Here is a 54439-nt window from a genome sequence, read left to right as displayed (position 1 = left end):
GTCACGCCTGCTGACCTGGACCGCTGCTACGCCATTGAAACCCTCGCCTACGAAGGCGATGAGGCCGCGACCCGGGAAAAGATTGCGACCCGCATTGCCACCTGGCCTGAGGGTTTCATCGTCGCCGAGGTGGATGGCGTGGTCGCCGGTTTCATCAATTCCGGTGCGGCGTTTGAAGTGCAGATGTCGGACGAGGCCTTCAAGGAACTGATCGGCCACGATCCGGCAGGGCCTAACGTGGTGATCATGTCGGTGGTGGTACACCCGGATTATCAGGGGCAGGGCCTGGCGAAAATGTTGCTGGGCGAGTTCATCGAAAGGATGCGCGGGCTGGGCAAGGCGAGCATTCACCTGATGTGCAAAGAGCGGCATATCCCGCTGTACGCCGGTTTCGGGTTTGCCTACATCAAGCCATCGGCGTCGGACCATGGCGGAATGGCGTGGCATGAGATGACCCTGACCCTGTAGGAGCTGCCGAAGGCTGCGATCTTTTGACCCTGATCTTCGGTCCCCCCCGTAGGAGCTGCCGCAGGCTGCGATCTTTTGATCTTGATCTTTAAAAACAAGATCAAAAGATCGTCCGATCGCGGCCCGAGCCTTCGGCAGCTCCTACGGGGGGATGTTTGAGTCAGTAAAGACTGTCCTTCACCCGCGCTGGCGCTTCCCGGTCATACGATTCGGCATCAAACGCCCCATCATTCAACCGCTTGTGAAACGCCCCGGCCGTCGGCAGTGCCGAGCGATCCAGGTATTTGTCCGGGTTCCACAGGTCCGAGCGCACTATTGCCTTCGAGCAATGGAAATACGCCGCGTCCACCGTCACCAGCATCGCCGTGCGCGCCGGCTTGCCGTTGACCGCAAAACTCTCCAGCAACTGTGGTTCGGCGCTGATTTGCGCCGTGCCGTTCACGCGCAATGTCTCGCCGATCCCCGGGATGATGAACAGCAGCGACACCCTTGAATCCAGCACCACATTGCGCAACGTGTCGATGCGGTTATTGCCGGGGCGGTCGGGGATGGCCAGGGTCTGCGAATCGATGATGCGCACGAAACCTGGGGTATCGCCTCGCGGCGAACCATCCATGCCGTCGGGGCCTACCGAGCTGATGATCACCAGCGGCGAAGCGCGGACCATCGCCTGGTAATCCTCGTTGAGGAAGGGAATCTGCTTGCGCACGGCGCGATCGTGGGGAAGGCCGTACAGCGCCTCCAGTTCTTCAATGCTGTTGAGCATGACCAGACTCCTCGAAAACCAGGCCCATTCGCCGTTCATAGCCGATCCGGCCCCGATAGGCTTCGCCGCTGTCGACCCAGCCAAACCGGGCATACAGCGCGATCGCCGCGGTGTTGTCCGCATCCACCGACAGTTCCAGCCCCCTGATTTGCGGCCAGGCCTGGCGCGCAACCTGGGGCAGGGCCTGCAGGCACGCCTTGCCGTAACCCTTGCCTTGCGCCCGTTGATCGACCTGCAAGGCATGCAAGGTGGCGCTGTGTTCATTGGCCCAGGCAGGCAGGACCGGCGGGCGTTTGAGCAGCAGAAAGGCGACGGGAACACCTTCGACCAGCAGGGCAAATCCCTTCACTCCCGGGCCTGGCTTGGACAGCAGGGAGTGCAGCGCGCCGTGGATATCGCCGCTGAACCTGATTTGCTGCGGATGAACTTCAATGGCCTCGACCTGCTGGCGCTGGAGCGTCGTCAGGGTTTCATAAGGCACGAGTTGAGCTGTCACTGGAGAGTCCTTGTTCCATCACAAATGATTTCCGGATTCTAGCGATTTTGCGCGCAGGGTTTATTTTTATTTGGACTGTCGATCTGGCATTCCACCGGACGACTAAGGGTGTCTTCACAACAACAACCACGGAGCACGCTCATGACTGCTACCACCGAAATCCAGACCCTGATCGACACCTACCGCCAGGCAGTGATCGGCAAGGATGTGGAGAAAATCATGGCCCTGTATGCCGATGACGTCGTCTCCTACGATGCGGTCAAGGCCCTGCAATTTCGCGGCAAGGCCGCCTACCGCGCGCATTGGCTGGCGTGCATGGAGATGTGCCCGGGGCCGCACACCTTCGACTTTGATCACGTCAACATCGTCGCCGACGAGCACATTGCCTTCGCCCACTGGCTGGCCCATTGCGGCGGCACTAACGAGAAGGGCGAGACCCAGGCCTGCTGGATGCGTGTCACCGCCTGCTACCGTCGCGACGCGGGGCAATGGCGCATCGTGCATGAACACTGGTCGGCACCGTTCGACATGGCCAGCGGCGCGATGCTGTTCGATTTGCAGCCCTGATGCGTGGGCTGGTCGTCGGGAAAGGGCGCCTGGGCGCCAAACTGAGCCATAGTTGATCCGTTCGATCCGGGAGTGCGCCATGAAGTATTTATGCCTGGTCTACAGCAACGAGCGTGAACTGCATTCGCTGCCAGAGAGCCCCAAAGACGAAGAGTGCATGGCCTATGCCGAGTCGATCCAGGGCAGCGGCCGGATGATCGCGGCCGAGGCGCTGGAGTCGGTGCAGACCGCCACCACCGTGCGCATGCGCAACGGCAAGGTGTCGATCACCGACGGCCCGTTTGCCGAAACCAAGGAGCAGTTGGCCGGCTTCTATCTGATCGATGCACGGGACCTTAATGAAGCCTTGCAGGTCGCCGGGAATATCCCGGCGGCCCGGGTCGGCTGTGTCGAGGTGCGCCCCGTTCGCCAGTTGAATCCCTGAATAACAATCACAACAGGAGATCCTTCATGAGTCCGCATGCCCTTCAACAAAAACCTGCGGCTTTCGAGTTGTCCATCAGCCGCCTGATCGATGCCCCGCGGCGCAAGATTTTCCGCGCCTGGACCGAGCCGGCCTTGCTCACCCAGTGGTGGGGACCCCACGGCATGACCACGCCCGAATGCGAAATGGACCTGTGGGTGGGCGGGCAATTTCGTACCCTGATGCGCGCCCCGGACGGTGCCGAATACCCGACCCAGGGGGTGTTTCTGGAAATCGTCGCGCCCGAGCGGCTGGTGTTTACCGACGCGTTTATCCCCGGCTGGATCCCTTCGGGCAAACCTTTCATGTCGGCTCAGGTGACGCTGGAGGAACGTGATGGCAAGACGCTGTACACGGCGCGGGCGATGCATTGGTCGGAAGAAGACCGCCAGGCGCACGAGTCCATGGGCTTTCACGATGGTTGGGGGCAGAGCCTGGATCGACTGGTCACGCTGGTGACCGAAGGCATGCCGGACTGATGCCTGGCGCCGCCGTCAGCGCTCGGGTCGAGCAGGTTTACCGGGAAGACTCGCGGCGAATCCTGGCGACACTGATTCGCCTGCTCGGGGATTTCGACCTGGCTGAAGAGGCGCTGCACGAAGCGTTCTTCGTCGCGGTCGAGCGCTGGCAACGGGACGGCGTGCCGGATAATCCACGGACCTGGCTGGTGTCTACCGGACGCTTCAAGGCTATTGATGTGTTGCGTCGTCGTGCCCGGTTCAACGCCTCTCGCCCCCTGTTGATCGCGCAGCTGGAAGAACTGGAGCAGGCGGACTGGAGTGGCGAGGAAGTGGAAGACGATCGCCTGCGGCTGATTTTCACCTGCTGTCACCCGGCACTCGCCGCCGACGCGCAGGTGCCGCTGACGCTGCGGGAAGTCTGCGACCTGACCACGGAAGAAATCGCCCGGGCGTTCCTCGTGGCACCCGCCACCATTGCCCAGCGAATCGTGCGGGCCAAGGCGAAGATCCGTGACGCGAAAATCCCCTACCAGGTGCCGACCCTGACGGAATTGCCCGAGCGCCTCGACAGCGTGTTGCGGGTGATTTACCTGGTGTTCAACGAAGGCTACTCGGCGTCTGTAGGTGATGAGTTGACCCGCGAGGATCTGACTCGCGAAGCCATTCGCCTGGGCCGTCTGTTGATGGAACTGCTGCCCGAGCCGGAAGTGATGGGGCTGCTGGCGCTGATGCTGCTGCACGAATCCCGCCGGCCGGCACGAACTTCTGCTGACGGCGAGTTGATTGTGCTGGATGAGCAAGATCGCGGGCTGTGGGATGCCGGGCTGATTGCCGAAGGCTGCGGCTTGATCGAGCGCGCCTTGGCCGGCGGACGGTTTGGTCCTTACTGCCTGCAAGCGGCGATTGCGGCGGTGCACGCCGAGGCGGTGACTGCGGCGGATACGGATTGGCCACAGATCGTGGGTTTGTACGACGTGTTGCTGCGGGCGGTGCCGTCGCCCGTGGTGGAGCTCAATCGTGCGGCGGCGCTGGCACAACGGGATGGGCCATTGGTGGGGTTGACGCAAATCGACGGGATTCTGCAGCGCGGTGAACTGCTGGATTACCACTTGGCGCATTCGGCCCGCGCCGAGTTTTGCCGGCAGTTGGGCCGGGTAGAGGAGGCTCGGGCGGCGTATTTACGGGCGCTGGAATTGACCCGGCAGGTGCCGGAACGGCGGTTTCTGCAGGAGCGCTTGCGGGGGTTGGATTAGCAAAAGATCGCAGCCTTCGGCAGCTCCTACATTTTGAAATGCGATCCCCCTGTAGGAGCTGCCGAAGGCTGAGATCTTTTGCTCTCATTCCAACATCTTGCCCAACAACCAACTCCCCGCCGGCCCCGGCGGATGCAGCCGCGACCACAGTGCATCAACAAACAGCGGTTTCGGCCAGCCGCGCACCTTCAATTCCACCAGCTCTCCCGCACCAAATCGTCCCACCAGCCAGCGCGGCAATGGCGCCCAGCCGAACCCGCCCTGGGCCATTTCCAGCAGCATCAGGTAGCTGGGCGCCGACCACACTCGGCCCTTGGCCCGGCTTTCATACGGATTGACGATGGTCGCCAGGCGCAGTTCACGATGCTGCTGCAGCAGGTCCTGATCGATAGGGCTGAGCTGCGCCAGCGGATGTTTGCGCGAGACAAACAGGGCAATTTCCGTTTGCTCCTCGACCGTCGAACTGACCAGGTCCGGTGGGTAGCTGTCTTGCTTCTCGGCAAACGCCACATGCGCCCGACCACGCTGGACCAGTGCCACCAGGTCATCGCACTCGGCAATCAGGCACTCCAGCTCCAGATCCGGGTAACGCTGCTCAAATGCCCTCAACGCCGCCTCGAACCGGTCGGACTGGTAGGTATCGGAGATCGCCACGGTGAGCTTTGCCTCAACTCCTTGTGACAGCTGGCTGGCGGTCATTTCCAGGCGACTGGTGGCCGCCAGGATCTCTTCGGCCCGTTGCAGCATCACATGCCCGGCCGTTGTCAGGCCGGGTTTGCGGCTGCTGCGATCGAACAAGGTCAGGTTGAGGTCGATTTCCAGGCTGGCCACGGCAGCGCTGATGGTCGACTGGCTGCGCCCAAGCTTGCGCGCCGCTGCGGAAAACGAGCCTTGAGTGGCTGCCTGGACAAACGCCAGCAACACTTCGTGGGAGGGCATGAGCTATCGCCTTGATCGATGGTTATTGGTTATGAAGTATCGGGGTGGTGGTGGATCATGGCAACCACAGTCACTCAAGGAGTCAGGTCATGAGCACCGACAAATCCATCACAGAACGTGTATTCCAGGCGGTAGGTTTTGAACTGCTGGCCATTGTCATCTGTACGCCGTTGCTGGCGTGGGTCATGGATAAACCGATGCTCGACATGGGCGTCGTCACGATGGCCATCGCGGCCCTGGCGCTGGCCTGGAACGTGCTGTTCAACGGCATGTTTGACCGTTTACTGACACGACTTGCGATCGTGCGTACAGCCTGGGTTCGGGTGGTGCATGCGCTGCTGTTCGAAGGCGGGCTGGTGGCGCTTGGCGTGCCGTTGATTGCCTGGTGGCTGGATATCAGCCTGTGGCAGGCTTTTGTCCTGGACATCGGCGTGCTGCTGTTCTTCCTGCCGTACACCTACGTTTATCACTGGGTGTATGACGTGATTCGCGAGCGTGTGCTGCTGCGTCGGGCCTGCCAGGCCTGACACGCCCCTTGTAGGCGCTGCCGAAGGCTCGGGCCGCGTTCGGACGATCTTTTGATCTTGTCTTTAAAATCAAAAGATCGCAGCCTTCGGCAGCTCCTACGGGTTGTGCCGCGGCATCAGATACGGGTTATGCCGCGGCCTCAAAACAATTTGGTAAACAACCAATACAAACTCCCCGACAACAAAATCGCCGCCGGTAACGTCAGCACCCACGCCATCAACAAATTGCGGATAGTCTTCATCTGCAACCCGCCACCATTGGCGACCATGGTCCCGGCAACCCCCGAGGACAGCACATGGGTGGTCGACACTGGCAGTCCAAATATATCCGCCGCGCCTATGGTCAGCATCGCCACGGTTTCTGCCGAGGCGCCTTGGGCGTAGGTCAGGTGCGTCTTGCCGATCTTCTCGCCAACGGTCACCACGATGCGCTTCCAGCCGACCATGGTCCCCAGCCCCAACGCGATGGCCACGGCGATTTTCACCCACAGCGGAATAAAGCGCGTGGCGTTGTCGATCTGTTGCTTGAACAACTGCAGCTTGCCGGAGGTGTCGGCGTCAAAATTGCCCACCTTGTTCTTGTCCATCAGGCGAATGGTTTCGCTGGTCAGGTACATGTCGTTTCGCACGTTACCCATGGCCTGCGCCGGGACTTTCGACAGCGAGCCGTAGCCCTTCACCTCGTTGCCAATGTTGCCAGTCAGGGCGGCGAGGGCGGGGATCAATTGCGGCGTCACTTCCTTGCTGCGTACGTAATCGGACAGGATCGGCCGCGGGTCTGCCGGGGCTGGCTGCGGCGAGCTGCGTACCAGGGCTTGCTGGGTCACCTCCGCCACGGCGGCAAATTGCAGGGCCTGGTCCGCCGGCATGGTGCGGTTCAACGCATAGGCCATGGGCAGCGTACCCACCAGAATCAACATGATCAGGCCCATGCCTTTCTGCCCGTCATTGGAGCCGTGGGCAAAGGACACGCCGGTGCAGGTCAGGATCAACAGGCCGCGAATCCACCAGGGCGGTGGCGTGTTGCCTTGCGGCGCTTTGTACAGCGAACGATTCTTCACGAAGGCGCGCAACGCCAGCAGCAACAGGGCGGCAAAACCGAAACCGACTAGGGGCGAAAGCAGCAGCGCATAACCGATCTTGGTCGCCTGCGCCCAGTCCACGCCGCTGGTGCCGTCGCGCCCGTGCATCAGTGCATTGGCCACACCGACACCGATGATCGAGCCGATCAGCGTGTGCGAAGAAGACGCCGGCAACCCCAGCCACCAGGTGCCGAGGTTCCACAGGATCGCGGCGATCAGCAGGGCGAAGATCATCGCGAAGCCGGCCGAAGAACCCACCTGCAGAATCAGCTCCACGGGCAGCAGGGCGATGATGCCGAACGCCACCGCGCCGCTGGATAACAGTACCCCCAGAAAGTTAAAAAAGCCGGACCAGGCCACGGCGAAATTCGGTGGCAGCGAATTGGTGTAGATCACCGTAGCCACCGCGTTGGCGGTGTCGTGGAAACCGTTGACGAACTCGAAACCCAAAGCGATCAGCAGCGCGACGCCGAGCAGCAGAAACGGGGTCCAGGTGGTGACCACGGTGCCCAGTTCCTGCATGTCATGCATCAGGCTGTAGGCGGTGAACAACAGCCCGCTGGCCAGCACGCCGAAGAAAATCACCAGGGTGAACAGGCCGGGTTTTTTATCGAACTGCGCTCTGGCGCTACCAGCGGAAGCCGGGACTTTGGCGCTGTAGGAGGGAGTAGCCATGACGGGGACAATCCTGAGGGGGAGGAATGTCGCCCATGATCGTTGCTAAATGTTACAGGGAGCCTGCTTCAGGTCAGGGTTATGGGTTTTTGCGGGCGCCGTTGATCTTAATAATCCTGCCGCTTGCGAAAAGCCCAGCGCCCGGCAATCACGGTGAAGGTGGCCACCAGCGCCACCAGAATCCAGAATCCCTGCGGATCTCCTGCCAGCGGCACTCCTCCCACGTTCATGCCAAAAAAACCGGCAATGATGTTGATCGGCAGTGCCAGCACCGTCACCACGGTCAGGGTGAACAACGTGCGGTTGCTTTGCTCGTTGAGATTGGCGGCGATTTCTTCCTGCAACAATTTGATGCGCTCACCCAGTGCCGTCAGGTCGTTAATGATCAACGCGAACTCCTCGGTGGACTTGCGCAACTCCTTCACGTCTTCCTTCTGCAACCACTGCGGCGGTCGATTTAGCAAGCGCAGCAATGAACCCGGCTCCAGTGCCAGCAAGCGCTGCAAACGCACCAGCACCCGACGGTTGGCGCCCAGTTCGGCGCGGTTGGTCGACAGTCGCGAGGACAGCAGTTCGTCTTCAATCTGATCAACGCTCAGGCTGGTGCGCCGCACGATCTGGGTCAGCACTTCACCTTGATCGCGTAGCAGATGCACGAGTAACTCCAGGGGCGAACGAAAGCGCTCACCGGCTTTGACCGACGAGCGCAGCTTGTCCACCGAGTGCAAGGGTTGCAGGCGCGCGCTGATGATCAGCCGGCTGCGGGCGCAGACCCACAGCGTCGACACATCGGAGGACACCATGCTGCTGAGGTTGAATACCACGTCGTTGACCACCGCCAGCAGCGCTGAATCCACATGCTCGATGCGCGTTGATCGCGAGCCTTCGTGAAGGGCTTCGAAAAACTCATCGGGCAATTCCAGATGGCTTTTCATCCAGCGCTCGCAGGCGGCGTGTGCCAGGTTCAGGTGCAGCCAGAGGAATTCTTCGCTGTCCTGGGGCTGCTGCAGGCACTGCAGCGCCTGGGCCGAATCGATCTCTCGGCCAGGCTCGCCGGGCCGAAAACTGAAACCGTACAGTAGACCGAACAGGTCCTGGTCGCGATGGCTGTGATCGATGCTGTGGTTCATGAGCTCTCGCTGCGGGAGGCGAATGTTGCAAAGTTTTACAGGAACACTTAAGCCGCAGCATGGCGCTGAATTATTACCATTTTATGACGTTTTGATGATGGATGATTCTCGTGCGCCATTGGTCTAAATCGCTAAAGAAAGGCTCTGGCCCGCCGATGACGGGTAGCTGGTTCTATTGCGATGAAGGTCGTGGACCTGCGTCGCCGACAGGGATGTCCGGACATCTTGCACGCCTGCCTGGCGTGTCTTATCCCTGCCATGAGATACCACTCGATGTTTTTGCAAAAATCCCTGAGAGCACAAATCCTCGCTTTGTTGAGCGGCAGCCTGCTGGCGATGTTGCTGATCGCGCTGTCCTGCTTTCACTTCTTGTCTGGCGGCGTTCAGAGCTACGCCAATCTCATCGAAGGTCCTTTGCACACTTCGCAGTTGATCGACGAAGCCAACCTGCAATTCAAGGTGCAGGTACAGGAATGGAAAAACGTCCTGCTGCGTGGCAAGCAACCGGCTGAACTGGCCAAGTACTGGAAGCAGTTCGAGGACCGCCAGCACGACGTGCAGAATATTCTCGGTGAACTGGCCGGGCAGAAGGGCATCGAACCGCAACTGAAGACGCGCATCGAACGTCTGCGCGATGAGCATCGCCAGCTGGGCGCCGCTTACCAGACGGGACGCGATGCCTATGTGGCGGCGGGTGCTGATCCGACGGTGGGGGACGCCGCGGTCAAAGGTGTCGACCGTGCCGCCAGCGAGCAGATGAGCGAACTGGTCAGCGAGCTGCGTAAGCAGGGCACTGAGCAGTCGACAGTGATCAGCGCCACTGCCGATCGCACCGTGTTGCTGGGTCTCGTGGTGATGCTGGTCTCGGGTTTGTTGATCGGCCTGTTGAGCCTGTGGCTGGTCGACCGCAACCTGGTTGAGCCGATCCGCAAGTTGATCGACTACGTGGCTCAACTCAGCCAGGGACGTTTTGCCGAACGAGTGGCCAGCACCCGTCAGGATGAGTTGGGCAAGCTCGCCGTTGCGGCCAATACCCTGCGCGACTTTCTCGCCGATACGTTTAGTCGTCTGCAGCGCAGTGCGTCGGACCTGGACAGCGCCAGCGGCGAGTTGAAGTCGATCGCGAGCCTCATGGCCGGTGGCACCAATGAACAGTTCAACCGCACTGATCAGGTGGCGACGGCGATGAACGAAATGTCCGCTACCGCCCAGGAAGTTGCGCGTCACGCAGCCGACGCAGCACGTGCTGCCGACGACGCCGACCAGTCAGCCCAGCAGGGCGAAAAAGTCATGCAGGGCACCATTCAGACCATCACCTTGATGCGTGGTGAAATTGCCAATACCGCGACGGTCATTCGCCAGCTGGAAACCGACAGCGGGCGTATCGGCAAGGTTCTGGAAGTGATTCGCGGCATCGCCGAGCAGACTAACCTGCTGGCGCTCAACGCCGCGATCGAAGCCGCACGGGCTGGCGAAGCAGGACGCGGTTTTGCCGTGGTGGCCGATGAAGTTCGCAGCCTGGCCCAGCGCACGGCGGCGTCGATTATCGAGATCAACCAGATCATACAGACGGTGCAAACCGGTGCGGTGGATGCGGCTCATGCAATCGAGAGTGGCCAGTCCCGCAGTGAGGAAAGCGTTGCGCAAGTTACCCAGGCTGGCGCCATGCTTGAACGTATCACCCTGGCGGTGGAAGCGATCCGCGACATGAATCGCCAGATTGCTACGGCTGCCGAAGAGCAGACCTCAGTGGCCGAGGACATTTCGCGGAACCTGACCGAGATCACCAGCATTGCCAGCACCAATCTGGATAACGTGCAGCGTACTGAAGCGGCCAGCCACAACCTGCACGGTTTGTCCGGGCAGTTGAATGAGGTGACGGCGCGCCTGAGTGCGTAGTTTTTTCGGAACAGCAAAAAGCCGCACGATCGTGAAATCGTGCGGCTTTTGGTTTGGTTAATCAGTCGTCTTGTTTGTTCTTCAGAACTTCGCCGGTCGCAGCGTTCAAGTCGACGTCCCACTCAACGCCTTTGGCGTCTTTGAGTTCGACTTCGTACTCGTAGCCGTTGAAGTGGTTATCCAGGTCGCTATCGGTGATGGTGGCGCCTGGGTGCAGTTTCATCACGATCTGGTTCAGTTCTTCCAGTGGCTTGATCTTTTTGTCCTTGACCAGTTGCGGGATCTGATCCATCGGAACATCGTCAGCCTGGGCCAGGCCAGCGGTGAGGGTCAGAGCAGCAGCGGTAAAGAGAGCAGTCAAAGTTTTCATTAGGTTCTTTCCTTGGATGAGCTGTTTAAGTGGAACCAGATTAACTGTGGCAACTTAATTCAGGCTTAATTCCCCTGTTTTTGCAGGAGCAAGACTTGTGTGGTAGCAAGGCTTGCCCGCGACGCAGTCACCTCGGTCCCAACTCAATACCCATTATTCTGCAACAACTGCCCAACACTCGCCGCCGCTGGACGCTTGTAGAACTTCAGCAGCTCACTGGCGCGGTTGGTGAAGATGCCATCAACCCCCGCATCCGTGACCTTCTGATAATCCACCGCATCGTCGATCGTGTAGACGTGCACCAGCAATCCCTGATCGTGGGTGTACTGGTTCATCCACGGTTGCACCAGGTCAGAGTAGCTCTGGTCACCGCCCTTGGTCAGCGTCGCAGAAGGACCGGTGCCGATGGCGCCGGCAGATTTAGCGTACTCGACCCATTGCTGGAATTCGGCTTTGCTTTTGGGTTCCTGTTTGGCGTAGTAGGTGGCTTTGTCCTTGTCGCCGGATTCAGCGAAGGTCACTTTGGACTTGGGCTCGATGCTGCCCGGGCCGACCCACAGCAACAAGATCTTCGGCACCTGGGGCATTTCCTTTTCCAGCAGTTCCAGGCTGCTCTTCTCGAACGTCTGCAGCACCACCTTGCCTTTGCCCTGGCCGACGGCCAGTGGGCTCTTTGCCAGCTTTGAACCAGCGGGGCTCAGCCAGCCGCGGTCCTGGAGCTTGTCCTTCAAATCACGTTCCAGCCCTGGAAACTGCTTCGGTTCCTTGGTCTCGATGTACAGGCCCGGCTTGTGCAACGGATTGCCCTGGGCGATATCGATGATTTCGTCGAGGGTCAGGATCTGCAGGCCGACGAATGAGGGGCGAGCGCGGTCCGGGTAGGCCTTGTTGAACCAGCTGCCGGCGTCGAGAGTTTTCAGCTCGGCGAGGGTGAAGGCGTTGGCCGGGCTGTCCTTGCGCTCGGGAAACTTGCTGGCTACGTCGGTGGTGCGTTGCAGGTTGTCGTCGTGCAGGGCGAAGAGTACGCCGTCTTTGCTGCGCTGCAGGTCCAGCTCGAGATAATCGGCGCCCAGGTCGCGGGCCAGCTTGTAGGCGGCGGCGGTGGATTCCGGTGCATCGAATGACGCGCCGCGGTGCGCAATCACCGCAGGGTGCGGTATACCCATGCGGGTTGCCAGCGCCTTAGGGCTTGGCTCGCTGGCGGCCTGTGCCTGGCCGAGACCGAGCAGCACGCTCAGCAGCAGAGCGCTTTGGGTGAAGGTGACAGCCATGGTCGAGGTCCTTTCGCAGTTTTCAAAGACGTCCCTTTTAACAACTGAGCGCCGACAGCGCTATCGCCAGACCGACATAAACCTGTTTAAAGCCATTTTTTTCAGCGCATTTGTGCGCTTCTTTGCAGTACTCTTGGCCACGGCAGTTTCCCCGGCAGAGGGAAACCCGTGCACCCGCCTTGCGTGTAAACCATCGATCACTCGTTGTGAGGTTTATATGCGCATCACTTCCCAGCTCATCTGCCAGGCCGCCGACCAGCTCAAGGGTTTCGTCGGCCTCAACCGCAAAACCGGCCAATACATCGTACGTTTCAGCGAAGATTCCTTCGGCATGGGCGTGGCGGATGACGGCATTATTCCTATAAGTGAGTTCGTCTGGGCACCCGGTCCGGATCAGGGCATGACGCTCAAGCGCGAGTTGATTCAGTTACTGCTGGATCAGAACATCGATGACCGGATCAACGTGACCGAACCGTTGCGGGTGTACATGAACCGCAGGGAAGTGCCGGAGATTTTGGCGCAGCGCAGTCTTGTGCAGGGGTGAGGCGTTCCGACGAAGTGGCCCGACCAGGCGCCACATCAATTGTTAGTTGGCGGGTGCTCGAGCACAAGGTGCTGGTGCATTTGCGAAGTCAGGTTCTCGATGCGCTCGGTCAGCGCTTTTGTCATCTCGGTCAGGCGAGTGTTCTGTTCCAGCAATTCCAATAACTGCGCGGAGTTGTGCGCCGCCTGTGCCTGGCGCTCGGTGTTGGCCACCGCCAGTGCTTCGCGGTGCTGGGCGTCGGCATCCGACTGGGCTTTGTCCCGTGCTGCCTGGCGAGTCTGGGCCAATAGAATCAAGGGTGCGGCGTAGGCTGACTGCAGGCTGAACGCGAGGTTGAGCAGGATGAACGGATACAGATCGAAGTGCGCCACGCCAAATACATTGAGGCACACCCACAGCACTACGATCAGCGTCTGTGCGCCGAGAAAGGTCGGGGTACCGAAGAACCGCGCGAATGCCTCGGCGCGCAGGGCGAACTTGTCGTTGCCAAAGGTCGGGGCGAGGTGAGCATGACGGCGGTGGAACCGCAGGTGATCGACAGGGGCCGCGGGTTTGGAATCAGTCGTCGTGGTCATGGTGCTCTCTGCGGGTCGTTAGGACAGAGGCACACTATAGCGCTGGCGCCGGTTTCATTCTGAAACACATCGCGAAGTTTCATGCAGCGTCAGCGAAACGTTGACCAGCGGTCAGACCTTGTCATTTATGCCAGCTGATAACAGGCCAGGAACATGTCCAGGGCCGAATCCACCACCTGGTCCTGCATCGCGGCCTCAAGGCTCGGCAAACCCAGGGAGATCTGTGGCCAGAACGCGAATGACTTGAGCATGCCTTGTATCTGATGCGCGGCGAAGGCCGGGTCGACCGGCTTCAGGCGACCATCCGCCTGTGCTGCACGAATCCACACCGTCAGGCCTCCCTCGCGCTCGTTCATGCGCGCAACCATGTCCTGACCGCGCTCGGGGGAATGGAGGGTGGCAGCAATGGCGACGCGCGCCAGGTTTAGAAAATTCTCATCCCCCAGCGTGTGCATCTTTGCCATCAGCAACTGGCGCATCTGGCCGCGCAGGGGCTCGTCGGGCTGGTACGCCACATCCTGTTCGGCAGTGACCCGGGCCCACAGCTGATTGAGGATCTCGGCAAACAATTCCTCTTTGCTCGGGAAGTGGTTGTACACCGTGCGCTTTGACACGTCCGCCGTCGCGGCAATCTTGTCCATGCTGGTGATGTCGAAACCGTTGGCGCGGAATTCGGCAATGGCAGCCTGGATGATGGCTTCGCGTTTTCGATCGGTCAGGCGCTTTGGAGCTGTCATAAGTACGCTTCGGCAGGAAGAGAGAAGAATTACACTGAGCAGTTTACTTGTGATCGGCTTTGATGCAACCTTGAAACTACACCGTGCAGTGTAATGTTGTGTTAATCCTGCGCTGTTAAAAAATAGATCTCTGGCTGATGCGTGCATGCTTGGCCATTCATCCCGGTTCACCGAGTTAACACGCAATCGTTTGCGCTCGTTCTGGAGTTTTTTATGGCCATCTCTGATTCAGACACGGTTCGCGAACCTGAATCTTCCCGTCAAGTCGAAGGGCTCTTTCGCAACCATGCCCCCGTCCAGCGCGAAGGCCTGCGCAAGATGCTGCGCATCATGTGGAACATGATCTTCCACAAACCGCGCAACACCCGCCCAGCCGCCGCGGTGCCGGTGCAGCCGCTGACCCGCGAGGCGCTGATCGCTGCACCCAATCACAGCGTCTACCGCCTTGGCCACTCGACCGTATTGCTGAAAATGCGCGACAAATTCTGGATTACTGATCCGGTGTTCGCCGAACGCGCATCGCCCGTGCAATGGGCCGGGCCCAAGCGCTTTCATCAACCGCCGATCAGCCTCGAAGCACTGCCGCCGATCGAAGCGGTGATCCTCTCCCACGATCATTACGATCACCTGGACTATCAGGCCGTGCTCCGGCTCGCGAGCAAGGCCAACTATTTCCTGGCCCCGCTGGGCGTGGGTGACACACTGATCAAGTGGGGAGTCGATGCCAGCAAGGTGCGACAACTGGACTGGTGGCAAGGTACCGAGGTCGACGGCATCCAGTTCATCGCCACGCCGTCGCAACATTTTTCCGGCCGTGGCCTGTTCGATGGCAACAGTACGCTATGGGCTTCATGGGTGATCATCGACGCCGATACGCGGATCTTTTTCAGCGGCGATAGCGGGTACTTCGATGGCTTCAAGCGCATCGGTGAGCAGCACGGCCCGTTCGACCTGACGCTGATGGAAACCGGCGCCTACAACGTCGAATGGCCGCATGTGCACATGCAGCCTGAGCAAACCCTGCAGGCGCACATCGACCTCAAAGGGCGCTGGCTGCTGCCTATCCACAACGGTACTTTCGACTTGTCGATGCATGCCTGGTACGAACCGTTCGACCGCATCATGGCACTGGCCTGGGAGCGCAGTGTTTCGATAACCACCCCTCAGATGGGCGAGGCGTTTAACCTGAAGCAACCTTCCCGCGGGGAAGCCTGGTGGTACGAAGTCGAGCAGCCGGTTTACCAGAACCAACAAAGCCCGGGGTAAAAGCTACGGCTTGAAGTGAGTATTCGTAAGTGATCTGAGGAACGGTGATGATGCAGTTCTGAACGGTCTCGGCAGGCTGGCGAGTCAGTGAGTTCTGTCACTGGCCATCCGTCATCGCACGGTTGGTGAATGTGCAGTCTTCAGGCGAATACCACTTCAATTCGGCCCTCTTTCCTTGAGCGGGGGGCTGACTTGATAACGATCTGCACATCTCGCCCGAGTAATAACAGGCAGTCCATCATCTTGGACTCGCTGATGCCACGAAACTTTCCTCGCAGCATTTCCGAAAGCTTAGGCTGTGTCAGCCCTAGAATTTCGGCCGCTTGAACTTGGGTCAAATGCCGGGCCTTGATGATCTCGCCAATCTTCGCCGCCAACTGGGATTTGACCTGCATTTCACTGGCTTCGGGTGTCCCGAGGTCTTCGTAAACGTTGCCGCTGCTTTTTTCAATTTCAATCATTCTTCGATCCTTTTGCGTGAGCCTGCGCTGCCTGGAGTCTCGTTCTGATTAATTCGACGTCGCTCTGCGCCGTTTTAATTCCCGAAGATGACTTTTTTTGAAAGCAGTGCAGAACGTAGATGGCATTGCCAAATCTCACCGTGTAGACCGCCCGATAGGTGTTTGTATGGTAATCCTCGATCATCTCAAGAACACCGGCGCCTACAAAGCCCTTAAGGGGTTTAGCATCCGGATGTTTGGCACCTCGCTGTGCCAGATCCAGTGCGTGACCGAAAACATCTTGAACATCGGCAGGCATCTGCATCAGGTCTTTTTTGCTATTGCCTACCCACAGGAGCGACTTCCTTGTGCTCATATAAAAATATACCTATATTGGGATATTCGTCAATCCATGATCGCTCACTCAACCATCGCATAATCCGCCCGACCCACTGGATTGGGCGTCGACCCGCGCACATTCATACCCCGACCCGGCGCGAAACCCGGGAAGAACGCCAACCCTTCCGACTCAAACCGATAGGCCAACGCCAGCCGCGTGACATCCAGCACCGGCTGCTGATTCTCGAATCGTTGAATGGCCTCCACCGACACCCCGGACTCTCGGGACAACTCTTCGATACTCCAATCCAGCATGGCCCGGGCCTGGGCGCAGTGGGCTGGGGTGAATTGGAAAAGGGCGATGCGTTCCAGGGTGATTTTGATCGCTTGAGAGGCCATGATGTTCTCCGGGCTCGAGAGTGCTGTTTTTGATCTACTGTGTTTTTGTACAGTGGTTTTGTGCCCGGATCAAATTCATTTTTCGTTTTTTACACTTTCGGCTCATTCGGCCAGACGAACGGCGGACACCCCGAGAAGCAACAGAACCCGCAAAGATTATTGCTTCCCGATCGCCCCTGCGGAGCGCCAGCCTCGACAAGACTGATTACTTCTCAGCCAGCCCCGGCGCTTCCCGAATAATGAAGTGGTCCAGGTTCTCGATGTTCGCAGTGAAAACCCCGAACGTCTGCTCGGGGTTTTTCTTGCTCGGTACCTGCTTCAATTCCGGCGTCACCCCGTAGAAAAAACAAAACAGCTCTTTATCGCTGTCGATCGCGTGCTTGATCTCTTGCAGAAATACTTTGCGCTTGCGGTAGTTCTCGATCAATTTCTTGCTCAGGTAAACGTTGACCGAATAGGGCTTCTTCTTTGCCTCGTCCGCTTGCTTGAACCAGACCTTCTGTTCGAAATCGATGCGAAAGCTCTGGGTGTAATCCTTGATCTCCTTGATCTTGCCCCAGTAGATCAAGCCCTGATTGTCCTGCAGGTATTCGACCTTCTTGAAGAACGAGCCATAAGGCGCGGTGTGCTCGCCAATCTTGAGCGGTGTGCGCTTGAGCAGTTCCTTGTCGCCGAAGTTAGAGACAAAACACTCCACCGGGTGCGCGAAGACCGTGGTCTTGTCCGGTGCCGAATCGTTGGTTGGGTGTTCGCCATGGTCAGCGGCCGAAGGTGCTTTCGCAGCGTCGCGCACTGCATCCGGAGCCAACGCCGGGCTCGGCGGTTTACGCACGTACTGCCGCCGAGTGAGTAACAGCTCGGATGGGAAATGTTCCTCCCGACTGTCATCTCCTTCCACCCCGTCTACCCCTGGCGCCGCCGACTTGAGACTGACGTAAGGGCAATCTGCGACATGGCGGGTGCCGGGTGTGTTCTTGAAATGCGGGGTGCGAACGTAGTTCACGTTTTTGGCGTTGAACGTCGTCAACACATTCGCCGCATCAAATGCCGCCCGGCAAGCGTCGTTCGGGCACTGGAAGTGTTCCTTGGCGGAATCGAACGCAATCGTCTCGTCGAAATTCAAATCGCGCACGTCATAGATCGACAGCTTGGTGTCGAGGCTGAGGCAGTAGGCGAGGTCGAATTTCATGGTGGGCTCAGGTCCTTGCAGGCGAGCTTGCTCGCAATGGTTGCTAACGATAACGCATAACACCTGACACCTTGCGGCGTTCTCGGCTTTCGTCGCAACCCTGCCCACCGGTGTTCAACCCTGGCGGATATCCACCAACCGGGGTTTGGCAATCGACAGGTAATCCTGCGTATCGAGCACCATTGATGCATCCAGCCGACCGGCGTTGAAGGCGATTTCGCCGTAGCCCGTGGTCAGGGACGGGTCGACGATCAACTGAATCCGCTCATCGAAGGTAAACGGAGGGATGGCGCCGATCCTGCACCCGGTCAGTTGCATGGCCGTTTGCGCGTTGACCAGCTCGGCTTTTTTTCCGCCCAGGGCCGCGCCGACTTTCTTCATATCGAGCCTCTGGTCCCCTGGCAGTATCACCAAGGCATAGGGTTCGGCCTGACCCTTTAGCGCGCAGAGCATGGCTTTGGCGCCTTGGCCGGGTTCGGTGCCACGCAGTTCGGCGACCCGCGCCGACTGCCCCTCGGCATCGTGCATCAACACCCGATAGGTGGCGGCGTGGGCATCGAGTAGCGCCACCAGGCGATCAAACATGTTCTGCATGGGCTTTCCTCAGATTTTCAGCAACAGGTCGTAGGACAGTTTGCTGATCAGCATCACCAGCAACACCAGAAACAGCGCCCGGACAAAAGGCACGCCTTTACGCACCGCCAGCCAGGTGCCGGTCAACGCGCCCAGGATGTTGAAGGCCGCCATGGGGAGGGCGATCAGGTACAGCACGTTACCTGTCGGGATGAAGAACATCAGCGCCGCCACGTTGGTCGCGATGTTCACCAGCTTGGCCGACGCCGAGGCGTGCAGGAAATCGAAGGCGAAGCAGCGGATAAACAGGAAGATCAGAAAGGAACCGGTGCCGGGGCCGAACAGCCCGTCGTAGAAACCGATGGCACCGCCGATGACGACCGCCAGCCACTTCTGCCGGACACCGATGTGCGCGGGGGCGTGCAGGGCGCCGAAATCCTTTTTGCAGAAGGTGTATATCGCCATCACCACGATCAATACCAGCACCATCGGGCGCATCACCGACTGGGGCACGAACGATACCGTGGCCGCGCCGAAGAAGGCCATGACAAAGGCCGCGCAGGCGGCTGGAATCACCAGACCCCAGTTGATCACTACCTTGCGCACGAAGGACCTGGCCGCGAACGCGGTCCCGAACGCGGCCGCGACCTTGTTGGTCCCCAGCAGCGCTGCCGGTGGGGCGGCAGGCAGCACGTTGAACAACGCGGGAATCTGGATCAGACCGCCGCCGCCCACCGCCGCATCAATCAGGCCGGCGGCGAAGGCGAACACACAAAGAACGACAATATCGACCATTAACATCAGGCTCTTGCGATGAAGGGTTGTTGGGGGTTCAGCGCCAGCACACGGGCCGGGTCGTTGACCCCGAAAACGCGCAGCAGCCAGCGGTCGCGTCCGTCGTAGCGTGGGGTAAAACCTTCCCTGGCATGCAGGGTTTGCTGGTTCTTGAAGATCAGCATGTCCCCCGCTTGCAGCAGGACGGGGCGTACGACATCGGGGTGATTGGCGGCGGCTTCGAACAGCTGCAGGGCCAGGTTCGCGATGGCGCCGGTGGCGGTGACACTGGCTTTGTTGTAACGGCAAAACAGCTCGCCGGTTGCGCTTTTGTACAGCAGGGGCACCTGTTCCAGCACATTGCCTGGCTTGCCGAAGGACACCGGTCGGCGAATGTCGAACTGCGGTTGTGACAAGGCTGTTTCAACCCAGGCGGGTAACATGGCCAGCACGTCGCTAATGGCAACGATACGGGTCGGCACATCCAGCTCGCAGCGCAGACCGGTCAGGCACAGGTACTCCGGACAGGCCGACAACGCTGAGACCGGTTCGCAGGTCAAGGGCAGGTGCGGGTTGTCGACGTGCATGCACAGGTCCATGCGCGACCCGTAAGAGCTCTTTTCGGCTTCACACTGTTGCTTGGGCGACACGTGGCGGAACACCGTGTCGTCGTTTTCACCTTCGTAGGCCACCGGATGGGTTTGCAGGGTCTGCAGCACCGCCAGGATCGCGCCGGCCACTACCGGCAGTTGCTCAATACCCGGCGCCATGTCGTAGGGGGTGGCGGGCAGGTGTGAGTCCAGGGGCAGCCCCCTGACGATCATTGCCTCCTCGGGGGCCTTGGGAAAGTTACGCAAGCGCTCGATTTTTTCACTGCAAAGGACGCTCTCAAGCAACTGCCCCAAGGCTGGCATGTGACGGATACCGGAGAGGCTGTCGGTCACGGCCAGGGAGGCCAGGCCGGCGCGAAGCGCTTGCTGCTCCTGGAACGAGATATGAATCTGCGGTATCGCCTGTCGGGTTGAACTCGCTGAGTGACTGGGCCGCCAGTCACGAATCTGTTCCCCCAAAGAGGTCGTTGATGCCCCGATTATTTTTTCCATCTTTGTCATGTCCGTTTGCTCCTGTGTGCCTACATCCCTGTACGTTGAGCGCGAAGGTTAACGGACCGGCCTTTTTTGTGTTGCAATGCCACGTTGCGATAACTGCAACGAGGTGATCAATGGCTCTGGATCAGCTGTGGGCGCTCGAAGCCTTCGTGACCGTAGCGCGCAAGCGCAGCTTCATCGCGGCGGCACGCGTGCTGGGGCGCTCCCCCAGTGCGGTGACCCGCGCCGTTCAAGGCCTGGAGGAAGGTGCCGGGGCCAAGTTGTTTAATCGCTCCTCCAGCGCCGTAAGCCTGACCGAGGCGGGTGAACGCTTGCTGCCCCATGCCTGCAAAATGCTGGATGTGCAACGTGAGGCGGATGAAGACCTGGCCGGTCTCAGCGGCATGGCGAGCGGCTGGGTGCGTTTTTCCGCCCCGGAGTTCCTCGGCCACGGCGTTTTGCCGCAATTGATCGCGCAGTACGCCGAGCGTTACCCGGACGTGAACGTCGACGTGATCTTTACCGATGAGACCCTCGACCCGGCCAGGAGCAAGCTGGACTTCTCGATTCGCGGCGCGTTTGCGCAATCCAGTGACCTGATCGGCTATCCACTCTGGCGTTACTCGCGTCATCTGTACGCCAGCCCCGGCTACCTGCAGCGGTGCGGCACGCCTGAGACCATTGACGGGCTGGAAGCCCACGCGCTGATCCTGCACACGGCACCGCGCATCCTCAAGGAATGGAATTTTCGCAGTGAGCAGCAGGCCATCAGCCTTCGGGTCCACCCACGGTTTCGTTTCAGCTCGGGCGTGGCGGTGTTCCAGGCCGCCCTGGCGGGCATCGGCATCGCCCGCCTGGCGGACTGGCTGGCGGAGCCCGAAGTGCAAGCGGGGCGCCTGCGCCGGGTCTGCCCCGAGTACCGGCTCACCTCCAGCAACGGTGACAACCCGCAGATGCACGCGGTATACCCGGCCGGGAACTTGCCACTGCGGGTGAAGGCGCTACTGGAGGTGATTCGAGCCTTTGGTGACAGTCTTGAGCGCAAGCATTTACCTTAAGCCGCGAACCTTTTGATTGAGCACAATCAGGCCCTGAGGGCCGGGAAACCTACCGGGTGTCATCCTGCTGACCGTGCTGGACGATGTTCGTTGGTTGGCACGCACTGCCCGGCAGATTCCTCCAACAGATTGCGATTGTCGTTCGCAGAGGAAACAATGCAACGGCCAATTCGGCAACGCGTCTCAAGGAGGATTCATCGCAATGAAGCACGGCTGGCTTTACTTCAACACCATATCCCTGGTGTCATCCATCTTAACAATCACTGCTTACTTCGTGCCTGACGGTGCATCAGGAGTGCTCGCACTACTGTCCCGTGATGTTCCGTTATGGGTGCTTTTCATGGTGCTGGCGGCGGTCTCGATCATTTTGAGCCTGGTGTTCCGACTGAACAGGAAAGATGAGAAGCACCTGTATCAACAATTACTCGATCGGAATGAAATCTTAACTCTTGAGCGGGATCGGCAGGCTGCGGATTGTCAAACTGCTCAGCAGTTGCTCGTGAAATACCAAGGACAGGGGCATCTGGCGGAACGTCTTGACGATTACACAAGGCTCGAAAATCAGATTTTGAGTCACCTCAAAGGGGGATTGTCAAAAAGTGGCGAACAGCTCGCGGAGTTGACCGGTCGTGATCTGAATGACGTCATGCTCGCTTTACACGCTTTGGGTGAGCGCGTGGTCGGCGGAATAGGTTCTTATCGGCTTCGCTGATTGGATTGATAGATCAATGCAAATGGCTGAAGAGCAGCCACAAGCCTGTGCCGAACCTTCTCACATGCCACCCCGTACGCCCTCGCAGATTTATGTCTCTGCCCTGCGCAGAGAGGTGAAGCAGGAGGTTCGGGTGTTGGAAAGACAGATTCAGCAAGGCTGACTTTTCGGCCGACTCATTGTCGACCGCCGCATTCAACTGTTTTCCGGAACCAATCTGACTTCAACCCGGTGACCCAGCGCACGTGCGGCGCTCGCCAAAGTCGCGAGCGTCATCCCAGCATCATTCTGATCCAGCGCACGATCCACAGCGGTACGACTGGTGTGCATTCGCAGGGCCAGCGTCTTTTTGCTGACTTTCTGAGAGGCCATCGCTTGGGCAATCTGCCAGGCGATGACGCGCTTGAGGGCAGCGGCGGAGACCTCTTCGAGCATCCCTTGTTCTGCGAGGAAATCGTCAAAATTGGAGCCGATAGGATCGGTCATGGTGTTGTTGCTCCTCATAATCTTGCTTTACGAAGTCTCGCGGTATTCATATCGGCGGCCGGCATTTTCTGACTTTTTTTGATGAACCCATGAAGCAGAACCATTTCGCTGCCTACGACGGTGAATATGACACGAGCTATAGTGTCTGACAGCTCCGAACGTACCTCCCAAAGCCCGGCCCGGCATCAAGCTTACGAACAACCGGCATTCCTATAGGCCAACCTATTTGAACCGTTTTGATATCCGTGCCGACGATTCGTCTGGAGTCCCTATCAAGGTCAGCTAGCCATTCTCGAACAGGCTCGTTACCGGCCTCTGTGCGAAAAAAGCGCACGGATAATACGAGGGGGATTCCATTCATATGTTGAGGGTACCAAAAAAGGTGCATGGCGCAAGCCGTTGGGCAATCACATGAGAGCTTGATAGTTCATCAAACGGCCGCTTATTTCACGACCTGATCAGATACAAGAAATGTCCGTATTCGGAAGTCTGGGCAGACGCGTTCATAAACGCTTGCGCCGTCCTGTTCGGGGTCTGGTAGGGCATTCAGACCGCAGATGATTGCTGCATGGGCAGGAGGCGAGGGTATTCATGGCGGGCTCGGTTCCATTGTAGGAGCGAGCTAGCTCGCGAAAAGCTTAAGAACGCCACTGGGTAACTGGTTTGCGCGTGATAGTTCACGACGCTTGCTTGATCAGTTCACTGAGTAGCCTACTCAGGGCAACGTCGTAGTCAGAACCTTGAGACGCCATTTTTGACAGACGGTCTGCTCGACGCCTTGCCTTTGGAGAAGCATCGACTTGGGCTGCCATTACCTAATGCTATTGAGGTGCATATGAGTGAACTTGTGCAAGTAAACATGCACGAAGCGAAATCCCAACTATCTCAACTCGCCGAACGTGCATGGCATGGCGACAAGATTGTGGTTACCAAGGCAGGCAAGCCTTATGTGGATCTGCTGCCTCATATCGATACACCTCGGGCGCGTAAGCCTGGGCGGTTGAAGGGGAAAATTCGAATGTCTGCCGATTTCGATAAGACCCCTGAGGACATCATTGATGGATTTGAGGGCAGCCTATGAGGCGCTTGTTGCTGGATACCCACGTGTTTCTTTGGTGGCTGTCCGACGATCCGGCACTGGGCACTGATATTGCCAACCCTGTGGCAGCCCCCTGTGCGGGAGGGCTTGCGCGAAAGGGGCAGTGAATAAACCTACCCCTTAACCGGCGCTTTATCTGTCGGTCTGCGGCCCTTGGCAGCAACAATTTTGTATTCGCCGGCGTCGGCCTCTTTCGCTGGTCGTGCTATCCGGCCGTCATTGCGAAGGCGGTTGTAAATTGAGGTTTTCTTGACCGTGGGGCGAGCGGTTTCGGCAGGCACTGCCTTTCCCGGGGCTGCGGACACGAAAGCACCCGGTTCCATCGCAAACCGCTCTGCCAACGCGTACGCCATCTTGTGACTGATGGGCCGATCCCCACTGAGTACCTTGGAGACTGCCGTTTTGTCACCAATTTCAGGCAGGTCCGAACCGGTGAGCCCGAGCGTCTCCATCAGATCCTTGATCAGCTGCACAGGGGTGCACGTCGCCTCAAAAGCGGCAGTCGATTCGCGAAACTGGTCGGAGTCGCGCTGGTAGGCCAGAATTTCGTCTTCGAGCTCAATGAGGATTTTCTCCTCGATCTTGCTCAATTCGCGCCCGTCGGTGAGCTCATCGAGCAGGTCGGTCGCACGCTCATAGTCAGCGGGGGTCTTGATGCCGTGCACAAATTCACCGCGCAGGCGCTCCAGCGTCGCGTGCAGCTCGCCAAGCGTTGCGATCACGGTTTGAAAGTCGTTCCGGGCTGCGCTCATCGTTTTACCCCTTTGTTTCTTGCATACCAGACGTTGGCAACGTCGTAATCGGCATGCGTGTAGATGTGTTTGACGTAGAACTTCTGCCGGGTGACTTCTGACACGTCATTGTTGGATTCAAGCGCAGCCCATGAGGTTCGTAAAATTTCGGCCCGAACCCCTGTGGGAGCGGGCTCGCGAAACGCCCTGCGTTTTTTCGCAAACCTTGTGTGAATGGCGGCTTCACCCATCCCGACAGAATCGCTTACGATCATCCAGAACGGAATGAACACACTGCCCTAAAGGACGCGCCCCCATGCAAATACCCCTTCCTCAAATCAATCAACGCCTGAACAACCGCCGCTTCACCGTAGCCGGCAACACCCACGGACTCTCCGGCACTGGCACGGTGTTTCATTACCAGGTTGAGGGCGATGCCATTTCAAGCACCTACCAAGGTGGCCGAATTCGCATGGGCCACCAGGTTGGCCGCGTGACCGGTGTCGATACCATCGAGTTGCTTTATCACTGCATCACCACCGAGGGCGAAATCCTGGCCGGTTGGTCCCGTGGAACGGTGGGCGTTGATGAGGCGGGGCGGACTACGCTGGCGTTTGTTTGGGGGTGGTTGTCGGGGGCGAGTGGCGGTGGGGAGTCGAGTTATGTTGAGATTTTGGAGTAGCGGGGTGACCGAGCAATCACTACCGGCTCCAAAGAGTCCAAGCAGTTGCGAGCGGTGCTGCTCGGTATGATTATAGCGTACGGATGATGTACGGATGCTCCTTGACATGGTGAGTATTGTACGGCTATGGTCCGTACCGTAAGGCTAGATATGTCCCGCCTACTGAACCTAAAACTGAACCACTAAGGGACTTACCATGAAGCTTAAAACGGTAAAGGTGCGCAAGCGCCTCTAGGATAACCACCTAAAAGGGAAAACCACTGACTACACAAAAGGCATTCTCATGACTGAATTACTAGAACTACTTAAAGCGCCAAAAACTGCAAGGCTTGAAATCAAGACCACGGATATCGCGAAAGAAACTATCCGAAAAGCAGCACTGCTATCTGGCTTAGACATGACGTCTTTCATAATGTCTTCCGCTTTTGAACGTGCTGAAGCTGTACTTGAAAACCACAGAAGGATTGAGGTTTCGGAAAAAACCTTCGCTCGACTACAAGAAGTACTCAATGAGGACAAAAGCGCCAAGCCTACCAAGGCTTTGATAAATCTGATGAGAGGGACTCATGGGAACTTCAGAGACCGTAACGTGTGAAATCGACTGCAATTTGTTAGCAACTTTTGAGCAGTACAACTTCCCTAAAGACTTCGACTGCGGGCTACCGCTAATCAACGAATATTTCAATAGTCGGCTGCGTCGGGCCTTGAAAAGCGAAAACGTTAAAGGCGTCGGCGCAATTGTCGGCCACGATCTCTTGGGGTTTTGCACCCTAACCGTCAGTGAAATCACGCGGGAGAAGGCGAAGGCTGGGCTTTCCAAGGCGACGAATCTAACGAAACAGATTCCCGTCGTACGGCTCGTCATGCTTGGCGTAGATAAGAAGCTTCAGAAGTGTGGGGTAGGCCTCGCCCTGATGCGAAACGCTTTGATGGAAACCGCACGACTGCATATGCAGATACCCATTAAAGGCTTGTATCTGGATGCAGCCCCTGGTGCTGTAAAATTCTACAGCCGGCTTGGCTTTAAAGTTTTGGGTGACCCTGATGAACATCAGAGCACACCAATGCTGCTGGGTATCTGCGTAATCATGGAGGCATATAATGATTGCCTGGAGAACGCTGACTAGCTCTAGCAGAGTCTGCCTATGTCGTTATCAATGAAACTTTGTATGCAGAGTCACATTGATAACGAATGGCCTGCTAAACCTAGCTAACCCATCTGTCAATACCTGTCAGTTCGCGATCATTCCCGCACCAGTCGTTTCAGCCTCGTGTAAAGCGCCAAGGTAAAAGCTTCCCTGTCGTTCGAATGATGACAGCGTCGATGGCAATTCGGGCAAAGTGCGACGGCATTGCTCGTCCGATCCGAACCTTTCTGCGCCAAATGCTTAACGTGATGGACTTCTAGAAACGGCGTTCCGTCTTTCTCAAACGGTGCAGGCTTACCGCAGCCCTCACAGATACCTTTAGCTTCCTGCCGAACCCAAGCCCTGACCTCGGGATCACGAATGTAAGCGGCTCTGCTGGACACAGTTTGCTTGGGTTTCAAGATACCTTTTGGTGCCTTCTCGAACGTCTTCTGCTCAAGGGCTATGGCACGACGCTCAAGAGTGTCTTCGTCGGCAGACGGTTCAAAGACGTCAGTGACAAGTGCTTCGCGAATGCCCTGTTCGACATTGGCGCCTACATTCGTCGCAGGTTTGTATCCCACTATCCAATCGCGTCCCATTCGTTGCAAGACGGTGGAGATGTTGCGCATCCGGAACTCGACGGAACCTTCGGTGCGATCTGCCAATGCACCCTGACGAAGCAAGCGATTCTCTAGAGCTTTATTGAATTTTTGCCCTTTCTGCTCAAGTGTAAGCATCGTCAGATAGGCACCGACTGATGCCTTTATCTCGGCCTCGCTCCAATCTTCGTTCTTCTTTCCAATGTCCATACAATCGCCGAGGGTTGAAAACCCTCGGACGATACTGAGTGGCCATCACGGCTGTCTACGAAAATTCCTACAGAGAATACCTACGCGTCGCTCAATCTGTCCTACAACGACGCCACCGCAATAACCCACCGATTGTTTCTAAGACTGAAACACCTCTACAACCCTCCGCCACAACGGCTTAACCACCGGTATCCGCCGCCGCGTGCGATTGAGCAGCAGATAAGGCATGTCGCGCAATCGAATCCAGCTTTCGTCCTGCCAATGCAGGAGACTGAGCGACATTCCAGGCCCTTTCATCAAGCTCATTGTTGGCCGGTCCAGGTTTTTCGCCCCCCCTGCATCACGCAGCGCCGGCACCACCTGATGAGTTAACCATTCACGCAACAACCGATTCTCGGGCGCGTAGTGATAAACCAACAACGCATACGCGCCGGACTCACTGATCATCAGCCGTTCCTCCGGCTGGCCGTAGTATTCGATCAGCAACCTTTGCCTCTGATCCTCATCCAGTTTGCTCACGATCCGATCACTCAAATGGAAGCCCATTAAACGACCCAAATCGCGAGCGCAGAACCACGGCTGGTTTTCCAGGAGGAGGGTGTGGAGTGAGAGGCTGCGGCGAGAGAAGACAGTTACAGAATAGGGATCAGTCATTATCTGAGCCCCCATTGCAAGATGGGAAGAAGGTGTATTCCGGCATATCCATGACCTCTACGTGAATTCAGGCGGGCCAAACCCAACGTAGAGTGGAAGAAAATCCCAACGAGCAGAGCCATTGCACATCTGCACCACAATCACCAAAGTGAATTGCGTGTCTGACGTATTGGCTGCGCTTCTATGTTGGGCGTTTCTTAGGCACCTGGGCAAAGCATATGGATGTTTTCAATAGGTATCAATGCGGGAGAGGCTGAGAGATTTGTAGGAGGTTTCCGTTGCGGCGTAAGATTCTGCACAAATAAAAAAGCCCCGATCAAGTCAGGGCTTTTTTCGTTCGATTTAACGATTAAATAACCATCGTTCAATCGGGACTAGCCAAGAAATCAATCCCAGCTCAACGCCCCACCAGTCTGATACTCAATAACCCGAGTCTCAAAGAAATTCTTCTCTTTCTTCAAGTCCATGATCTCGCTCATCCAAGGGAACGGGTTAGTCGTCCCTGGGTACTCTTCCTTCAAACCGATCTGCGACAGACGACGGTTAGCGATGAACTTGAGGTAGTCCTCCATCATCGCCGCGTTCATGCCCAACACGCCGCGAGGCATGGTGTCACGGGCGTATTCGATTTCCAGCTGAGTGCCCTGCAGAATCATCTGCGAAGCTTCTTCCTTCATCTCGGCATCCCACAGGTGCGGGTTTTCGATTTTGATCTGGTTGATCACGTCGATGCCGAAGTTCAGGTGCATGGATTCGTCGCGCAGGATGTACTGGAACTGCTCGGCGACGCCGGTCATCTTGTTGCGACGGCCCATGGAGAGGATCTGGGTGAAGCCGCAGTAGAAGAAGATGCCTTCCAGAACGCAGTAGTAGGCGATCAGGTTGCGCAGCAGCTCTTTGTCGGTTTCGACGGTGCCGGTTTCGAACTTTGGATCGGAGATCGAACGGGTGTATTTGAGGCCCCAGGTGGCTTTTTTCGCGACCGATGGGATCTCGTGGTACATGTTGAAGATCTCGCCTTCATCCATGGCCAGGGATTCGATGCAGTACTGGTAGGCGTGGGTGTGGATCGCCTCTTCGAACGCCTGGCGCAGGATGTACTGGCGGCATTCCGGGTTGGTGATCAGGCGGTACACGGCCAGCACCAGGTTGTTGGCAACCAGGGAGTCGGCGGTGGAGAAGAAGCCCAGGTTGCGCATCACGATGCGGCGCTCGTCGTCGGTCAGGCCTTCCGGGTCTTTCCAGAGGGCGATGTCGGCGGTCATGTTGACTTCTTGCGGCATCCAGTGGTTTGCGCAACCGTCCAGGTACTTCTGCCAGGCCCAGTCGTACTTGAAAGGTACGAGCTGGTTGAGGTCGGCGCGGCAGTTGATCATGCGCTTTTCGTCAACGGCGACGCGGGCAGAGGCGCCTTCGAGTTCGGCCAGGCCTTCGGCGACGTCGAGGTTGTCCAGGGCAGCCTTGGCGCGAGCGATGGCGGCGGAGTCGGACGCGGTTACAGCGCGAGCTTCTTGAGCCGCAACACCACCGGCGGTGTCGAGGCGGTCCATGTTGGCTTCAGTCGCGTGGCCGGCATTGGCGCCTTTAACCACGGTCTCGCCGCTGTCTTCTTTGTCGAATTCGTCCCAGCTCAGCATGACGTGTCGTCTCCTGCGTGAGGGCCAGATGCCCGTGTGAAAACTGAAAGGTTGGTTTTTCACACGACCGTTCTGGCCGCGTTGGATAGCGTTTTTTGCAGCGGTACACGCAGGCAAATAAACATAATTTTGTACGGGGTTCCGAGAGCCTCTGACGGGCGCCGGAATCGATGACGACTTCGGCGTGGGCTTCAGACTGGCTGTCATCCCTGTAAGGGGATATTGCAGGCCCGTTTAAGCCGGCATTATAGGGAAATTTTTGCGGCCGTGGTGGGGCGAATCCGCACATGCGGCGGTGAAGAAGAGGGGATTTTCGGTCGGAGCGAGGGTTTACAGGGCTTTGGCTGGATATCGCGGGTGAAGATTTTTTTTGATTAATTTTTCCGGGCCGTTTGATTTGTACAAAAAACAGCCAAAAAAGCGCTTTTTTACTACATGTTGTGTTTTGAGCGGGTTTTCGATGGCCCCAGACACAACTAAGCCCGGCCGAAGTCGGGCTGTAAAGTCACGCGATGTGATCAGCTGAAGCGCGCTGCGCCGACGTGATCGGAACCGTCTGCGGCGACTTTGGCGGCGCCGGTGCGATCAAAACCGTCGGAGGCCAGTTTGCCAGCACCGACGTGATCGGCACCATCAGCGGCGAAGGACGCGGAACCGGTGTGGTCGTAGCCGTCGGAGGCGACTGCGGCTTCGGTGGTGAAAGCTGCCGAGCCGGTGCGATCGTAACCATCGGCGGCGAAGGTGTTGGCGGCCAGGACGGAGAGGGTCAGGGCGAGGATCAGTTGGGTTTTCATGGTGGTTGCTCCAGGTTCGTTGGCGTTTTGTGCCTTGGGTGTGGAATCAATACTACGCCAGATAATTTGATTAAAAAGTGCAAATAAGCGCTTAAAATAATCTAATAAATCGATGTATTAGGCTCGGCGCTGCATCTGTCTGATTGAGACGGGTCGAGCCGTTTATAAAGAGTCGGGCGGGTGTTTAGCCGTTGGAGCAGCCGTTACCCATGATGCTGTAGCGCAGGATGTGTCGTTGGCCGTGGGAATCGTCGTATTCCATTTTCATCGGCACCACTTCACAGACGTTGGGGATTTCGCTCATGGACACGACTTTGGCGATGTCCAGATGGGTGGAGTAAGTGTATTCCTCAACTACCGGTTGTTGCTGTGCGACATCAGTCGGGACCTCGTCTGCCATGGCGGTTGCGCACAGGCTGGAGAGGGCCAGAACTAATAAAGCTTTCATCTCAGTTTTACCTTTTAGAGGTCGAGTGGGGTCACGCAACCTTTAGGGGGTTGCGTGTGGAACTTGATTGCCGGGGTTTTGATTAACTGCCTTCGTGGGGGCTGCAACTTGGTTAATCAGGGTTGCCTTGTTGGCGAGAGGGATTTTAGGCGTGGGGGGTGGATTCATATAGGTGGGGTTTTGATAAACACTTTTGACAGATTTCGTAACAATCACGCAATGGTCTGGTGTATGCGATCCCGGTTGGAGCTGGCGAAGGCTGCGATCTTTTGATCCTGGCGACCTTTTAAGATCAAAAGATCGCAGCCTTCGGCAGCTCCTACAGGGGGCGTAGATACCCGGCGGAGCGGGGGAAAGGGATTGTCAGGGCAATTTGTAGGGGCTTGTTACTACCATCGTCGAATGGTTCTATAGGGCCGCCCCGGGCTACAACAGGGCCATACAAAAACAACTATTCCACCGAGGTAAGAAAGATGAGTGCGGCTTCCCTGTATCCCGTTCGTCCCGAGGTAGCGGCCAACACGCTGACCGACGAGGCAACCTACAAAGCCATGTACCAGCAGTCGGTCGTCAACCCGGACGGCTTCTGGCGCGAGCAAGCCAAGCGCCTCGACTGGATCAAGCCTTTCACCACGGTGAAGCAGACTTCCTTCGACGATCACCACGTCGACATCAAGTGGTTCGCCGATGGCACCCTGAACGTTTCCTACAACTGCCTGGACCGCCACCTGGCCGAGCGCGGCGATCAGATCGCGATCATCTGGGAAGGCGATGACCCTGCCGAAAGCCGCAACATCACCTACCGTGAATTGCACGAAGAAGTCTGCAAGTTCGCCAACGCCTTGCGCGGCCAGGATGTGCATCGCGGGGACGTGGTGACTATCTATATGCCGATGATCCCCGAAGCCGTGGTCGCCATGCTGGCGTGCACCCGGATCGGCGCAATTCACTCGGTGGTGTTCGGTGGTTTTTCGCCGGAAGCCCTGGCGGGTCGGATCATCGATTGCAAATCCAAGGTGGTGATCACCGCTGACGAAGGCATTCGTGCCGGCAAGAAGATCCCGCTCAAGTCCAACGTCGATGACGCGCTCACCAATCCGGAGACCAGCAGCATTCAGAAGGTCATCGTGTGCAAGCGCACCGGTGGCAACATCAAGTGGAACCAGCATCGCGACATCTGGTACGAAGACCTGATGAAAGTGGCGGGCAGCGTCTGCGCGCCGAAAGAGATGGGCGCTGAAGAAGCGCTGTTCATCCTCTACACCTCCGGTTCCACCGGCAAGCCTAAAGGCGTGCAGCACACCACTGGCGGTTACCTGCTGTATGCGGCCATGACCCACGAGCGCGTGTTCGACTACCGCCCGGGTGAAATCTACTGGTGCACCGCCGACGTCGGTTGGGTCACCGGCCACACTTATATCGTCTATGGCCCGCTGGCCAATGGCGCGACTACCGTGCTGTTCGAAGGCGTGCCGAACTACCCGGACATCACCCGGGTGGCGAAGATCGTCGACAAGCACAAGGTCAACATTCTCTACACCGCGCCAACGGCGATCCGCGCGATGATGGCGGCGGGTAACGCGGCAGTTGAAGGCGCTGACGGCAGCAGCCTGCGCCTGCTGGGTTCGGTGGGTGAGCCGATCAACCCGGAAGCCTGGGATTGGTACTACAAGAAGGTCGGCCAGTCGCGCTGCCCGATCGTCGACACCTGGTGGCAGACCGAAACCGGCGGCAACATGATGAGCCCGCTGCCGGGTGCGCATGGCTTGAAGCCTGGTTCGGCAGCTCGTCCGTTCTTCGGCGTGGTGCCGGCACTGGTGGACAATCTGGGTAATATTCTGGAAGGCGCGGTTGAGGGCAACCTGGTGATTCTGGATTCGTGGCCAGGCCAGGCGCGCACGCTGTATGGCGACCATGACCGTTTTGTCGACACCTACTTCAAGACCTTCCGTGGCATGTACTTCACCGGTGACGGTGCCCGTCGTGACGAGGATGGTTACTACTGGATCACCGGTCGCGTGGATGACGTGCTGAACGTGTCCGGTCACCGCATGGGCACCGCCGAGATCGAGAGCGCGATGGTTGCTCACCCTAAAGTCGCCGAGGCGGCCGTGGTGGGAGTGCCGCACGACATCAAGGGCCAGGGCATTTATGTGTATGTGACCTTGATCGGCGGCGAAGAGCCGAGCGAGCAGCTGCGCCTGGAGTTGAAGAACTGGGTGCGTAAAGAGATCGGGCCGATTGCTTCACCGGATGTGATCCAGTGGGCGCCGGGGCTGCCGAAGACGCGTTCGGGCAAGATCATGCGGCGGATTCTGCGCAAGATTGCGACCGCTGAGTACGATGGGTTGGGGGATATCTCCACCCTGGCGGATCCGGGTGTGGTGCAGCATTTGATTGATACGCACAAGACGATGAATGTGGCTTAATCGCCTTCTCTGAGTCAGTAAAACCCCATCCGGTGTTGTGCCGGATGGGTTTTTTTTGTCTGGGGTTTTTGTGGGGGCTGTTCGGGCCTCATCGCTAGCAGGCTAGCTCCCACAAGGATCTCCAGTGGATTCAAAATCTGAGTCCAGCGCATGTCCCCCTGTGGGAGCTAGCCTGCTAGCGATGGCGATCAGTCAGACGCTAAACGAACATCAGCCAATAATTATCGGCATCCCCTGTCATCCTTTTCCCACTGTTACCGGCTATCGTTCAAGTAACTTAATGTGTAACCGCCCGCCCCGATCCGGGGCATAGGGAAACGCAAAGCCCCATCCTTGGGCGTCTGCAGCCTGTCTAAAAAATAAGTCCCCACGCTACGCTTGCCGGATTAGAAGGCTTTGCCAATAATAGGCCCGCAATTTGCAGCATAGATCGGTTAACTTTCTTTTGCTCTTGCATGAAATTGCAGGGCTGTCAACGTGCCAAAACGGCATTCTCGGTGCTTCTGTAATTTGTTGTCGCATTGAAGAAATATCGGCTTCGGGCCTGTCGTTAGAATGCCGATCACTCGCTCGTCGTTGCGTGCGTTGAAAACAACGCGTGTTACGTAGGACGCAGCAATCGCTTTCCGGTTTTACTCACTCGCATGTTGGGCTGTCGCTCACTCTGCCTTTTAGCCCTATACCGATGGAGTACCAAGATGAAGAAACTCGTGCTGCTTGGCGCCCTGGCACTGTCCGTGCTGTCGCTGCCTACCTTCGCTGACGAAAAGCCGGTGAAGATCGGTATCGAAGCGGCTTACCCTCCGTTCGCCTCCAAGTCGCCGGATGGCAGCATCGTGGGTTTTGACTACGACATCGGCAACGCCCTGTGCGAAGAGATGAAGGTCAAGTGCGTTTGGGTTGAGCAAGAGTTCGACGGCCTGATCCCGGCACTCAAGGTGCGCAAGATCGACGCGATCCTGTCGTCCATGTCGATCACCGAAGACCGCAAGAAGTCCGTGGACTTCACCAACAAGTACTACAACACCCCTGCGCGCCTGGTCATGAAGGCCGGCACTCAGGTCAGCGACGGCCTGACCGAGCTCAAGGGCAAGAACATCGGCGTGCAACGTGGTTCGATCCACGAGCGTTTCGCCCGTGAAGTGCTGGCCCCGCTGGGTGCCGAGATCAAGCCGTACGGTTCGCAGAACGAAATCTACCTCGACGTGGCCGCAGGCCGTCTCGACGGTACCGTGGCTGACGCCACCCTGCTGGACGACGGTTTCCTGAAAACCGACGCCGGCAAAGGTTTTGCGTTCGTGGGCCCGGCTTTCACTGACGTTAAATACTTCGGTGACGGCGTCGGTATCGCAGTGCGCAAGGGTGACGCGTTGAAAGACAAGATCAACGCCGCGATCACTGCCATCCGCGACAATGGCAAGTACAAGCAAATCCAGGACAAGTACTTCGCCTTCGATATCTACGGCAAGTAACAACGTCCCGGCGACAAGTCCGAAATGGCGCAAGCAACAGGATCTCTGAGGTTTGCGCCATTTTTTCATCCCAACTTTCGAGGACCTGAATCATGTTGAAAGGCTACGGGGCTGTCATCCTCGATGGCGCATGGCTGACGCTTCAGCTCGCCTTGTCGTCCATGGCCCTGGCCATCGTTCTGGGGCTGATCGGCGTTGCATTGCGTCTGTCGCCGGTGCGCTGGCTTGCGTGGCTGGGCGATCTGTATTCCACGGTGATCCGCGGTATTCCCGACCTGGTACTGATCCTGCTGATTTTCTACGGCGGCCAGGACCTGCTCAACCGCGTGGCACCGATGCTCGGTTATGACGACTACATCGACCTGAACCCGTTGGCGGCCGGTATCGGCACCCTGGGCTTCATCTTCGGTGCGTACCTGTCGGAAACCTTCCGTGGCGCCTTCATGGCGATCCCCAAGGGTCAGGCAGAGGCGGGCATGGCGTACGGCATGAGCAGTTTTCAGGTGTTCTTCCGGGTGTTGGTCCCGCAGATGATTCGCCTGGCGATTCCGGGGTTCACCAACAACTGGCTGGTACTGACCAAGGCCACCGCGCTGATTTCGGTGGTGGGTCTGCAAGACATGATGTTCAAGGCCAAGCAGGCGGCAGATGCCACCCGCGAGCCTTTCACCTTCTTCCTCGCAGTGGCGGCAATGTACCTGGTGATCACCAGCGTCTCGTTGCTGATACTGCGTCAACTTGAGAAGCGCTACTCGGTAGGCGTAAGGGCGGCTGATCTATGATCTTCGACTACAACGTCATCTGGGAGGCCTTGCCGCTGTACCTCGGCGGCCTGCTGACCACCCTGAAACTGCTTGGCCTGTCGCTGTTTTTCGGCCTGCTGTGTGCGCTGCCCCTGGGCCTGATGCGCGTCTCGAAGAACGCGGTGGTGAACATGAGCGCCTGGCTCTACACCTACGTGATCCGCGGCACGCCGATGCTGGTGCAGCTGTTCCTGATCTACTACGGCCTGGCGCAGTTCGAGGCCGTACGCGAAAGCTTCCTGTGGCCGTGGCTGTCCAGTGCCACCTTCTGTGCGTGCCTGGCGTTTGCGATCAACACCAGCGCCTACACCGCAGAAATCATCGCCGGCAGCCTGCGCGCCACGCCGAACGGCGAGATCGAAGCGGCCAAGGCCATGGGCATGTCGCGCTACAAGATGTACAAGCGCATCCTGCTGCCGTCGGCCTTGCGCCGGGCGTTGCCGCAGTACAGCAACGAAGTGATCATGATGCTGCAGACCACCAGCCTGGCCTCCATCGTGACCCTGATCGACATCACCGGTGCCGCGCGTACCGTGAACGCCCAGTATTACCTGCCGTTCGAGGCGTACATCACCGCCGGCGTGTTCTACCTGTGCCTGACGTTCATCCTGGTGCGCCTGTTCAAAATGGCCGAGCGCCGCTGGCTGGGCTATCTGGCCCCGCGGAAGCATTGATATGGAACGCATCGACCACCCATTGCCGTGGAGTCACCTGGGCTGCGAACGCCAGATTTCGGTGTTCCGCTTCGGTAGAGGTGAGCGCAAGGCCTACATCCAGGCCAGCCTGCACGCCGACGAACTGCCGGGTATGCGCACGGCTTGGGAACTGAAAAAGCGTCTGACTGAACTCGAAGCCCAAGGCTTGCTCAACGGCGTGATTGAACTGGTGCCGGTGGCTAACCCACTGGGGCTTGGGCAGTTGCTTCAGGGCAGTCATCAAGGGCGCTTTGAAGCCGGCAGCGGCAAGAATTTCAACCGCGATTTCGTCGAGTTGAGTGCGCCGGTGGCCGCTGCTGTGCAAGGCCGCCTGGGCGACGATGCCCACGCCAACATTCGGCTGATTCGCCAGGCCATGAGCGATGCGCTCGACGCATTGCCGCCGGCTTCGAGCCAGTTGCAAGGCATGCAGCGCGTGCTGCTCAGCCATGCCTGCACCGCCGATGTGGTGCTGGACCTGCATTGCGATGCGGAAGCGGCGTTGCACATGTACGCACTGCCGCAACACTGGCCTCAGTGGCGTTCGCTCGCCGCGCACCTGGATGTGAAGGTGGGTTTGCTGGCGGAGGATTCCGGCGGCAGTTCCTTCGACGAGGCCTGCTCGCTCCCGTGGTTGCGCCTGTCGCGGCTGTTTCCCGAGGCGCCGATTCCATTGGCGTGCCTGGCGACGACCATCGAGCTTGGTGGTCAGGCTGATACCGGTCGCGGGGAAGCGCAAGCGTATGCCGAAGGCATCCTCGCGTTCCTGGCCGAGCAGGGCCTGTTCAGCGGTGAGTGGCCCAAGGCTGGCCGGGATGCCTGCGAAGGCATGCCGTTCGAAGGCACTGAATTGCTGTTCGCGCCGCACCCGGGGGTGATCAGCTTTTTGCGCAAGCCCGGCGAGTGGGTCGAGGCCGGTGACGAGATTTTCGAAGTGATCGATCCGCTGGCGGATCGGGTCAGCACGGTGTGTGCTGGTACGTCCGGGGTGCTGTTTGCCATTGAACGGCTGCGTTATGCCCAACCCGGTTTCTGGCTGGCCAAGGTGGCGGGGCGCGAAGCGCTGCGTCACGGGCGCTTGCTCAACGACTGACTGACTGTTTTTGTGAGAACCGACCGCATGTACAAACTTGAAGTCCAAGACCTGCATAAACGCTATGGCAGTCACGAAGTGCTCAAGGGTGTGTCCCTGAAAGCGGCGGCTGGCGATGTGATCAGCATCATCGGCTCCAGTGGCTCCGGCAAAAGTACTTTCCTGCGTTGCATCAACCTGCTCGAGCAGCCGCACGCGGGCCGTATCCTGCTCAACAACGAAGAGCTCAAGTTGGTGGCGAACAAGGACGGCGCCATGAAAGCCGCCGATCCGAAGCAGCTGCAGCGCATGCGTTCGCGCCTGTCGATGGTGTTCCAGCATTTCAACCTGTGGTCGCACATGACTGCGCTGGAAAACATCATGGAAGCGCCCGTGCACGTGCTGGGCATGTCCAAGGCTGAAGCCCGCGAGAAGGCCGAGCACTACCTGAACAAGGTGGGCGTGGCCCATCGCAAGGACGCCTACCCGGGCCACATGTCCGGCGGCGAACAACAGCGCGTTGCGATTGCCCGTGCGCTGGCGATGGAGCCGGAAGTGATGCTGTTCGACGAACCGACTTCGGCCCTCGACCCGGAACTGGTGGGCGACGTGCTCAAAGTCATGCAGGCCCTGGCGCTGGAAGGCCGGACCATGGTGGTGGTGACCCACGAAATGGGCTTCGCCCGCGAGGTGTCGAACCAGTTGGTGTTCCTGCACAAGGGCATCGTTGAAGAAAGCGGCAATCCGCGCGAAGTACTGGTCAACCCACAGTCCGAGCGCCTGCAACAATTCCTCTCGGGTAGCCTGAAGTAATCAGGACTGCCGTTGTGCACCTGGATGGTGCATGCTTCGCACCCTGAAGCTGGCCGCGATCCCCCTGTAGGAGCTGCCGAAGGCTGCGATCTTTTGATCTTGGTTGTTCAAATCAAAAGATCGCAGCCTCGTTTCACTCGACAGCTCCTACAGATCATCGGTGTAGGGGCGGGCGCGAGCCGGCCGGCCCCCCATAGTTGATCGGTGCCGGTTTCAAGATTTGCGTTCATTTTCGGGCTAGCATTGGCCCATGCCTTCATCACTGTTTTCGTTTCGGACTGCCCTCCATGACTGCCCATCGAATTGGTTTCCTGATTTGGCCCAGCACTAAAGCACTGACGCTTGCGCTGGCTGAGGAGGCCTTGCGTGTTGCCCAGCGTGTGCATCCGGACGTTGTCTACGAGCTGTCGTTCCTGCAGGCCGAACCGCCGACCGAAGGCGCCTGGCAATTGCCGGGCGAGCCTTGGGCCGGCAAGCTGGAAAACTTCCAGAAACTGTTTCTGCTCGCTGACGAGCCGCCGACCACCCTCGCGCCGGCCCTCAGCAGTTCGTTGAAACAATTGGTGCGCGCCGGTTGTGTCATTGGTGGCCTGTCTGCCGGTGTCTACCCGTTGGCGCAGTTGGGTTTGCTCGACGGTTATCGGGCCGCCGTGCACTGGCGCTGGCAGGACGATTTCGCCGAGCGCTTCCCGAAAGTCATCGCCACCAGTCATCTGTTCGACTGGGATCGCGATCGCCTCACCGCGTGCGGCGGCCTTTCGGTACTCGACCTGCTGCTGGCGGTATTGGCCCGTGATCACGGTGCGGAACTGGCCGGTGCGGTTTCCGAGGAACTGGTGGTCGAGCGTATTCGCGAAGGCGGTGAGCGCCAGCGCATTCCGCTGCAGAACCGCCTGGGCTCCAGCCATCCGAAGCTGACCCAGGCCGTGTTGCTGATGGAGGCCAACATCGAAGAGCCGCTAACCACCGACGAAATCGCCCAGCATGTGTGCGTGTCCCGTCGGCAGCTGGAGCGCATCTTCAAGCAATACCTCAATCGCGTGCCCAGCCAGTACTACCTGGAACTGCGGCTTAACAAGGCCCGGCAGATGCTGATGCAGACCAGCAAGTCGATCATTCAGATCGGCCTGTCCTGCGGTTTCTCCTCGGGGCCGCATTTCTCCAGCGCCTACCGCAACTTCTTCGGTGCCACGCCACGGGAAGATCGCAACCAGCGGCGCAGCAGCAGCCCGTTCGAATTGTCGTCGGTGCCTTCCGAGCGCGGCTAGCTCCAGCGCCCGTTGATCGGTCACTATCCCCTGTAGGAGCTGCCGCAGGCTGCGATCTTTTGATCTTGAAAAATCACAATCAAAAGATCGCAGCCTGCGGCAGCTCCTACAGAGCATCGGTTTGCGCAGTACTGCCTATAAGCACGCTCGACAGTTTAAACTGCGCCTTTGCGAAGCTATATGTCGCATTGCCGTAAACCCGGTTGAAACCGGGGTTTGCGCTATAAGAAGTTGTCGCTTGGCGGCAAGGCCAGGGCGAAAACTCTCCCTACAATCCCCCCATCGCTCGCCAGTTCCAGGCGGGTGTTCCTCTTCAGGAGACTCCGATGTCCGTTGAGCACGCTGCGGTAGAACGCGCCGATTTTGACCAGGTAATGGTTCCCAACTATGCGCCTGCCGCATTCATTCCGGTGCGTGGCGCCGGTTCCCGCGTGTGGGACCAGTCCGGCCGCGAGTTGATCGACTTTGCTGGCGGGATTGCCGTTAACGTATTGGGCCACGCTCATCCAGCGCTGGTCGGTGCCCTGACAGAGCAGGCGAACAAGCTATGGCACGTGTCCAACGTGTTCACCAACGAGCCGGCCCTGCGCCTGGCGCATAAACTGATCGACGCCACCTTTGCCGAGCGCGTGTTCTTCTGCAACTCCGGTGCCGAGGCCAACGAGGCCGCGTTCAAGCTGGCGCGTCGCGTCGCGTTTGATCGTTTTGGTAGCGAGAAGTACGAAATTATCGCGGCGCTGAACAGCTTCCACGGCCGCACCCTGTTCACCGTCAACGTCGGTGGCCAGTCCAAGTATTCCGATGGCTTTGGTCCGAAGATCACCGGTATCACCCACGTGCCTTACAACGACCTGGCCGCTTTGAAAGCGGCGGTGTCTGACAAGACTTGTGCAGTGGTGCTGGAGCCGATCCAGGGCGAGGGCGGCGTGCTGCCGGCCGAACTGGCTTACCTGCAAGGCGCCCGCGAGCTGTGCAACGAGCACGACGCGCTGCTGGTGTTCGACGAAGTGCAAACCGGCATGGGCCGCAGCGGCAAGCTGTTCGCCTACCAGCATTACGGCGTGACGCCGGACATCCTGACCAGCGCCAAGAGCCTGGGCGGCGGTTTCCCGATCGCGGCGATGCTGACGACCGAAGCGCTGGCCAAGCACCTGGTGGTCGGCACCCACGGCACCACCTACGGCGGCAACCCGCTGGCCTGTGCGGTCGCCGAAGCGGTGATCGACGTGATCAACACCCCTGAAGTGCTGGCTGGCGTGAATGCCAAGCACGACAAGTTCAAGGCGCGCCTTGAGCAGATCGGCGAGAAGTACGGCCTGTTCACCCAGGTGCGTGGCTTGGGGCTGCTGATTGGCTGCGTGCTGAATGACGCCTGGAAAGGCAAGGCCAAGGACATCTTCAACGCTGCCGAGAAAGAAGGCCTGATGATTCTGCAGGCGGGCCCGGACGTGATTCGTTTCGCCCCGAGCCTGGTGGTTGAAGATGCCGATATCGATGCCGGCCTGGATCGTTTCGAACGCGCTGCGGCGAAGTTGACGCAAGCCTGATAGACCTTCGGCGCCTGAGCGTTCAGGCGTCGATCCCAATTTTTATGCCGGACCGAATCAAACTGTGGGAGCCAGCCTGCTGGCGATGAGGGCCTGACAGCCAACATCATTGTTGCCTGACAGGACGCTATCGCCAGCAGGCTGGCTCCCACAGTTGACTCTGAGTTGTTTCAGGGATGGCCCGGGATTTTTTCTTTTGTAAGTTCTGAGATTAAGGAGTGACACCATGCTGGTGATGCGCCCCGCGCAAATGGCTGATCTGGGCGAGGTACAGCGTCTGGCTGCGGACAGCCCGATTGGTGTCACTTCCTTGCCGGATGACGTTGAACGCCTGAGCGAGAAGATTGCTGCGAGCGAAGCGTCGTTTGCCGCCGAAGTGAGCTTCAACGGCGAGGAAACCTATTTCTTCGTCCTCGAAGACACCGCCACCGGCAAGCTGGTCGGCTGTTCGGCCATCGTGGCCTCGGCCGGTTATTCGGAACCCTTCTACAGCTTTCGCAATGAAACCTTCGTGCACGCTTCCCGCGAGCTGAAGATTCATAACAAGATTCACGTGTTGTCCCAGTGCCACGACCTGACCGGCAACAGCTTGCTCACCAGCTTCTACGTGCAGCGTGAGTTGGTGGGTTCGCCCTGGGCCGAGCTTAACTCCCGTGGTCGCCTGTTGTTCGTGGCCAGCCATCCGGAGCGTTTTGCCGATTCCGTGGTAACCGAGATCGTCGGCTATAGCGACGAGAACGGCGACTCGCCATTCTGGGATGCCATCGGGCGTAACTTCTTCGACCTCAACTATGCCGAAGCCGAGCGCCTGTGCGGGCTGAAAAGCCGCACCTTCCTCGCTGAACTGATGCCGCATTACCCGATCTACGTGCCGTTGCTGCCGGACACCGCCCAGGAGGCGATGGGCCAGGTGCACCCGCGGGCGCAGATCACGTTCGACATCCTGATGCGCGAAGGCTTCGAGACCGATCATTACATCGATATTTTCGACGGCGGCCCAACCCTGCATGCGCGCGTCTCGGGGATCCGCTCCATCGCCCAGAGCCGTGTGGTACCGGTGAAAATCGGCGAGCCGGCCAAAGGTGTCGGGCGCCAGTACCTGGTGGCCAATGCCCAGTTGCAGGATTACCGCGCCGTATTGCTTGAGCTCGATTATGCGCCGGGCAAACCCGTGACCCTGGACCTGGAAACAGCCGAGGCCCTGGGTGTCGGTGAAGGTGCCAGCGTGCGCCTGGTAGCGGTTTAACCCCGCTGCCGCGCCTGGAAAGAATTGCCTAGATAGCAGCGAAGTTTCGCGGGTGGCGCAAGCGGCCCGACTGAGGAGATAGCATGATCGTTCGTCCCGTAAGCAGCAGCGATTTACCCGCTCTGATCGAGCTGGCCCGCAGCACTGGCACCGGCCTGACCACCTTGCCGGCCAACGAAGAGCGGCTGGCCCACCGGGTCGGCTGGGCCGAGAAGACCTTTCGCGGAGAAGCCGGGCGGGGCGATGCGGACTACCTGTTCGTGCTCGAAGATGACAGCGGTCGCGTGGTGGGCATTTCCGCCATCGCCGGCGCGGTCGGCCTGCGTGAGCCCTGGTACAACTTCCGGGTTGGCCTGACGGTCAGCGCTTCGCAAGAGCTGAACATCTATCGCGAGATTCCGACGCTGTTCCTGGCCAACGACCTGACCGGCAACTCCGAGCTGTGCTCGCTGTTCCTGCATGCCGATTACCGCAACGGCCTCAACGGACGCATGCTGGCCAAGGCGCGGATGCTGTTCATCGCCGAATTCCCGCAGCTGTTTGGCAACAAGATCATTGCCGAGATGCGCGGCATGTCCGACGAAGCCGGGCGCTCGCCGTTCTGGGAAAGCCTGGGGCGGCATTTCTTCAAGATGGAATTCAGCCAGGCGGACTACCTGACCGGCGTTGGCAACAAGGCCTTCATCGCCGAACTGATGCCCAAATTTCCGTTGTACACCTGCTTCCTGTCGCCGGACGCGCGCAACATCATCGGCCAGGTTCATCCGGACACCGAGCCGGCACTGGCCATGCTCAAGAGCGAAGGTTTCAGCTACCAGGGCTACGTCGACATCTTCGACGCAGGCCCGGCAGTGGAGTGCGAAACCACGAAGATCCGCGCGGTGCGCGACAGCCAGCCGCTGGTGCTGGCCATCGGCACCCCGGGTGACGACGCCACGCCTTTCCTGATTCACAACCGCAAGCGCGAGGACTGCCGGATCACTGCCGCTCCCGCACGCTTCGCCGCCGGCACCCTGGTGGTCGACCCGCTGACCGCCAAACGCCTTCAACTCAACGCCGGCGACCAGGTGCGCGCCGTTCCGTTGTCCGCTGCACGGGAGTCGAAATAATGAATTCGCTATACATTGCAGGTGAGTGGCTGTCTGGCCAGGGCGAAGCGTTCCAGTCGCTGAACCCGGTGACCCAGCAAGTGCTTTGGTCCGGTGAAGGCGCGAGCGCTGCCCAAGTGGAATCCGCCGTCCAAGCCGCGCGCCAGGCGTTCCCGGGCTGGGCTCGGCGCACCCTGGACGAGCGCATCAGTGTGCTGGAGGCCTTCGCCGCCGCGTTGAAAAATCACGCTGACGAGCTGGCACGGACCATCGGCGAAGAAACCGGCAAACCGCTGTGGGAATCGGCGACCGAAGTGACCAGCATGGTCAACAAGATTGCCATCTCGATTCAGAGCTATCGTGAGCGTACCGGTGAGAAGAGCAGCCCTCTGGGCGACGCAACTGCCGTGCTGCGCCACAAGCCACACGGCGTGGTCGCGGTGTTCGGGCCTTACAACTTCCCCGGTCACCTGCCCAACGGCCACATCGTCCCAGCCTTGCTCGCGGGTAACAGCGTGCTGTTCAAGCCGAGCGAGCTGACGCCGAAAGTCGCCGAACTGACGGTCAAATGCTGGATCGAAGCCGGCCTGCCGGCTGGCGTGTTGAACCTGCTGCAGGGCGCTCGCGAAACCGGGATTGCCCTGGCGGCGAACCCTGGCATCGACGGCCTGTTCTTCACCGGTTCGAGCCGCACCGGTAATCACCTGCATCAGCAATTTGCCGGTCGGCCTGACAAGATCCTGGCGCTGGAGATGGGCGGTAACAATCCACTGGTGGTTGACCAGGTGGCTGACCTGGATGCGGCGGTCTACACCATCATCCAGTCGGCATTCATTTCTGCCGGTCAGCGTTGCACCTGCGCGCGCCGACTGCTGGTGCCCCAGGGCGCCTGGGGCGACTCGTTGCTGGCACGCTTGGTGGCGGTGACTTCGACCATCGAAGTGGGCGCTTTTGATCAGCAACCGGCGCCGTTCATGGGCTCGGTGATTTCCCTGGCTGCGGCCAAGTCCCTGATGGATGCCCAGGCGCATCTGCTGGCAAATGGCGCCATGGCGCTGCTGGAAATGACCCAGCCACAGGCTCAGGCTGCCTTGCTGACCCCAGGCATTTTGGATGTAACGGCCGTGGCCGAGCGTCCTGACGAAGAACTGTTCGGCCCGTTGCTGCAAGTGATTCGCTACGCTGATTTCGAAGCGGCGATCGCCGAGGCCAACGACACCGAATACGGCCTTGCCGCCGGCTTGCTCTCGGACTCCGAAGCGCGTTACCAGCAGTTCTGGCTGGAAAGCCGGGCCGGTATCGTCAACTGGAACAAGCAGCTGACCGGTGCGGCCAGCAGTGCGCCGTTCGGCGGGGTGGGTGCCTCGGGTAACCATCGTGCCAGCGCCTATTACGCGGCAGATTACTGCGCGTACCCGGTGGCATCGCTGGAAACGCCGAGCCTGACCTTGCCTGCCGCCCTCACGCCTGGCGTGAAAATGGCGTGATGCCAATCGCCAGCAGGCTGGCTCCCACAGGTTCGGTGGTGTTTACACACTGTGTGTACGACGTAATCCCTGTGGGAGCCAGCCTGCTGGCGATGGCCACGCCTCGGTCTCAAATCCGGTTACTGAAGCCTAACAACAGAATTCTCGTGGAGCCTCGCTGATGAAATCCTATGAAGTCAATTTTGACGGTCTAGTGGGGCCGACCCATAACTACGGCGGCCTGTCCTACGGCAACGTCGCGTCCCAGAGCAACAGCCAGCAGTGTTCGAACCCGAAGGAAGCTGCGCTGCAAGGCCTGGCGAAAATGAAAGCGCTGATGGAAATGGGCTTTCAGCAAGGTGTCCTCGCCCCTCAGGAACGGCCAGACGTAGCAGCCCTGCGGCGCCTGGGCTTCGGCGGCACCGATGCGCAAGTGATTGAGCGCGCCGCCAAGGACGCGATGCCCTTGCTGGTCGCCAGTTGCTCGGCCTCGAGCATGTGGGTGGCCAACGCCGCCACCGTCAGCCCGAGCGCCGACACCGCCGACGGTCGAGTGCACTTCACCGCCGCCAACCTCAACTGCAAATATCACCGCAGCATCGAACACCCGACCACCAGTCGCGTACTGGGGGCGATGTTCGCTGATCAGCAGCACTTCGCTCACCACGCCGCATTGCCGGCCGTGGCGCAGTTCGGCGATGAAGGTGCGGCCAACCACACGCGTTTCTGCCGTGAATACGGCGAAGCCGGCGTCGAGTTTTTCGTGTTCGGCCGCAGTGCCTTCGACACCCGTTACCCGGCTCCGCAGAAGTACCCGGCACGCCAGACCCTCGAGGCTTCCCAGGCGGTCGCCCGCTTGCACGGTCTGAGTGACGACGCGGTGGTCTACGGTCAGCAGAACCCTTCGGTGATCGATCAGGGCGTGTTCCATAACGACGTGATCGCGGTCGGTAACGGCGAGGTGCTGTTCTATCACGAGGACGCGTTCCTCGACACCGAACAGATGCTCGCCGAGCTGCACGGAAAGCTCGCCAAGGCAGGCGGGAATTTTCAGGCGATCTGTGTACCGCGTTCTGCGGTCACCGTGGAAGACGCCGTTCGGTCCTACCTGTTCAACAGCCAGTTGCTGACCCGTCCCGACGGCTCGATGTTGTTGATCGTGCCGGAAGAATGCCGTGGCAATGAGCGGGTATGGCAATACCTGCAGGGCCTGACCAGTTCGGGCGGGCTGATCCGTGAAGTCAAAGTCTTCGATTTGAAACAAAGCATGCAAAACGGCGGTGGCCCTGCTTGCCTGAGGTTGCGCGTCGCGCTGAATGAAACGGAACTGGCGGCGGTCAATCCAGGCGTTATCATGACGGCACCGTTGTACGGCTCGCTGACCGAATGGGTCGACAAGCACTACCGCGACCGCATGGCCGAGAGCGATCTTGCGGACCCGCAATTGCTGCTTGAATGCCGGACGGCACTGGATGAACTGACGCAAATCCTTAAACTGGGCGCGGTTTATCCATTCCAGATCAATTGAAAGTCGGCGCTGCATGCGCCGCTTCATCTCCTTTAGAGAGCGTAAAAAAACATGAGCGATACCCTGCAGCTGATCCTTGAAGACACCGACGGCACGCAACTGGAAACGTCCTGCACCCGCGTCGCGGTCATGTGGCAAGGCAAAGAGCTGTGGATCCAGCAGGATGGTCGTGGCCAGTTGCTGATCGGTGTGGACGTCGAAGAAGGTGACGCCGAATACGCCAACCTGCTGCTGCGCCCATTGGCGACTAATCTGGTAAGTCTGCAACTGGAAATGGAACCGGCTGACCTCGGCGACGACGAGGAACACGTGCACGGCCCGGATTGCAATCACGACCATTAAGGAAGTCGCTCTATGCTCGCCCTCGGCAAACTGCTTGAACTGACCCTCGCCGGCCGCGAACCGGCGGAGAAGACTCAACTGACTGTCGAAGGCGTGCGGATGCGCTGGTTGAGCGAGGGGGCGCTGGAAGTCCGGCCCCCCGAAGCTCGCGACAACGGCCTGGACCTGCTGCTGTCAGCCGGTATCCATGGCAACGAAACAGCGCCGATCGAGCTGCTCGATCGCCTGTTGCATGACATCGCCCGCGGCGACTTGAAGCCGCGCGCCCGTATTCTGTTCCTGTTCGGCAACCCGGAAGCGATTCGCAAGGGCGAGCGCTTTATCGAGCAGGACGTCAATCGGCTGTTCAACGGCCGTCACGAACAAAGCAGCGGTTGCGAAGCCCTGCGCGCCTGTGAGCTGGAGCGTTTGGCCGCGAGCTTTTTCAGCCTGCCCGACCGCGAGCGCCTGCACTACGACCTGCACACCGCCATTCGCGGCTCGAAGATCGAACAGTTCGCCCTGTACCCCTGGAAGGAAGGTCGCCAGCATTCGCGCAAGGAGCTGGCGCGTTTGCGCGCGGCGGGAATGGAGGCGGTGTTGCTGCAGAACAAGCCGTCGATCGTGTTCAGCTCGTTCACCTACGACAAGCTGGGCGCCGAGTCTTTCACCCTGGAGTTGGGCAAGGCGCGACCGTTCGGGCACAACGACGGGGTCAATGTCGATCGCCTGGAGACACGTCTCAAGCAAATTATCGAAGGCAAGGAGCCCGAGCTGGCCGATGACTCTTTGGACGGCCTGCAGCTGTTCAGCGTGGCACGGGAAATCATCAAGCACAGCGACAGCTTCCGCTTGAACCTGCCCGCGGACGTCGAGAATTTCTCGGAATTGGAAGTGGGTTACTTGCTGGCCGAAGACATCGCCCAGACCCGCTGGATCATCGAGGAGGAGGGTGCCCGGATCATCTTCCCCAACCCCAAGGTCAAGAACGGCCTGCGCGCCGGTATCCTGATCGTGCCGACGACCGACGAAAACCTGGCCTGACACGGTCCCTGTAGGAGCTGCCGAAGGCTGCGATCTTTTGATCTTGCTCTTTTCAGATCAAAAGATCGCAGCCTCGTTGCACTCGTCAGCTCCTACGGGGTTCGGTGTTTAGACGGCCAACGCCCGCGGCTCAGCGCGACGCAGCGCGCGGATCTTATGCAGTGTGTCGGCACAAGTCTTCGCCGCTTCCTGGCCCTTGTGCACAAAGTGCTCAAAGAAAAACTTGTGGTGCTCCTCGCCCGCGTGGAAGTGGTGCGGGGTCAGCGACACCGAGAACACGGGTACTTCGGTTTCCAGTTGAACCTGCATCAGACCACTGACCACCGATTGGGCGACGAACTCGTGACGGTAGATACCGCCGTCCACCACCAGGGCTGCGGCGACGATGCCGGCATAACGGCCGGTCTTGGCCAGCAACTTGGCGTGCAGGGGCATTTCAAACGCGCCGCCCACTTCGAAGAAGTCGATGTCTGATTCCTGGTAACCCTGGGCAATCATTTCGGCCAGGAAACCTTTACGGCTCTGGTCGACGATATCTTTGTGCCAGCAGGCCTGGATGAACGCGACGCGCTCGCCCTGATGGTTTTTGCTTTTGCTGTCGATTGCGGTGGGTTGCATGTTCTGACTCCTGTTTGTGTGAAAAACAGGGCATATGAATCGAATGGGATTTAAGGGTGCGCACGCTCGCACGAATGCCCGCGGACGGCCCTTTGGCGCCAATCCCGTTCTCTCTTCATCCGGACTATGACCGTCGGCCCCGGGATCACACCGGGTCTGCTGACCTTGCCGCCAGTACCGCCGAAGCCGGGACTGCCACCAAGCGCTCGCGGGCTATGCGCGTTGCGCGCAATTACCGCCGGTGGGGAGTTGCACCCCGCCCTGAGAACGTTTGCCGCCATAAAAGTTGGCGGCGCAGCGTTTTTAACACAATTTTTTGCGTGGCGCATAGCCAAAGTCGACGCGTAACCCTGTGGGAGCGGGCTTGCCCGCGATAGCGGTGTGTCAGCCTTCGACCCTATCGACTGACAGTCGGCTATCGCGGGCAAGCCCGCTCCCACAGGGTTTGTGTTTTTTCCCACACTAGGGTTGATTATTCGTCCACATGACCGCAGTAATCCCTGTCTGAAAGGGATTTCCCCTGCTTACCGAGGCCGGATTCATGAGCGTTATCGATCTTCGCAGCGACACCGTCACCCAACCGACCGCCGCCATGCTCGAGGCGATGACACGCGCCGCGACGGGTGACGACGTGTACGGCGAAGATCCGACGGTCAATCAACTGGAAGCCGAGCTGGCCAGGCGCCTGGGTTTTGCCGCCGCGCTGTTCGTCCCCACCGGCACCATGAGCAATCTGCTGGGGCTGTTGGCGCATTGTGAGCGCGGCGACGAATACATCGTTGGCCAGCAGGCCCACACCTACAAATACGAAGGGGGCGGGGCGGCCGTGCTGGGATCGATCCAGCCACAACCGCTGGAAGTCCAAGCCGATGGCTCGCTGGACCTGGCCGATGTCGCCGCAGCGATCAAACCGGACGACTTCCATTTCGCCCGCACCCGCTTGCTGGCCCTGGAAAACACCATGCAGGGCAAAGTCCTGCCCCTGGAATACCTGGCGCGGGCCCGGGCTTTTACCCGTGAACACGGCCTTGCCCTGCACCTGGATGGCGCGCGGCTGTACAACGCTGCGGTCAAGCTGGGGGTGGACGCCCAGGAGATCACCCGGCATTTTGATTCGGTTTCGGTATGCCTGTCCAAAGGCCTGGGCGCGCCGGTCGGTTCGGTGCTGTGTGGCTCGGTCGAGCTGATCGGCAAGGCGCGGCGACTGCGCAAGATGGTCGGCGGTGGCATGCGCCAGGCCGGGCTGCTGGCGGCGGCGGGGCTGTATGCTCTGGACAACAACGTTCAGCGCCTGGCCGACGACCATGCCAACGCACAGTGGCTGGCCGACGGGCTGGTCAAGGCGGGTTATGCCGTCGAGCCCGTACAGACCAACATGGTGTATGTGCAGATGGGCGACCGTGCCGAGGCCTTCAAGGCCTTTGCCGCTGAGCGCGGTATCCGCCTCAGCGCTGCCGGGCGGCTTAGAATGGTCACGCACATGGACGTCGACCGCGCCGGGATCGAACAGGTGATCGCGGCATTCGTCGAGTTTTCACGCAACTGACAGCGTTAGCCGTCCAATTGACCGTTTCTATCGTATAAACACGCTGTACCCCGCGCGCAGGGCCGATATAATGCGGCCCTTTGCCGTCGCTTCGTCTGTTGACGTTTCGAACAGGCCTTTGGCCGCAGCCTCCGTGGAAGAACCTAATGAAAAGCGCAGAAATCCGTGAAGCCTTCCTTCGCTTCTTCGAAGAGCAAGGCCACACCCGTGTAGCCTCCAGCTCTTTGATTCCGGGCAACGACCCAACCCTGCTGTTCACTAACGCGGGGATGAACCAGTTCAAGGACTGCTTCCTGGGCCAGGAAAAACGTGCGTACACCCGTGCGACCAGCAGCCAGAAGTGCGTGCGCGCCGGTGGCAAGAACAGTGACCTGGAAAACGTCGGTTATACCGCCCGTCACCACACGTTCTTCGAAATGCTCGGTAACTTCAGCTTCGGTGACTATTTCAAGCACGACGCGATCACCTTTGCCTGGACCTTCCTGACCGGCGTGCTGAAGCTGCCAAAGGAAAAGCTTTGGGTCACTGTCTACGCCTCCGATGACGAAGCGTATGACATCTGGACCAAAGAAATCGGCGTGCCGGTCGAGCGCATGATCCGTATCGGCGACAACAAAGGCGCGCCGTACGCGTCAGACAACTTCTGGACCATGGGCGATACCGGCCCGTGCGGCCCTTGCACCGAGATTTTCTACGATCACGGCGACCACATCTGGGGCGGCCCACCGGGCTCTCCTGAAGAAGACGGCGACCGTTACATCGAGATCTGGAACAACGTGTTCATGCAGTTCAACCGCACCGCCGATGGCGTGTTGCATCCGTTGCCAGCACCGTCGGTGGATACCGGCATGGGCCTGGAGCGGATCAGTGCGGTGATGCAGCACGTCAATTCCAACTATGACATCGACCTGTTCAAGAACCTGCTCAAGGCATCGGCTGAGGCCATCGGCTGCGAGAATGGCGATCAGTCGTCGCTCAAGGTTGTTTCCGACCACATTCGGTCGTGCGGTTTCCTGATCGCCGATGGCGTGCTGCCGTCCAACGAAGGTCGTGGCTATGTGCTGCGTCGCATCATTCGTCGTGCCTGCCGCCACGGTAACAAGCTGGGCGCGACCGGCAGCTTCTTCTACAAGATCGTCGCGGCGCTGGTCGCCGAGATGGGCGAAGCGTTCCCGGAACTGAAGAAGCAGCAGGACAACATCGAGCGCGTGCTCAAGGCCGAAGAAGAGCAGTTCTCCAAGACCCTGGAGCACGGCCTGAAGATTCTCGAGCAGGATCTGCTGGAACTCAAAGGCACCGTGGTGCCGGGCGATGTGGTGTTCAAGCTGTACGACACCTACGGTTTCCCGATGGACCTGACCGCGGATATCGCTCGCGAACGCAACCTGACCGTTGACGAAGCCGGCTTCGAGCGCGAAATGGAAGCCCAGCGCGTCCGTGCACGTTCCGCCAGTTCGTTCGGTCTGGACTACAACACCCTGGTCAAGGTTGACGTAGCCACCGAGTTCACCGGCTACAAGGCCACCAGCGGTTCGGCAAAAATTGTCGCCATCTATAAAGACGGCCAGTCGGTCGACGTATTGAGTGAAGGTCAGGAGGCGGTCGTCGTCCTCAACCAGACGCCTTTTTACGCTGAATCTGGCGGCCAGATCGGCGACTGCGGTTTCCTCCAGGCGGGCGAGGCACGTTTCGACGTGCGCGACACCACCAAGACTGGCGGTGCGTTCCTGCATCACGGTGTCCTGGCATCGGGCAGCCTGACCATTGGCGCGCCGGTAGAGACTCACGTCGATGCCGAAGTCCGTCACGCCACGGCGCTGAACCATTCGGCCACGCACTTGCTGCACGCCGCCCTGCGCCAGGTGCTGGGCGAGCACGTCCAGCAGAAGGGTTCGCTGGTCGACAGTCAGCGCCTGCGCTTTGACTTCAGCCACTTCGAAGCCATCAAGCCTGAGCAGTTGAAAGCGCTGGAAGACATCGTCAACGCCGAGATCCGCAAGAACTCCGCAGTTGAAACCGAAGAAACCGATATCGAAACCGCCAAGCAGAAAGGCGCCATGGCGCTGTTCGGCGAGAAGTACGGCGATAACGTGCGCGTGCTGAGCATGGGCGGGGCTTTCTCCGTCGAGCTGTGTGGCGGCATCCATGCCAACCGCACCGGCGACATCGGCCTGCTGAAAATCATCAGCGAAGGCGGTGTGGCTTCCGGTGTGCGACGCATCGAAGCGGTCACGGGCGCTGCCGCACTGGCGTACCTGAACGCTGCTGAAGAACAACTCAAGGAAGCGGCCAACCTGGTCAAGGGCAGCCGCGATAACCTGATCGACAAGCTGTCGGCTGTGCTGGAGCGCAACCGTCTGCTGGAAAAGCAACTCGAGCAGTTGCAGGCCAAGGCAGCCAGCGCGGCGGGCGACGATCTGTCGGCCTCCGCCCTGGACGTCAAGGGTGTGAAAGTGCTGGCCGTGCGTCTGGACGGCCAGGATGGCAAGGCGCTGCTGGCGCTGGTCGATCAACTGAAAAACAAACTCGGCCGCGCAGTGATCCTGCTCGGCAGTGTCCATGAGGAAAAGGTCGTTCTGGTTGCAGGCGTAACCAAAGACCTGACTGGCCAACTCAAAGCCGGTGATTTGATGAAGCAAGCCGCTGCAGCAGTGGGCGGGAAGGGCGGTGGTCGTCCAGACATGGCGCAAGGCGGTGGTACTGACGCTGGCGCACTGGATGCGGCCCTGGCCCTGACTGTTCCATTTGTAGAGCAGGGTTTATAAGGCAGGGTGTCCGGCCCGTTGTCTAGTGGCGGGCCGGCGCGCTGTTTGAGTGATTATTTGGGCGCCCTTCATGGGCAGAGGCGGCTTTGAAATGGCTTTGATCGTACAGAAATTTGGAGGCACCTCGGTCGGCACTGTCGAGAGAATCGAGCAGGTCGCCGACAAGGTTAAGAAATTCCGCGATGCCGGCGATGACCTGGTGGTTGTGCTGTCTGCAATGAGCGGCGAGACCAACCGTCTGATCGATCTGGCCAAGCAAATCAGTGGCGACGGCCAACCGGTTCCCCGTGAGCTGGATGTGATCGTTTCCACTGGCGAGCAGGTGACGATTGCACTGTTGGCCATGGCGCTGATCAAGCGTGGCGTGCCAGCGGTGTCCTACACCGGCAACCAGGTGCGGATCCTGACGGACAGCGCGCACAACAAAGCGCGTATCTTGCAGATAGATGACCAGAAGATTCGCGGTGACCTGAAGGCCGGTCGCGTAGTCGTTGTCGCCGGTTTCCAGGGCGTCGACGAGCACGGCAACATCACCACCCTGGGTCGTGGCGGCTCCGACACCACCGGCGTGGCCCTGGCGGCAGCCCTGAAGGCTGACGAATGCCAGATCTACACCGACGTCGATGGCGTCTACACCACCGACCCGCGTGTGGTGTCCGTGGCTCAGCGCCTGGACAAGATTACCTTTGAAGAGATGCTGGAAATGGCCAGCCTCGGTTCCAAGGTGTTGCAGATCCGTGCGGTGGAATTCGCCGGCAAGTACAACGTTCCGCTGCGCGTACTGCACAGCTTCAAGGAGGGTCCGGGCACCCTCATTACTATTGATGAAGAGGAAACCATGGAACAGCCGATCATTTCCGGCATCGCTTTCAATCGCGATGAAGCCAAGCTGACCATCCGTGGCGTGCCAGACACCCCGGGTGTTGCGTTCAAGATCCTGGGCCCGATCAGTGCCGCGAACATCGAAGTCGACATGATCGTGCAGAACGTTGCGCACGATAACACCACCGACTTCACCTTCACCGTACACCGCAATGACTTCCAGGCCGCACAAACCGTGCTGGAGAACACCGCTCGCGAGATCGGTGCCCGTGAAGTGGTGGGCGACATCAAGATCGCCAAGGTCTCGATCGTCGGCGTCGGCATGCGCTCCCACGCAGGCGTAGCCAGCCGCATGTTCGAATCCCTGGCCAAGGAAAGCATCAACATCCAGATGATCTCGACTTCGGAAATCAAAGTTTCCGTAGTGATCGAAGAGAAGTACCTGGAACTGGCTGTGCGCGCTCTGCACACGGCTTTCGAACTGGACGCACCGGCTCGTCAAGGCGAGTGATGCGTTTGCCAACAGGCGCGGTCTGACCGCGCCTGCTGTTTTTTGAAAGGCGCGACTCAAGGCTGTTCTTTTGCTCGCGCTGGTCAATACTCAGGCATGTAGGGCTGCGACCTTTTCAGGTGGTAGGTCGAGTGCCTTTTTTTTGCAGACTGTTGTCCCTGAAATGAAATGCGTGAGGAGAAAGGTATGCTGATTCTGACTCGTCGGTGCGCAGAAAGCCTGATTATCGGTGATGGCGAAATCACCGTGACCGTGCTCGGCGTCAAAGGAAATCAAGTGCGTATCGGTGTCAACGCCCCGAAAGAGGTAGCGGTCCACCGTGAGGAAATTTACCTGCGTATAAAGAAAGAGAAGGACGAAGAACCAAGCCATTAATTTTTATCGCTTTTTATGTTTGCAAACGGGGAAGAAGCTGGTTAATATACGCCCCGTGTTGCGGAGAGCTGGCCGAGTGGCCGAAGGCGCTCCCCTGCTAAGGGAGTACACCTCAAAAGGGTGTCGGGGGTTCGAATCCCCCGTTCTCCGCCATTATTTGCGTAGTACGTTGTAATCTGGCTTTTTCGGTAAGTTGTTGAAATTACTAGAAAAAGTGTTTGACATAGAGATTAGACGGCCTATAATGCGCGGCAACAAATGCACTCGTAGCTCAGCTGGATAGAGTACTCGGCTACGAACCGAGCGGTCACAGGTTCGAATCCTGTCGAGTGCACCATTTAAGAGTTGTTTGCAGCAATGCGAATAACTTGGCTCCAACCAGTTGTGATCTGGTATAAAAACACAAATGCACTCGTAGCTCAGCTGGATAGAGTACTCGGCTACGAACCGAGCGGTCACAGGTTCGAATCCTGTCGAGT

The 54439-nt window shown here is 59.0% G+C and carries 58 protein-coding genes, 2 tRNA genes, 2 pseudogenes and 1 riboswitch (1 of these 63 cut by a window edge); of the genes and pseudogenes, 36 read left to right on the top strand and 26 right to left on the bottom strand.

The window, feature by feature from the left end:
* Window positions 1-468, top strand: the 3' portion of a protein-coding gene (locus tag AAEZ05_RS24830) for a GNAT family N-acetyltransferase (protein ID WP_205892670.1). 21 nt of this gene lie to the left of the window's left edge; 468 of the gene's 489 nt are visible here — the last part of the coding sequence; the start codon falls outside the window, past its left edge; it ends in the stop codon at window positions 466-468.
* A 160-nt stretch (window positions 469-628) separates the two neighbouring features.
* On the opposite strand, the gene AAEZ05_RS24825 is transcribed toward AAEZ05_RS24830, so the two are convergent.
* Both AAEZ05_RS24825 and AAEZ05_RS24820 read right to left on the bottom strand, forming a co-directional pair.
* Entirely contained in the window at window positions 629-1234 is a 606-nt protein-coding gene (locus AAEZ05_RS24825) for a pyridoxamine 5'-phosphate oxidase family protein (RefSeq protein WP_350649331.1), read from the bottom strand.
* Window positions 1218-1730: a GNAT family N-acetyltransferase gene (locus AAEZ05_RS24820; protein WP_045060728.1), complete on the bottom strand. Its 513-nt coding sequence runs from the start codon at window positions 1728-1730 to the stop codon at window positions 1218-1220. Before AAEZ05_RS24820 ends, AAEZ05_RS24825 begins: the two co-directional genes overlap by 17 nt.
* Before the next feature lie 141 nt (window positions 1731-1871).
* Between AAEZ05_RS24820 and AAEZ05_RS24815 the strand changes: the two genes are divergently transcribed.
* The 4 genes from AAEZ05_RS24815 to AAEZ05_RS24800 all read left to right on the top strand — a co-directional run bounded on the left by AAEZ05_RS24815 (window position 1872) and on the right by AAEZ05_RS24800 (window position 4474).
* Window positions 1872-2297, top strand: coding sequence for a YybH family protein (locus AAEZ05_RS24815; RefSeq protein WP_045060729.1), 426 nt, complete (start codon window positions 1872-1874; stop codon window positions 2295-2297).
* Window positions 2298-2376: 79 nt separating this feature from the next.
* A complete protein-coding gene (locus AAEZ05_RS24810; protein ID WP_045060730.1) occupies window positions 2377-2721 on the top strand; it encodes a YciI family protein in 345 nt (114 codons plus the stop codon).
* Between the two features lie 26 nt (window positions 2722-2747).
* Window positions 2748-3239, top strand: coding sequence for an SRPBCC family protein (locus AAEZ05_RS24805; protein ID WP_205892668.1), 492 nt, complete (start codon window positions 2748-2750; stop codon window positions 3237-3239).
* The gene (locus tag AAEZ05_RS24800) at window positions 3239-4474 is read left to right on the top strand and encodes an RNA polymerase sigma factor (protein WP_350649329.1); all 1236 of its coding nucleotides are present in this window, start codon (window positions 3239-3241) and stop codon (window positions 4472-4474) included. The genes AAEZ05_RS24805 and AAEZ05_RS24800 overlap by 1 nt, the downstream gene beginning before the upstream one ends.
* Before the next feature lie 84 nt (window positions 4475-4558).
* Here the strand turns inward: AAEZ05_RS24800 and AAEZ05_RS24795 are convergent, their stop codons facing one another.
* A complete protein-coding gene (locus AAEZ05_RS24795; RefSeq protein ID WP_350649327.1) occupies window positions 4559-5413 on the bottom strand; it encodes a LysR family transcriptional regulator in 855 nt (284 codons plus the stop codon).
* An 89-nt stretch (window positions 5414-5502) separates the two neighbouring features.
* On the opposite strand from AAEZ05_RS24795, the gene AAEZ05_RS24790 reads away from it, so the two are divergent.
* The gene (locus AAEZ05_RS24790) at window positions 5503-5940 is read left to right on the top strand and encodes a multidrug/biocide efflux PACE transporter (RefSeq protein ID WP_045060734.1); all 438 of its coding nucleotides are present in this window, start codon (window positions 5503-5505) and stop codon (window positions 5938-5940) included.
* Between the two features lie 140 nt (window positions 5941-6080).
* Here the strand turns inward: AAEZ05_RS24790 and AAEZ05_RS24785 are convergent, their stop codons facing one another.
* Together AAEZ05_RS24785 and AAEZ05_RS24780 are read right to left on the bottom strand one after the other, a co-directional pair.
* A complete protein-coding gene (locus AAEZ05_RS24785) occupies window positions 6081-7697 on the bottom strand; it encodes an inorganic phosphate transporter (protein WP_350649324.1) in 1617 nt (538 codons plus the stop codon).
* A 107-nt stretch (window positions 7698-7804) separates the two neighbouring features.
* The gene (locus tag AAEZ05_RS24780) at window positions 7805-8827 is read right to left on the bottom strand and encodes a transporter (protein WP_045060736.1); all 1023 of its coding nucleotides are present in this window, start codon (window positions 8825-8827) and stop codon (window positions 7805-7807) included.
* Between the two features lie 180 nt (window positions 8828-9007).
* Here AAEZ05_RS24780 and AAEZ05_RS30870 point away from each other — a divergent pair.
* Window positions 9008-9796: pseudogene (locus tag AAEZ05_RS30870) on the top strand (methyl-accepting chemotaxis protein); the annotation flags it as partial.
* Window positions 9797-9958: 162 nt separating this feature from the next.
* Complete coding sequence (locus AAEZ05_RS30865; protein ID WP_414704646.1) at window positions 9959-10726, top strand: methyl-accepting chemotaxis protein; 768 nt, start codon at window positions 9959-9961, stop codon at window positions 10724-10726.
* A 61-nt stretch (window positions 10727-10787) separates the two neighbouring features.
* Here AAEZ05_RS30865 and AAEZ05_RS24770 read toward each other — a convergent pair whose 3' ends face one another.
* Together AAEZ05_RS24770 and AAEZ05_RS24765 are read right to left on the bottom strand one after the other, a co-directional pair.
* Complete coding sequence (locus tag AAEZ05_RS24770) at window positions 10788-11096, bottom strand: PepSY domain-containing protein (RefSeq protein ID WP_045060738.1); 309 nt, start codon at window positions 11094-11096, stop codon at window positions 10788-10790.
* 143 nt (window positions 11097-11239) lie between these two features.
* Window positions 11240-12367, bottom strand: coding sequence for a glycerophosphodiester phosphodiesterase (locus AAEZ05_RS24765; RefSeq protein WP_350649322.1), 1128 nt, complete (start codon window positions 12365-12367; stop codon window positions 11240-11242).
* A gap of 217 nt (window positions 12368-12584) precedes the next feature.
* On the opposite strand from AAEZ05_RS24765, the gene AAEZ05_RS24760 reads away from it, so the two are divergent.
* Complete coding sequence (locus AAEZ05_RS24760) at window positions 12585-12911, top strand: DUF2025 family protein (RefSeq protein WP_350649320.1); 327 nt, start codon at window positions 12585-12587, stop codon at window positions 12909-12911.
* A 35-nt stretch (window positions 12912-12946) separates the two neighbouring features.
* On the opposite strand, the gene AAEZ05_RS24755 is transcribed toward AAEZ05_RS24760, so the two are convergent.
* Window positions 12947-13486: a DUF1003 domain-containing protein gene (locus AAEZ05_RS24755; protein ID WP_045060741.1), complete on the bottom strand. Its 540-nt coding sequence runs from the start codon at window positions 13484-13486 to the stop codon at window positions 12947-12949.
* 125 nt (window positions 13487-13611) lie between these two features.
* The gene (locus AAEZ05_RS24750) at window positions 13612-14223 is read right to left on the bottom strand and encodes a TetR/AcrR family transcriptional regulator (RefSeq protein WP_205892660.1); all 612 of its coding nucleotides are present in this window, start codon (window positions 14221-14223) and stop codon (window positions 13612-13614) included.
* A gap of 213 nt (window positions 14224-14436) precedes the next feature.
* Here AAEZ05_RS24750 and AAEZ05_RS24745 point away from each other — a divergent pair, with 213 nt between their 5' ends.
* A complete protein-coding gene (locus AAEZ05_RS24745) occupies window positions 14437-15489 on the top strand; it encodes an MBL fold metallo-hydrolase (protein ID WP_350600009.1) in 1053 nt (350 codons plus the stop codon).
* 140 nt (window positions 15490-15629) lie between these two features.
* On the opposite strand, the gene AAEZ05_RS24740 is transcribed toward AAEZ05_RS24745, so the two are convergent.
* The 7 genes from AAEZ05_RS24740 to AAEZ05_RS24710 form a co-directional block, all read right to left on the bottom strand.
* The gene (locus AAEZ05_RS24740; protein ID WP_350649318.1) at window positions 15630-15950 is read right to left on the bottom strand and encodes a helix-turn-helix domain-containing protein; all 321 of its coding nucleotides are present in this window, start codon (window positions 15948-15950) and stop codon (window positions 15630-15632) included.
* Window positions 15943-16305: a type II toxin-antitoxin system RelE/ParE family toxin gene (locus AAEZ05_RS24735; RefSeq protein ID WP_350649316.1), complete on the bottom strand. Its 363-nt coding sequence runs from the start codon at window positions 16303-16305 to the stop codon at window positions 15943-15945. Before AAEZ05_RS24735 ends, AAEZ05_RS24740 begins: the two co-directional genes overlap by 8 nt.
* Window positions 16306-16349: 44 nt before the next feature.
* Window positions 16350-16667 (bottom strand): helix-turn-helix domain-containing protein, encoded by a 318-nt coding sequence (locus AAEZ05_RS24730; RefSeq protein ID WP_045060746.1) that lies wholly within the window; start codon window positions 16665-16667, stop codon window positions 16350-16352.
* A 205-nt stretch (window positions 16668-16872) separates the two neighbouring features.
* A complete protein-coding gene (locus tag AAEZ05_RS24725) occupies window positions 16873-17856 on the bottom strand; it encodes a hypothetical protein (RefSeq protein WP_350649314.1) in 984 nt (327 codons plus the stop codon).
* Window positions 17857-17970: 114 nt separating this feature from the next.
* Entirely contained in the window at window positions 17971-18450 is a 480-nt protein-coding gene (locus AAEZ05_RS24720; protein ID WP_082069214.1) for a YbaK/prolyl-tRNA synthetase associated domain-containing protein, read from the bottom strand.
* A gap of 9 nt (window positions 18451-18459) precedes the next feature.
* Window positions 18460-19224 (bottom strand): sulfite exporter TauE/SafE family protein, encoded by a 765-nt coding sequence (locus tag AAEZ05_RS24715; protein ID WP_045060748.1) that lies wholly within the window; start codon window positions 19222-19224, stop codon window positions 18460-18462.
* Between the two features lie 5 nt (window positions 19225-19229).
* Window positions 19230-20315, bottom strand: coding sequence for a TauD/TfdA family dioxygenase (locus AAEZ05_RS24710; protein WP_350649312.1), 1086 nt, complete (start codon window positions 20313-20315; stop codon window positions 19230-19232).
* 110 nt (window positions 20316-20425) lie between these two features.
* On the opposite strand from AAEZ05_RS24710, the gene AAEZ05_RS24705 reads away from it, so the two are divergent.
* Window positions 20426-21349, top strand: coding sequence for a LysR family transcriptional regulator (locus AAEZ05_RS24705; protein ID WP_350649310.1), 924 nt, complete (start codon window positions 20426-20428; stop codon window positions 21347-21349).
* 202 nt (window positions 21350-21551) lie between these two features.
* Window positions 21552-22061 (top strand): hypothetical protein, encoded by a 510-nt coding sequence (locus tag AAEZ05_RS24700; RefSeq protein WP_045060751.1) that lies wholly within the window; start codon window positions 21552-21554, stop codon window positions 22059-22061.
* Between the two features lie 195 nt (window positions 22062-22256).
* Here AAEZ05_RS24700 and AAEZ05_RS24695 read toward each other — a convergent pair whose 3' ends face one another.
* Both AAEZ05_RS24695 and AAEZ05_RS24690 read right to left on the bottom strand, forming a co-directional pair.
* Window positions 22257-22547, bottom strand: coding sequence for an XRE family transcriptional regulator (locus AAEZ05_RS24695; RefSeq protein ID WP_045060752.1), 291 nt, complete (start codon window positions 22545-22547; stop codon window positions 22257-22259).
* A gap of 14 nt (window positions 22548-22561) precedes the next feature.
* Window positions 22562-22908: pseudogene (locus AAEZ05_RS24690) on the bottom strand (type II toxin-antitoxin system RelE/ParE family toxin).
* 474 nt (window positions 22909-23382) lie between these two features.
* On the opposite strand from AAEZ05_RS24690, the gene AAEZ05_RS24685 reads away from it, so the two are divergent.
* Window positions 23383-23628 (top strand): type II toxin-antitoxin system Phd/YefM family antitoxin, encoded by a 246-nt coding sequence (locus AAEZ05_RS24685; RefSeq protein WP_045060753.1) that lies wholly within the window; start codon window positions 23383-23385, stop codon window positions 23626-23628.
* A 131-nt stretch (window positions 23629-23759) separates the two neighbouring features.
* Here the strand turns inward: AAEZ05_RS24685 and AAEZ05_RS24680 are convergent, their stop codons facing one another.
* Window positions 23760-24398, bottom strand: a complete 639-nt coding sequence (locus AAEZ05_RS24680; protein ID WP_350649308.1) for a helix-turn-helix domain-containing protein — start codon at window positions 24396-24398, stop codon at window positions 23760-23762.
* Entirely contained in the window at window positions 24395-24628 is a 234-nt protein-coding gene (locus AAEZ05_RS24675) for a hypothetical protein (RefSeq protein ID WP_045057824.1), read from the bottom strand. The genes AAEZ05_RS24680 and AAEZ05_RS24675 overlap by 4 nt, the downstream gene beginning before the upstream one ends.
* A gap of 65 nt (window positions 24629-24693) precedes the next feature.
* Here AAEZ05_RS24675 and AAEZ05_RS24670 point away from each other — a divergent pair, with 65 nt between their 5' ends.
* The 3 genes from AAEZ05_RS24670 to AAEZ05_RS24660 all read left to right on the top strand — a co-directional run bounded on the left by AAEZ05_RS24670 (window position 24694) and on the right by AAEZ05_RS24660 (window position 26186).
* Window positions 24694-25059 (top strand): avidin-fold protein, encoded by a 366-nt coding sequence (locus AAEZ05_RS24670; RefSeq protein WP_350649305.1) that lies wholly within the window; start codon window positions 24694-24696, stop codon window positions 25057-25059.
* 283 nt (window positions 25060-25342) lie between these two features.
* A complete protein-coding gene (locus AAEZ05_RS24665) occupies window positions 25343-25654 on the top strand; it encodes a type II toxin-antitoxin system TacA family antitoxin (protein WP_045057826.1) in 312 nt (103 codons plus the stop codon).
* Complete coding sequence (locus AAEZ05_RS24660) at window positions 25626-26186, top strand: GNAT family N-acetyltransferase (RefSeq protein ID WP_350649303.1); 561 nt, start codon at window positions 25626-25628, stop codon at window positions 26184-26186. Before AAEZ05_RS24665 ends, AAEZ05_RS24660 begins: the two co-directional genes overlap by 29 nt.
* Before the next feature lie 116 nt (window positions 26187-26302).
* Here the strand turns inward: AAEZ05_RS24660 and AAEZ05_RS24655 are convergent, their stop codons facing one another.
* The 5 genes from AAEZ05_RS24655 to AAEZ05_RS24635 all read right to left on the bottom strand — a co-directional run bounded on the left by AAEZ05_RS24655 (window position 26303) and on the right by AAEZ05_RS24635 (window position 30531).
* Window positions 26303-26998: an HNH endonuclease gene (locus AAEZ05_RS24655; protein WP_045057828.1), complete on the bottom strand. Its 696-nt coding sequence runs from the start codon at window positions 26996-26998 to the stop codon at window positions 26303-26305.
* A gap of 138 nt (window positions 26999-27136) precedes the next feature.
* Window positions 27137-27652, bottom strand: coding sequence for a BRO-N domain-containing protein (locus AAEZ05_RS24650; protein WP_045057833.1), 516 nt, complete (start codon window positions 27650-27652; stop codon window positions 27137-27139).
* A 386-nt stretch (window positions 27653-28038) separates the two neighbouring features.
* Complete coding sequence (locus AAEZ05_RS24645; protein ID WP_045057829.1) at window positions 28039-29289, bottom strand: ribonucleotide-diphosphate reductase subunit beta; 1251 nt, start codon at window positions 29287-29289, stop codon at window positions 28039-28041.
* 518 nt (window positions 29290-29807) lie between these two features.
* Complete coding sequence (locus tag AAEZ05_RS24640) at window positions 29808-30083, bottom strand: hypothetical protein (RefSeq protein WP_045057830.1); 276 nt, start codon at window positions 30081-30083, stop codon at window positions 29808-29810.
* Window positions 30084-30267: 184 nt separating this feature from the next.
* Window positions 30268-30531, bottom strand: coding sequence for a DUF2790 domain-containing protein (locus AAEZ05_RS24635; RefSeq protein ID WP_045057831.1), 264 nt, complete (start codon window positions 30529-30531; stop codon window positions 30268-30270).
* Between the two features lie 473 nt (window positions 30532-31004).
* Here AAEZ05_RS24635 and acs point away from each other — a divergent pair, with 473 nt between their 5' ends.
* The 14 genes from acs to astE all read left to right on the top strand — a co-directional run bounded on the left by acs (window position 31005) and on the right by astE (window position 47323).
* Complete coding sequence (gene acs / locus AAEZ05_RS24630) at window positions 31005-32960, top strand: acetate--CoA ligase (protein WP_205892650.1); 1956 nt, start codon at window positions 31005-31007, stop codon at window positions 32958-32960.
* A 698-nt stretch (window positions 32961-33658) separates the two neighbouring features.
* Entirely contained in the window at window positions 33659-34432 is a 774-nt protein-coding gene (gene aotJ, locus AAEZ05_RS24625) for an L-arginine-binding protein AotJ (protein WP_045057457.1), read from the top strand.
* A gap of 92 nt (window positions 34433-34524) precedes the next feature.
* Window positions 34525-35214, top strand: coding sequence for an ABC transporter permease (locus AAEZ05_RS24620; protein ID WP_045057456.1), 690 nt, complete (start codon window positions 34525-34527; stop codon window positions 35212-35214).
* Window positions 35211-35909 carry an ABC transporter permease gene (locus AAEZ05_RS24615; protein WP_045057455.1) on the top strand — a complete coding sequence of 233 codons (699 nt, stop codon included), beginning with the start codon at window positions 35211-35213 and terminating at the stop codon, window positions 35907-35909. The genes AAEZ05_RS24620 and AAEZ05_RS24615 overlap by 4 nt, the downstream gene beginning before the upstream one ends.
* A gap of 1 nt (window position 35910) precedes the next feature.
* Complete coding sequence (locus tag AAEZ05_RS24610) at window positions 35911-37023, top strand: M14 family metallopeptidase (protein WP_350649301.1); 1113 nt, start codon at window positions 35911-35913, stop codon at window positions 37021-37023.
* Window positions 37024-37050: 27 nt separating this feature from the next.
* The gene (locus AAEZ05_RS24605; RefSeq protein WP_045057453.1) at window positions 37051-37815 is read left to right on the top strand and encodes an ABC transporter ATP-binding protein; all 765 of its coding nucleotides are present in this window, start codon (window positions 37051-37053) and stop codon (window positions 37813-37815) included.
* Window positions 37816-38102: 287 nt separating this feature from the next.
* Window positions 38103-39083 carry a GlxA family transcriptional regulator gene (locus AAEZ05_RS24600; protein WP_010457247.1) on the top strand — a complete coding sequence of 327 codons (981 nt, stop codon included), beginning with the start codon at window positions 38103-38105 and terminating at the stop codon, window positions 39081-39083.
* A gap of 326 nt (window positions 39084-39409) precedes the next feature.
* Complete coding sequence (locus tag AAEZ05_RS24595; protein ID WP_045057452.1) at window positions 39410-40630, top strand: aspartate aminotransferase family protein; 1221 nt, start codon at window positions 39410-39412, stop codon at window positions 40628-40630.
* Window positions 40631-40856: 226 nt separating this feature from the next.
* Window positions 40857-41876, top strand: a complete 1020-nt coding sequence (gene aruF, locus AAEZ05_RS24590) for an arginine/ornithine succinyltransferase subunit alpha (RefSeq protein ID WP_350649299.1) — start codon at window positions 40857-40859, stop codon at window positions 41874-41876.
* Window positions 41877-41959: 83 nt separating this feature from the next.
* The gene (gene astA / locus AAEZ05_RS24585) at window positions 41960-42985 is read left to right on the top strand and encodes an arginine N-succinyltransferase (protein WP_350649297.1); all 1026 of its coding nucleotides are present in this window, start codon (window positions 41960-41962) and stop codon (window positions 42983-42985) included.
* Entirely contained in the window at window positions 42982-44451 is a 1470-nt protein-coding gene (gene astD, locus AAEZ05_RS24580; RefSeq protein ID WP_177328519.1) for a succinylglutamate-semialdehyde dehydrogenase, read from the top strand. Before astA ends, astD begins: the two co-directional genes overlap by 4 nt.
* 160 nt (window positions 44452-44611) lie before the next feature.
* The gene (gene astB / locus AAEZ05_RS24575; RefSeq protein ID WP_350600018.1) at window positions 44612-45958 is read left to right on the top strand and encodes an N-succinylarginine dihydrolase; all 1347 of its coding nucleotides are present in this window, start codon (window positions 44612-44614) and stop codon (window positions 45956-45958) included.
* A gap of 51 nt (window positions 45959-46009) precedes the next feature.
* Window positions 46010-46300, top strand: coding sequence for a hypothetical protein (locus tag AAEZ05_RS24570; RefSeq protein WP_045057447.1), 291 nt, complete (start codon window positions 46010-46012; stop codon window positions 46298-46300).
* A 12-nt stretch (window positions 46301-46312) separates the two neighbouring features.
* Window positions 46313-47323 (top strand): succinylglutamate desuccinylase, encoded by a 1011-nt coding sequence (gene astE / locus AAEZ05_RS24565; protein WP_045057446.1) that lies wholly within the window; start codon window positions 46313-46315, stop codon window positions 47321-47323.
* A gap of 108 nt (window positions 47324-47431) precedes the next feature.
* On the opposite strand, the gene AAEZ05_RS24560 is transcribed toward astE, so the two are convergent.
* Window positions 47432-47941, bottom strand: coding sequence for a 6,7-dimethyl-8-ribityllumazine synthase (locus AAEZ05_RS24560; RefSeq protein WP_045057445.1), 510 nt, complete (start codon window positions 47939-47941; stop codon window positions 47432-47434).
* A gap of 102 nt (window positions 47942-48043) precedes the next feature.
* A riboswitch (FMN riboswitch) is annotated at window positions 48044-48214 on the bottom strand.
* Between the two features lie 268 nt (window positions 48215-48482).
* Here AAEZ05_RS24560 and ltaE point away from each other — a divergent pair.
* From ltaE to AAEZ05_RS24530, 6 genes are all read left to right on the top strand, one after another.
* Window positions 48483-49487 (top strand): low-specificity L-threonine aldolase, encoded by a 1005-nt coding sequence (ltaE, locus tag AAEZ05_RS24555; protein ID WP_205892646.1) that lies wholly within the window; start codon window positions 48483-48485, stop codon window positions 49485-49487.
* Between the two features lie 146 nt (window positions 49488-49633).
* On the top strand, window positions 49634-52252 hold the full coding sequence (alaS, locus tag AAEZ05_RS24550) for an alanine--tRNA ligase (protein WP_350649294.1): 2619 nt from the start codon (window positions 49634-49636) through the stop codon (window positions 52250-52252).
* A gap of 91 nt (window positions 52253-52343) precedes the next feature.
* Window positions 52344-53585 carry an aspartate kinase gene (locus AAEZ05_RS24545; protein ID WP_031319071.1) on the top strand — a complete coding sequence of 414 codons (1242 nt, stop codon included), beginning with the start codon at window positions 52344-52346 and terminating at the stop codon, window positions 53583-53585.
* 186 nt (window positions 53586-53771) lie between these two features.
* Window positions 53772-53960, top strand: coding sequence for a carbon storage regulator CsrA (gene csrA, locus AAEZ05_RS24540; RefSeq protein WP_002554426.1), 189 nt, complete (start codon window positions 53772-53774; stop codon window positions 53958-53960).
* Between the two features lie 62 nt (window positions 53961-54022).
* Window positions 54023-54113: transfer RNA gene (locus AAEZ05_RS24535), tRNA-Ser, on the top strand.
* 107 nt (window positions 54114-54220) lie between these two features.
* A tRNA-Arg gene (locus AAEZ05_RS24530) sits at window positions 54221-54297 on the top strand.
* The last annotated feature ends 142 nt before the right edge of the window (window positions 54298-54439 follow it).

Source organism: Pseudomonas sp. HY13-MNA-CIBAN-0226 (assembly GCF_040310305.1).
Classification (GTDB): domain Bacteria; phylum Pseudomonadota; class Gammaproteobacteria; order Pseudomonadales; family Pseudomonadaceae; genus Aquipseudomonas; species Aquipseudomonas gregormendelii.
Note: the sequence above shows the minus strand (reverse complement) of the source record. Positions and strands in the feature narration are given on the sequence as shown.

Bases quoted from the DNA above. Each gene is read 5' to 3' on its own strand.
- astE (WP_045057446.1), top strand. From the start codon at position 46,313: ATGCTCGCCCTCGGCAAACTGCTTGAACTGACCCTCGCCGGCCGCGAA.
- AAEZ05_RS24715 (WP_045060748.1), bottom strand. From the start codon at position 19,224: ATGGTCGATATTGTCGTTCTTTGTGTGTTCGCCTTCGCCGCCGGCCTG.
- AAEZ05_RS24605 (WP_045057453.1), top strand. From the start codon at position 37,051: ATGTACAAACTTGAAGTCCAAGACCTGCATAAACGCTATGGCAGTCAC.
- AAEZ05_RS24610 (WP_350649301.1), top strand. From the start codon at position 35,911: ATGGAACGCATCGACCACCCATTGCCGTGGAGTCACCTGGGCTGCGAA.
- AAEZ05_RS24825 (WP_350649331.1), bottom strand. From the start codon at position 1,234: ATGCTCAACAGCATTGAAGAACTGGAGGCGCTGTACGGCCTTCCCCAC.
- AAEZ05_RS30865 (WP_414704646.1), top strand. From the start codon at position 9,959: ATGGCCGGTGGCACCAATGAACAGTTCAACCGCACTGATCAGGTGGCG.
- AAEZ05_RS24815 (WP_045060729.1), top strand. From the start codon at position 1,872: ATGACTGCTACCACCGAAATCCAGACCCTGATCGACACCTACCGCCAG.
- AAEZ05_RS24725 (WP_350649314.1), bottom strand. From the start codon at position 17,856: ATGAAATTCGACCTCGCCTACTGCCTCAGCCTCGACACCAAGCTGTCG.
- AAEZ05_RS24660 (WP_350649303.1), top strand. From the start codon at position 25,626: ATGGGAACTTCAGAGACCGTAACGTGTGAAATCGACTGCAATTTGTTA.
- AAEZ05_RS24790 (WP_045060734.1), top strand. From the start codon at position 5,503: ATGAGCACCGACAAATCCATCACAGAACGTGTATTCCAGGCGGTAGGT.
- AAEZ05_RS24720 (WP_082069214.1), bottom strand. From the start codon at position 18,450: ATGCAGAACATGTTTGATCGCCTGGTGGCGCTACTCGATGCCCACGCC.
- AAEZ05_RS24695 (WP_045060752.1), bottom strand. From the start codon at position 22,547: ATGACCGATCCTATCGGCTCCAATTTTGACGATTTCCTCGCAGAACAA.
- AAEZ05_RS24705 (WP_350649310.1), top strand. From the start codon at position 20,426: ATGGCTCTGGATCAGCTGTGGGCGCTCGAAGCCTTCGTGACCGTAGCG.
- AAEZ05_RS24780 (WP_045060736.1), bottom strand. From the start codon at position 8,827: ATGAACCACAGCATCGATCACAGCCATCGCGACCAGGACCTGTTCGGT.
- aruF (WP_350649299.1), top strand. From the start codon at position 40,857: ATGCTGGTGATGCGCCCCGCGCAAATGGCTGATCTGGGCGAGGTACAG.
- ltaE (WP_205892646.1), top strand. From the start codon at position 48,483: ATGAGCGTTATCGATCTTCGCAGCGACACCGTCACCCAACCGACCGCC.
- AAEZ05_RS24670 (WP_350649305.1), top strand. From the start codon at position 24,694: ATGCAAATACCCCTTCCTCAAATCAATCAACGCCTGAACAACCGCCGC.
- AAEZ05_RS24650 (WP_045057833.1), bottom strand. From the start codon at position 27,652: ATGACTGATCCCTATTCTGTAACTGTCTTCTCTCGCCGCAGCCTCTCA.
- AAEZ05_RS24570 (WP_045057447.1), top strand. From the start codon at position 46,010: ATGAGCGATACCCTGCAGCTGATCCTTGAAGACACCGACGGCACGCAA.
- AAEZ05_RS24615 (WP_045057455.1), top strand. From the start codon at position 35,211: ATGATCTTCGACTACAACGTCATCTGGGAGGCCTTGCCGCTGTACCTC.
- AAEZ05_RS24685 (WP_045060753.1), top strand. From the start codon at position 23,383: ATGAGTGAACTTGTGCAAGTAAACATGCACGAAGCGAAATCCCAACTA.
- alaS (WP_350649294.1), top strand. From the start codon at position 49,634: ATGAAAAGCGCAGAAATCCGTGAAGCCTTCCTTCGCTTCTTCGAAGAG.
- AAEZ05_RS24730 (WP_045060746.1), bottom strand. From the start codon at position 16,667: ATGGCCTCTCAAGCGATCAAAATCACCCTGGAACGCATCGCCCTTTTC.
- AAEZ05_RS24560 (WP_045057445.1), bottom strand. From the start codon at position 47,941: ATGCAACCCACCGCAATCGACAGCAAAAGCAAAAACCATCAGGGCGAG.
- AAEZ05_RS24600 (WP_010457247.1), top strand. From the start codon at position 38,103: ATGACTGCCCATCGAATTGGTTTCCTGATTTGGCCCAGCACTAAAGCA.
- astB (WP_350600018.1), top strand. From the start codon at position 44,612: ATGAAATCCTATGAAGTCAATTTTGACGGTCTAGTGGGGCCGACCCAT.
- AAEZ05_RS24735 (WP_350649316.1), bottom strand. From the start codon at position 16,305: ATGAGCACAAGGAAGTCGCTCCTGTGGGTAGGCAATAGCAAAAAAGAC.
- AAEZ05_RS24595 (WP_045057452.1), top strand. From the start codon at position 39,410: ATGTCCGTTGAGCACGCTGCGGTAGAACGCGCCGATTTTGACCAGGTA.
- AAEZ05_RS24675 (WP_045057824.1), bottom strand. From the start codon at position 24,628: ATGGGTGAAGCCGCCATTCACACAAGGTTTGCGAAAAAACGCAGGGCG.
- AAEZ05_RS24680 (WP_350649308.1), bottom strand. From the start codon at position 24,398: ATGAGCGCAGCCCGGAACGACTTTCAAACCGTGATCGCAACGCTTGGC.
- AAEZ05_RS24800 (WP_350649329.1), top strand. From the start codon at position 3,239: ATGCCTGGCGCCGCCGTCAGCGCTCGGGTCGAGCAGGTTTACCGGGAA.
- AAEZ05_RS24805 (WP_205892668.1), top strand. From the start codon at position 2,748: ATGAGTCCGCATGCCCTTCAACAAAAACCTGCGGCTTTCGAGTTGTCC.
- AAEZ05_RS24635 (WP_045057831.1), bottom strand. From the start codon at position 30,531: ATGAAAGCTTTATTAGTTCTGGCCCTCTCCAGCCTGTGCGCAACCGCC.
- AAEZ05_RS24810 (WP_045060730.1), top strand. From the start codon at position 2,377: ATGAAGTATTTATGCCTGGTCTACAGCAACGAGCGTGAACTGCATTCG.
- AAEZ05_RS24665 (WP_045057826.1), top strand. From the start codon at position 25,343: ATGACTGAATTACTAGAACTACTTAAAGCGCCAAAAACTGCAAGGCTT.
- AAEZ05_RS24750 (WP_205892660.1), bottom strand. From the start codon at position 14,223: ATGACAGCTCCAAAGCGCCTGACCGATCGAAAACGCGAAGCCATCATC.
- AAEZ05_RS24655 (WP_045057828.1), bottom strand. From the start codon at position 26,998: ATGGACATTGGAAAGAAGAACGAAGATTGGAGCGAGGCCGAGATAAAG.
- AAEZ05_RS24740 (WP_350649318.1), bottom strand. From the start codon at position 15,950: ATGATTGAAATTGAAAAAAGCAGCGGCAACGTTTACGAAGACCTCGGG.
- AAEZ05_RS24710 (WP_350649312.1), bottom strand. From the start codon at position 20,315: ATGACAAAGATGGAAAAAATAATCGGGGCATCAACGACCTCTTTGGGG.
- AAEZ05_RS24795 (WP_350649327.1), bottom strand. From the start codon at position 5,413: ATGCCCTCCCACGAAGTGTTGCTGGCGTTTGTCCAGGCAGCCACTCAA.
- astA (WP_350649297.1), top strand. From the start codon at position 41,960: ATGATCGTTCGTCCCGTAAGCAGCAGCGATTTACCCGCTCTGATCGAG.
- AAEZ05_RS24700 (WP_045060751.1), top strand. From the start codon at position 21,552: ATGAAGCACGGCTGGCTTTACTTCAACACCATATCCCTGGTGTCATCC.
- AAEZ05_RS24765 (WP_350649322.1), bottom strand. From the start codon at position 12,367: ATGGCTGTCACCTTCACCCAAAGCGCTCTGCTGCTGAGCGTGCTGCTC.
- csrA (WP_002554426.1), top strand. From the start codon at position 53,772: ATGCTGATTCTGACTCGTCGGTGCGCAGAAAGCCTGATTATCGGTGAT.
- AAEZ05_RS24785 (WP_350649324.1), bottom strand. From the start codon at position 7,697: ATGGCTACTCCCTCCTACAGCGCCAAAGTCCCGGCTTCCGCTGGTAGC.
- AAEZ05_RS24545 (WP_031319071.1), top strand. From the start codon at position 52,344: ATGGCTTTGATCGTACAGAAATTTGGAGGCACCTCGGTCGGCACTGTC.
- AAEZ05_RS24620 (WP_045057456.1), top strand. From the start codon at position 34,525: ATGTTGAAAGGCTACGGGGCTGTCATCCTCGATGGCGCATGGCTGACG.
- AAEZ05_RS24645 (WP_045057829.1), bottom strand. From the start codon at position 29,289: ATGCTGAGCTGGGACGAATTCGACAAAGAAGACAGCGGCGAGACCGTG.
- AAEZ05_RS24640 (WP_045057830.1), bottom strand. From the start codon at position 30,083: ATGAAAACCCAACTGATCCTCGCCCTGACCCTCTCCGTCCTGGCCGCC.
- AAEZ05_RS24745 (WP_350600009.1), top strand. From the start codon at position 14,437: ATGGCCATCTCTGATTCAGACACGGTTCGCGAACCTGAATCTTCCCGT.
- AAEZ05_RS24755 (WP_045060741.1), bottom strand. From the start codon at position 13,486: ATGACCACGACGACTGATTCCAAACCCGCGGCCCCTGTCGATCACCTG.
- AAEZ05_RS24760 (WP_350649320.1), top strand. From the start codon at position 12,585: ATGCGCATCACTTCCCAGCTCATCTGCCAGGCCGCCGACCAGCTCAAG.
- acs (WP_205892650.1), top strand. From the start codon at position 31,005: ATGAGTGCGGCTTCCCTGTATCCCGTTCGTCCCGAGGTAGCGGCCAAC.
- AAEZ05_RS24770 (WP_045060738.1), bottom strand. From the start codon at position 11,096: ATGAAAACTTTGACTGCTCTCTTTACCGCTGCTGCTCTGACCCTCACC.
- aotJ (WP_045057457.1), top strand. From the start codon at position 33,659: ATGAAGAAACTCGTGCTGCTTGGCGCCCTGGCACTGTCCGTGCTGTCG.